This is a genomic window from Variovorax sp. W1I1 (assembly GCF_030815625.1).
Lineage (GTDB): Bacteria > Pseudomonadota > Gammaproteobacteria > Burkholderiales > Burkholderiaceae_C > Variovorax > Variovorax paradoxus_C.
In genome coordinates, this window is record NZ_JAUSWZ010000001.1 from 1,908,135 (window position 1) to 1,963,601 (window position 55,467).

Genomic DNA, 55,467 nt, shown 5'->3' on the forward strand with positions numbered 1-55,467 from the left:
CCACATCCTGGCCAACACCATCCCGAACTGCGTGAGCTACGACCCGACCTTCGCGCACGAAGTCGGCGTGATCCTGCACCATGGCTTGAAGCGCATGGTCGAGAAGCAGGACAACGTCTATTACTACCTGACGCTGCTCAACGAAAACTACGCGATGCCCGGCCTCCAGCCCGGCACCGAAGAGCAGATCATCAAGGGCATGTACCTGTCCAAGCAGGGGCCGGTGGTCAAGGCGGCCAAGGGCAGCAAGGAAGCGCCGACCGTGCAACTGCTCGGCAGCGGCACCATCCTGCGCGAGAGCTTCGCGGCGCAAGAGTTGCTCGAGAAGGACTGGGGCGTGTCGGCTTCCGTGTGGAGCTGCCCGAGCTTCAACGAGCTCACCCGCGACGGCCAGGACGCCGACCGCTGGAACCTGCTGCACCCCGACCAGACCCCGCGCGTGCCCTTCGTGGCCGAGCAACTCGCGCCCACGACCGGCCCGGTGGTCGCATCGACCGACTACATGAAGGCCTATGCGGAACAGATCCGCCCCTTCATTCCGAAGGGCCGCACCTACAAGGTGCTGGGCACCGACGGTTTCGGCCGCAGCGACTTCCGTAACAAGCTGCGCGAACACTTCGAGATCAATCGTCACTACATCGTGGTGGCCGCGCTCAAGGCGCTGAGCGAAGATGGCACCGTGCCGGTGGCCAAGGTGGTGGAAGCGATCAAGAAGTACGGCATCAATGTCGACAAGGTCAACCCGCTCTACGCTTGAACATCAACAACCAACGAACGAACGGCGCCTCGCGGCGGGAGACAACGATATGGCAGCAGTGGAAGTGAAGGTGCCGGACATCGGCGATTTCGATGAAGTCGCGGTGATCGAGGTGCTGGTGAAGGTGGGCGACACGGTCAAGGCCGAGCAGTCGCTCATCACGGTGGAATCGGACAAGGCGTCGATGGAGATTCCGTCGTCGACCGCCGGTGTGGTCAAGGAAATCAAGGTCGAGGTCGGCGGCAAGGTGAAGGAGGGCTCGGTGGTGCTCGTGCTGGAGGCCGAAGGTGCCGCCGCTGCACCGCCCCCCGCGCCTGCAGCAGCTCCGGCTCCTGCGGCTGCCGCTCCGGCACCCGCAGCCGCGGCGCCTGCACCCGCTGCCGCGCCCGCCGCAGCCTCCGGCCCGGTCGAGATCAAGGTGCCGGACATCGGCGACTTCAAGGACGTCGCGGTCATCGAACTGCTGGTGAAGCCCGGCGACACGATCACGGCCGACCAGTCGCTGATCACGGTGGAGTCGGACAAGGCCTCGATGGAGATTCCGTCGTCGGGTGCCGGCGTGCTGAAGGAGCTCAAGGTCAAGGTCGGCGACACGGTCAACATCGGTGACCTGATCGCGATCCTGGAAGGTTCGGCAGGTGCTGCCGCACCCGCGCCTGCGCAAGCTGCCGCAGCAGCACCGGCCGCAGCAACCGCCAGCGCCCCCGCGCCGGCCGCTGCTTCTCCGGCCCCGGCCGCAAGCCCGGTAGCCGCCGCTGCACCGCACGATCCCACCACGGCGCCCAGCGCCAACCTGCCGCACGCCTCGCCCTCGGTGCGCAAGTTCGCCCGCGAACTCGGCGTGCCGCTCGAAGAGGTCAAGGGCTCCGGTCCCAAGGGCCGCATCACGCAGGAAGACGTCCAGGGCTTCACCAAGGCCGTGATGAGCGGCCAGGCCAGCACCAAGGCCTCTGCGGCCAAGGCGCCGGCCGGCGGCGGCAGCGCGGATGGCGCGGCGTTGGGCCTCATTCCGTGGCCCAAGGTCGACTTCACCAAGTTCGGTGCGGTCGAGCGCAAGGATCTCTCGCGCATCAAGAAGCTCAGCGGCGCGAACCTGCACCGCAACTGGGTGATGATTCCGCACGTCACCAACAACGACGAAGCCGACATCACCGAGCTCGAAGCCTTCCGCGTCTCCACCAACAAGGAGAACGAGAAGTCTGGCGTGAAGGTCACGATGCTGGCCTTCGTGATCAAGGCGGTGGTGGCGGCGCTGAAGAAATTCCCCGACTTCAACGCGAGCCTCGATGGCGACCAGCTCGTCTACAAGCAGTACTTCAACATCGGCTTCGCCGCGGACACGCCCAACGGGCTCGTGGTTCCGGTGCTGAAAGATGCCGACAAGAAGGGCATCCTGCAGATCAGCGCCGAGATGGGCGAACTCGCCAAGAAGGCGCGCGACGGCAAGCTCGGCTCGGCCGACATGCAGGGCGGCTGCATGTCGATCAGCTCGCTCGGCGGCATCGGCGGCACGCACTTCACGCCCATCATCAACGCCCCCGAAGTGGCCATCCTCGGCCTCTCCAAGGGCCAGATGAAGCCGGTGTGGGACGGCAAGCAATTCGTGCCGCGTCTGACGCTGCCGCTGTCGCTGTCCTACGACCACCGCGTGATCGACGGGGCCCTGGCTGCGCGCTTCAACGCCTACCTGGGGCAAGTGCTCGCGGACTACCGTCGAATCCTGCTATGACCACGGTAGTGGCCGTCCGCAAGGGCGGCCAGGTCACGATGGCAGCCGATTCTCTGGTGACCTTCGGCGACACGCGGCTCTCGCACCGCGCCGAGAAGAACCAGAAGATCTTCACCGTCGAGGACGCGGCGGGCACCAGCCTGTTCGCCATGGCCGGCGCCGCGGCGCACTTCCTGGTGCTGCAGCACGCGCTGGCCGCGCAGGAGCGCGAGAAGCTCCTGTTCGGCAGCAAGCACGAGATCTTTCGCACCTTCACGATGCTGCATCCGGTGCTCAAGGACTCGTTCTTCATGCAGACCAAGGAAGACGACCACGAGCCCTACGAGTCGAGCCAGTTCACGATGCTGATGGCCAACCAGAGCGGCATCTACGGCATCTACAGCTACCGCGAGGTGTTCGAGTTCAAGGAGTTCTGGGCCATCGGCTCGGGACGCAGCTTTGCGCTCGGCGCCATGCACGCGGCCTATGACATCAAGTCGCGCAGCGCGCGCGACGTGGCGGAGGCGGGGATCGCCGCCGCCTGCGAATTCGATCGCAATTCGGCCCCACCGGTCGACGTTCTCACACTCAAACTGAAAGTGTCCAAATGAGCGAACAACAAATCAAGGTGCCCGACATCGGCGACTTCGACGAAGTCGCGGTGATCGAGGTGCTGGTCAATGTCGGAGACACGGTCAAGGCCGAACAGTCGCTGATCACGGTCGAATCGGACAAGGCCTCGATGGAGATTCCGTCGTCGGCGGCCGGCGTGGTGAAAGCCATTGCCGTGAAGGTGGGCGACAAGGTCAAGGAAGGCTCGGTCGTGTTGACGCTGGAGGTGGAGGGTGCCGCAGCGGCTGCACCGGCTGCCGCCGCGCCAGCGCCTGCTGCCGCGGCTCCTGCGCCCAAGGCTGCGACACCTGCTCCGGCTCCGGCCGCTGCGCCTGTCGCTTCCACCTACGGCGGCAAGGTCGATGTCGAGTGCGACGTGATCGTGCTCGGCGCCGGCCCCGGCGGCTATTCGGCAGCTTTCCGCGCGGCCGACCTGGGCCTGAAGGTCGTGCTGATCGAGCGCTATGCCACCCTCGGCGGCGTGTGCCTGAACGTCGGCTGCATCCCCTCGAAGGCGCTGCTGCACGTGGCTTCCGTCATGGACGAGGTCAAGCACTTCGCCGACCTGGGCGTGAGCTTCGCCGCGCCCACGGTCGACCGCGCCAAGCTGCTCGGCCACAAGAACAAGGTGGTGGGCAAGCTCACCGGCGGCCTCACGGCCATGGCCAAGATGCGCAAGGTAACGGTGCTGCGCGGCGTGGGCAACTTCATCGATCCGTACCACCTGGAAGTCGAAGAGACCTCGGGCACGAGCTGGGACACCACCGGCAAGAAGCAGACCGTCAAGTTCCGCAACGCGATCATCGCGGCCGGCTCGCAGTCGGTCAGCCTGCCGTTCATGCCCAAGGGCGATCCGCGGATCGTGGATTCCACCGGTGCGCTCGAAATGGGCACCGATCCCAAGCGCATGCTCGTGCTGGGCGGCGGCATCATCGGCCTCGAAATGGGCACGGTGTATTCGACGCTGGGCGCGCGCCTCGATGTGGTCGAAATGCTCGACGGTCTCATGCAGGGCGCCGACCGCGACCTGGTGAAGGTCTGGCAGAAGATGAACGCGCCGCGCTTCGACAACATCATGTTGAAGACCAAGACGGTCGGCGCCGAAGCCACGAAGGAAGGCATCAAGGTCACCTTCGAGGGCGAGAACGCGCCCAAGGAGCCGCAGGTGTACGACCTCGTGCTGCAGGCCGTGGGCCGCAGCCCCAACGGCAAGAAGATCGGCGCCGAGAAGGCCGGCGTCACGGTGAGCGATCGCGGATTCATTCCGGTCGACATCCAGATGCGCACCAACGTGCCGCACATCTTCGCCATCGGGGACATCGTGGGCCAGCCCATGCTGGCGCACAAGGCGGTGCACGAGGCGCATGTGGCGGCCGAGGTGATCGCCGGCGAGCAGAAGGGCGACAAGGAACTCTCCAGCGCCGCCTTCAACGCCCGCGTGATCCCCAGCGTGGCCTACACCGACCCCGAGGTGGCGTGGGTCGGCCTCACGGAAGACCAAGCCAAGGCCGAAGGCATCAAGGTCAAGAAGGGCCACTTCCCGTGGACCGCTTCGGGCCGCGCCATCGCCAACGGCCGGGACGAGGGCTTCACCAAGCTGCTGTTCGATGCCGAGACGCATCGCATCCTGGGTGGGGGCATCGTGGGCACGCATGCGGGCGACATGATCGGCGAGATCGCGCTGGCCATCGAGATGGGCGCGGACGAGATCGACATTGGCAAGACGATCCACCCGCATCCGACGCTGGGCGAAAGCATCGGCATGGCGGCGGAAGTGGCGCACGGCACCTGCACCGACCTGCCGCCGGCGAAGAAGGCGGCCTGATCAGCCAGAGGCGCCATCGAGCGCCCACAAAAAATCCCGCCGCGGCGGGATTTTTTTCGTCTTGGTCCTGAATCCTGGATTCAGGGGGAGGGCGATCAGTCGTCGCCGGTGCGGGCGTTGGCGGCTGCGGCCTTGATCTCTTCAGTCGGTACTGCGCCACCAAGCACGCGGCGGGCGCCGTCGAAGCGGCGCTGCCAGTAGCTGCCGTTCATGTCTTCGACACGAACCTGCGCGCCGGAGCGGGGGGAATGAATGAACTTGCCTTCGCCGACGTAGATGCCGACATGGCTGAAGGCGCGGCGCATGGTGTTGAAGAACACGAGGTCGCCGGGCTTGAGCTGGCTGCGGTCGATTTTCTCGGTGGCGGCGGCTTGCTCTTCGGCGCGGCGGGGGAGCATGTGGCCGACGGTCTGGTTGTACATCGCGCGGACGAAGCCGCTGCAATCGAAACCGGATTCCGCCGTGTTGCCGCCGCGGCGGTAAGGAACTCCGAGGAAACCGATGGCGGTCACCACCAGGTCGGAAGTTCTTTCGGTGACTGTTTGACGGACCTGCTTGAGCTGGCTGATCAGGCCCTTGTCTGCGAGCAAGCCGGCCAATTCGTCATCGGGTCGGTCCTGTTGAGGGGCTGCATGAACAGCGACGGCAAAGAGGAGGGACGCGGGTAGGACGAAAAAACGCATGGCGCGTAGGATATTGATGACGCGCGGTTATGTCAATTTAATCCGGATTAGCGAATATGGCTGCAAATCGTTGATTTGCTTGAAGTTTTTCGATCTCGCCTAAGAAAAAATGTAACGGTCGATCTTTATGGGCCATAAGCGGTTCGTTTCGAATGGGCCCTCGTGACCAAGGTGAAATGGCCAACAGTCTGGATTCGGGCGCTATTTATCGCCAAGATCGTGGCAACTCTTCGGAAAAGACATGAACTTGCAAATTCAGGCCGCCTTTCGCCTTGCGCGCCGTGCCGCGGTCATTGCTGGATTCGGATTTTGCGGCCTCGCTCTGGCGCAAGCACGGTCCGAAATCCTGGCGTCAGGCCTGGAGAACCCATGGGGCGTCGCCTTCCTGCCGGGTGGTCGCTATGTGGTCACGGAACGCCCGGGGCGCCTGCGCTTGATCGGCGCGGACGGCAAGCTGAACGCGCCGATTGCTGGTTTGCCCGTCATCGCGGCCGGCGGCCAAGGTGGTTTGCTCGATGTGCTGGCCGACTCCGGCTTCGACAAGAACCGCACGCTGTACTTCTGCTTCTCCGAACCCGAAGCCGGCGGGTCGGGCAACAGCACGGCGCTGGCGAGCGCGCAACTCTCGGGTGATGGCGCCCGGCTCGAAAACCTGAAGATCATCTTCAGCCAAAAACCCAAGGTGGCGAGCCGCGCGCATTTCGGCTGCCGCATCGTCGAAGCGCGCGACGGCACGCTGTTCCTCACGCTGGGCGATCGTTTCAGCCGCAAGGAAGACGCACAGAAGCTCGACAACCACCTGGGCAAGGTGGTGCGCTTCAACAAGGATGGCTCGGTGCCGAAGGACAACCCCTTCGTCGGCAAGGCAGGCGCGCTGCCCGAGATCTGGAGCTATGGCCACCGCAACGGGCAGGGCGCTACGCTCGCGCCCGACGGCCGCTTCTGGATGGCCGAGCACGGTCCGCAGGGCGGCGACGAAATCAACATCCCGCAGGCCGGCCGCAACTACGGCTGGCCGGTGATCACCTATGGCGAGAACTACGGCGGCGGGAAGATCGGCGACGGCATCACGGCCAAGGAGGGCATGGAGCAGCCGCTGCATTACTGGGTGCCATCGATCGCGGCATCGGGCATGGCGTTCCTGACGAGCGACCGTTACGGCGCCGGCTGGAAGGGCAACCTCTTCGTGGGCTCGCTGAAGTTCGGCTACCTCGACCGCATCGAGCTGAAGGACGGCAAGGTGGTCGCCGAGCACAAGCTGCTGGCAGATGGGAAAGCCCGCATCCGCGACGTGAAGCAGGGGCCCGATGGCCTGCTCTACGTGCTGACGGACGAGGCCGACGGCAAGCTGCTGCGCCTGCGTCCGAACTGAGGCGGCACTTCAGTCGGGGCAGCCCGGCAACGGCAGGGTCGGCAGCAGGCGGCGCCAGAGCCGCGTCCACTCGGGCCAGTCGTGGCCGCCCTCCGTCGTGAAGACGCGATCCGAAGGCAGCGCGGCCCCCAGCAGCCGGTGGCTGAAGGCGAAGCGGTCCTCGAGCGCATACCCAAGATAGAGCGGCGGCCGCGCGCCGAAGGTGGCGGTGGTGCCGACGTAGCCGCGCAGCCATTGCCAGAGCTGTGTTTCGTTCGGCGTGCGTGGGTCGCTGCCGGGCGGGGCGCCCAGCGGCCCGGTCCAGCGGGCGATGCCGCCGGCATTCGCGATGTCGGTGCCGAGGCCGCGTTCTCCGAGGTAGGGCGCGATGGTGACGAGGCCCGCGAGTTCGCCGGGGTGTGTCTGCGCGTAGAGCAATCCGCCGAAGCCGCCGACCGAGATGCCGACGATCCAGATCGACTTGTAGCCCTGGCTGCGCGCCGGCGCCATCACGTCCTGGCTCAGGCGCTCGAGGATGGTCTTGCTGTTGTAGTAGCCGAGATGGGCGTCGACCCGCATCACATCCACCGCGAGCCGGTTGTCGTTCAGTGCGCTGACGAAACCTTCGCGCACGAACTCGTCGGGGTGCGAGTACGCACCGGGCAGCATCACGACGAGCGTATCGGCGTTCGGTGTGCAGGTGCTTTTTTCGAGCGTGGTCTCCAGCGGAGCCTTGGCCGTGCGCAGGCCGCCGCAGCCGGTGGCCAGAACAGTCGCGCAAAGGGCAGCCAGAAGAATTCGCATTCGCCAGAGTCTAGGTGCGCAGCGACACCGGCAGGTCGACCATCACCGGCTGGCCGGGCGTGGTGCACCCGGTGTCGCAGCATTTGCCGGGCTGGCGGTTCTTCGTGATGGCGCGTGCCGGATCGTGCGGTGCCGCGGCGGGCGATCCATCCGCCGCGATGCCGCGCTCCAGGATGCGTTCGACCAATTCGACCTTCGAGCCGACCGGGTAGTTGCGCCAGATCTCCTGCTTCATCGCCGCCGGCGAGCCGCCGCCATGCAGGCTGATCACGCTGTACCAGCCGCCCTGGTAGCCGGCGGTGAGGTCTTCGATGAAGCGGGCCGTCTCGATGCGCTGCTCGTAGGGAATCGCCGGGTTGGCGCGCAGCACGTCCGACAGGCGCGCAGCGGTTTCGGGGTTGTGGTCTTCGTCGGGGCCGGGCAGGGTGACGATGAGGCCGCCGCTCACGTAGTGCGCGATGCGGTGCATGTCGTAGATCTTTGTCGCCAGCAGCAGTTTGCCGATGTTGCTGAACACCGGGTCGGGCATGAAGACTTCGCAGTGTTCGTCGGCCTTGCCGTAGACGCTGGCGGCCACGCCGCAGGCGAAGAAGCTCTCGGTGATGGTGATGAGTTCGACCATCTGCTCGCGCAGGTGGCTTTCCTTGCCGGGGTCGAAGCCGTTGGCCTCGCACATGAGCGCGCCGGCGCCGATCAGGAGGTCGCCGAAGCCCGCGCGCGCCCCGATGCAGCTGTGGCGATGGTGCGTCGCGTAGCTGTAGGTCAAGTGGCCCGAATGCTCCCATTCGCCGGCGTAGAACACGCGGTCCCACGGCACGAAAACCTTGTCGAGCATGCACACGCCGGTGCTCTGGCCGTACTTGCGGCTGAAGAGGGCGTCGCCGTGCTCAAGCTTTTCGCCGGGGCGCCCGGCCGGACGCGCGACGATGGTGAGGCCGGGCGCATCGAGCGGCACGGCGCAGCAGACGGCGAAGTCGGCGTCTTCGCGGCCCATGTTGCGGCAGGGCATGACGAGCAGTTCGTGCACATAAGGCGCGCCGGTCACGATGGCCTTGGTGCCAGAGATGACGATGCCGCGCGCATTGCGTTCGACCACGTGCAGGTAGCTGTCGGCGTTCGCCTGCTCATGCGGCCGGCGGCTGCGGTCGCCCTTGGCGTCGGTCATGGCGACGCCCAGGGTCAGGTCCTGGTCCTGGATGCGGTGCAGGTACTCATGGAAGCGCGCGGTGTGCTCGGTGCTGCCGCGCGCGTCGTCGATGCGCGCCGACACCTGGGCGATGGCGTTGAGCGCGTCGTGCGTCAGGTAGCGCTGGGCGCAGCCGGTTTCCTGGCAGACCAGCCGCACGGCCTCCAGCTTGTTGAGCAGATCGCCCGAGCTGGTGTTGATGTGTGAGAGCCGGTTCACCCGCTTGCCGCTGGTGTGCTGGACGGCGGTCATCAGGGGCTCGTACTGGGCCTTCAGCGCGTAGTCGTAGGTGAGGGCGATGGCATTGATGCCGGGTTGGAAGGCGGCTTCGTCAGCCACGCTGTCGACACGGCGGCCGTCGACAAACACATTGGGGCTGTAGCGGCGCAGCGATTCGCGGTAGTCGGCGCCAGACATGAGGCTGGCGGGAAGCGGGGCGTTCATCGTTTGTCTCCGTGCTTTTTTGATCGTCGTCGCAAATATTTGAACATTGTTCATTTTTTATATCAATGTTAAAAAATATGAACAAGAACGTAATCCGAGACTTATAGTGCCGCCCATGCACGCTAAGCTCCAACGCCGCCAGACCCTCACCGACGCCCGCCGTGCCCTGGTGCTCGACGCCGCCCGCACGGTGTTTTCGGAGGCGGGGATCGAGGGCGCGAGCATCCGGGAGATCGCGAAGAAGGCCGGCTACACGCCGGGCGCGATCTATTCGTACTTCGAGAGCAAGGAGGCGATCTACGCCGCGCTGCTCGACGAATCGCTGATGCGCCTGCAGGCCGCCGTGGCCGAGGCGAAGGTGTCTAAAAGCCGGCCCGACAAGACCCTGGCGGCCAAAGCCCAGGCCTGGTTCGACTTCTACGCGGCGAACCCGCGCGACCTCGACCTCGGCTTCTATCTGGTGCACGGCATGCGCCCCCGTGGGCTGACCAGCGAGCTGGACCACGAACTGAACGACCGCCTCTACGACGCGCTGCGCCCCTGCGAAGACGCGCTGCTGGCCATGGGCCTGGGCGACGCCCTCGCGCTGCAGGAAAACACGGCCCTTTTCGCGCACGGCGTCGGCCTGCTGCTGATGCAGCACACCGGCCGCATCCGGATGTTCCGGCAGTCGGCCGATGCCTTGTTCAAGACCTATCTGGCGCAACTGACGCAGCGTTCCGCCGCCCCGGCGATGAATGAAGATGCCGGCGAACCGGTCGAGGCGGGCCAACCCGATCTTTTCGGTGGTACGGTTCAGGCCAATTCAACCGATACCTGAAAGATCCCGTTCATGCTGCTCGACGCCTCGCTCTCCCAACTCGTTCTGGTCGACTACCAGGCGCGGCTGATGCCGGCGATCTTCGAGAGCGAAGCGGTCGCGCAGAACGCGGTGCGGTTGGGCAAGCTGGCGCGGCTGTTCGAGGTGCCGGTGTTCGGCACCGAGCACAACCCTTCCAAGCTGGGCGAGAACGTGCCCGATATCCGCGCGCTGTGCCAGCGCACCTTGCCGAAGATGCATTTCAGCGGCGTGGAAGAGGGCTTGGGCGAATGGCTGCGCGTGCCGGCCAAGGCGCCGCAGGGCAATGCCCGCAGCCTTCCAAAGCATCTGCAGAAGCCGACCGCCGCGGCCGAAGAACGTAACACCATCGTGATCGCCGGCTGCGAAGCCCACGTCTGCCTGCTGCAGACCGCGCTCGACCTGCTGGAAGACGAATTCGAGGTCTGGGTCGTCACCGACGCCTGCGGCTCGCGCACCGAGCGCAATCGCGACGCCGCCTTCGACCGGCTGGCCGGGGCCGGGGCCGAGCTCGTGACGACCGAGATGGTCGCCTTCGAGTGGCTGCGCACGGCGGAACATCCCGCATTTCCTGAAGTGCTCGCGCTGGTTCGATAGCCGCATCGCGGCCTGCAAGGCAGGGCGCGGCCGGATTGTTCCGGTCGTCAGCTTGCTGCAAGACCGGTCTCCATAATTATGAATTCAGTTTTGGCGAGGCAGCCGGAATGGAATGAATAACAGGAGACAAGTCCAGATGAGCCGCTACGAAGATTTCTATCGCCAGTCCGTCGACGCGCCCGAGGCCTTCTGGGCCGAGCAGGCCAAGCTGATTGACTGGCAGACCCCCGCAGAGCAGATCCTCGACGCCACTCAGCCGCCGTTCGCGCGCTGGTTCGTGGGCGGCACGACAAACCTGTGCCACAACGCGGTCGACCGGCATCTGGCCGCGCGCGGCGACCAGCCGGCGCTGATCTTCGTTTCCACCGAAACCGGCGTCGAGAAGAGCTACAGCTTCAGCGAGCTGCACGCCGAGGTGCAGCGCACCGCAGCCAGCCTGGTCGAGCTCGGCGTGGAGAAGGGCGATCGGCTGCTGATCTACATGCCGATGATTCCCGAGGCCGCCTTCGCAATGCTGGCCTGCGCGCGCATCGGCGCGATCCACTGCGTGGTGTTCGGCGGCTTCGCGAGCGGGTCGCTGGCCACCCGCATCGAGGATGCCGAGCCCAAGGTCGTCGTGAGTGCGGACGCGGGCTCGCGCGGCGGCAAGGTCATTGCGTACAAGCCGCTGCTCGACGAGGCGATCCGCCTGTCGAAATACAAGCCGGCTGCGGTGCTGCTCACCGACCGCGGCCTCGCACCCATGGACCTGACCGCCGGCCGCGACCACCTGGCCAGCGAACTGCGGCAGAAGCACCTCGATGCGCAAGTGCCCTGCACATGGCTCGCCTCGACCGACATCAGCTACACCATCTATACGAGCGGCACCACAGGAAGGCCCAAGGGCGTTCAGCGCGACGTGGGCGGCTATGCGGTGGCGCTGGCCGCGAGCATGAAGCACATCTTCGACGGCCGGCCCGGCGAAACGTACTTCTCCACCAGCGACATCGGCTGGGTCGTGGGCCACAGCTACATCGTCTACGGCCCGCTGATCGCCGGCATGGCGACGATCATGTATGAGGGCCTGCCGACCCAGGGCATCGACCAGCAGCCCGACGGCGGCATCTGGTGGCGCCTGGTCGAGAAGTACAAGGTGACGGTGATGTTCAGCGCGCCCACCGCGGTGCGCGTGCTCAAGAAGCAAGACCCGGCGCTGCTGAAGAAATACGACCTCTCGACCCTGCGCGCGCTGTTCCTCGCGGGCGAGCCGCTCGACGAGCCGACCGCGCGCTGGATCAGCGAGGGCCTGGGCGTGCCGATCATCGACAACTACTGGCAGACCGAATCGGGCTGGCCGATGATCACCATCGCCAATGGCGTGGAAGCCAAGTCGAGCAAGTTCGGCAGCCCAGGCGTTCCGATGTACGGCTACCGCATCAAGATTCTTCATGAATCGACCGGCGAGGAATTGACTGCGCCGAACGAGAAGGGCGTGGTCGTGGTCGAGTGCCCGACGCCGCCCGGCTTCATGCAGACCGTGTGGAAGGACGACAAGCGCTTCGTCGACACCTACTGGAAGAGCGTGCCGGGCAAGATGGTCTATTCGACTTTCGACTGGGGCATCCGGGATGCGGACGGCTATTTCTACATCCTGGGCCGCACCGACGACGTGATCAACGTGGCGGGCCACCGGCTCGGCACGCGCGAGATCGAGGAGAGCATCTCGGGCCACGCCAACGTGGCCGAGGTCGCGGTGGTCGGCGTGGCCGACGCGCTCAAGGGGCAAGTGGCGATGGCTTTCGTCGTGCCGAAGGACGGGCGCGCGGTGACCGATGCCGATACGGCGCTGAAGCTCGAAGGCGAGATCATGAAAGTGGTGGCCGATCAGCTCGGTGCCCTTGCAAGACCCGCCCGCGTGCGCTTCGTCTCGGGCCTTCCCAAGACCCGCAGCGGCAAATTGCTGCGCCGCGCCATCCAGGCGGTGTGCGAGCAGCGCGACCCGGGCGACCTGACCACCATCGACGACCCCGCGACGCTGCAGCAGATCAAACAGTTACTCGATCGGGGCTGATATCTCCTCGATGGGGGTTGCACACCCCCATCGCGACGTCATATGGTTGACGTGGCACAATGCCAAGGTACTCAGGCCCTTCCCCAGCCACAGTCGCATCCGCCAACCGGTTCAGCCGTGTCGCGGAAGGTTTCTTAAACCAGCTAGTGCTTCCTTCAGGGAAGCGAAGGTCAGCGGATCATGAGCGATTCCTCTACGCCCACGGCGTACACCGCCTATCAAGGCAACACCTACCTCTTCGGCGGCAATGCGCCCTATGTCGAAGAGATGTACGAAAACTACCTCTCCAACCCCGGCAGCGTTCCCGACAACTGGCGTTCGTACTTCGACGCCCTGCAGAACGTTCCTGCGGCCGACGGCACCAACACCCGCGACGTTCCACACCTGCCGGTCATCAACGCTTTCGCCGAACGCGCGAAGCAGGGTACGACCAAGGTCGTGCAGGCCAGCGGCGCCGACTCCGAACTCGGCCGCAAGCGCACCGCAGTTCAGCAGCTGATCGCCGCCTACCGCAACGTCGGCGCACGCTGGGCCGACCTCGATCCCCTGAAGCGCGCCGAGCGCCCGGCCATTCCGGAACTCGAGCCCTCGTTCTACGGCTTCGCCGATGCCGACCTCGAGACGGTGTTCAACACCAGCAACACCTTCTTCGGCAAGGAGACCATGTCGTTGCGCGACCTGCTCAATGCCTTGCGCGAAACGTACTGCGGCACGATGGGCGCCGAGTACATGTACACCACCGACCAGAACCACAAGCGCTGGTGGCAGCAGAAGCTCGAAAGCGCGCGCACCAACCCGAAGCTGAGCGCCGAGCAGAAGAAGCACGTGCTCAACCGCCTGACCGCGGCCGAGGGCCTGGAGCGCTTCCTGCACACCAAGTACGTCGGCCAGAAGCGTTTCTCGCTTGAAGGCGGCGAAAGCTTCATCGTCTCGATGGACGAACTGATCACCCAGGCCGGCGTCAAGGGCGTGCAGGAAATCGTGATCGGCATGGCCCACCGCGGCCGCCTGAACGTGCTGGTCAATTCGCTCGGCAAGATGCCGGCCGACCTGTTCGCAGAGTTCGACCACACCGCCCCCGAAGAGCTGCCCAGCGGCGACGTGAAGTACCACCAGGGCTTCAGTTCGGACGTGACCACCCCCGGCGGCCCGGTCCACCTGAGCCTTGCGTTCAACCCCTCGCACCTTGAAATCGTGAACCCCGTGGTCGAAGGCTCGGTGCGCGCCCGCATGGACCGCCGCGCCGACCCGCTGGGCAAGCAGGTGCTGCCCGTGATCGTGCACGGCGACGCCGCCTTCGCGGGCCAGGGCGTCGTGATGGAAACGCTGGCGCTGGCCGAAACCCGTGGCTACTCCACCGGCGGCACGGTGCACATCGTCATCAACAACCAGATCGGCTTCACCACCAGCGACCCGCGCGACAGCCGCTCGACGCTGTATTGCACCGACATCGTCAAGATGGTCGATGCGCCGGTGCTGCACGTGAACGGCGACGATCCCGAAGCCGTGGTGCTCGCCACCCAGCTCGCGCTGGAGTTCCGCATGGAATTCCAGAAGGACGTGGTTGTCGACATCATCTGCTTCCGCAAGTTGGGTCACAACGAGCAGGACACCCCCTCGCTCACCCAGCCGCTCATGTACAAGAAGATCGCCCAGCACCCCGGCACGCGCAAGCTGTACGCCGACAAGCTGGCCGCTCAGGGCCTGGGCGACACGCTCGGCGATGACATGGTCAAGGCGCAGCGCGCCGCGTTCGACGAAGGCAAGAACACCGTCGATCCGGTGCTCACCAACTTCAAGAGCAAGTACGCCGTCGACTGGAGCCCGTACCTCAACAAGAAGTGGACCGACGCCGGCGACACCGCCATTCCCTCGAGCGAGTGGAAGCGCCTGGCCGAGAAGATCACCACCGTGCCGCAAGGCTTCACCGTGCATCCGCTGGTGAAGAAGGTGCTGGACGACCGCGCCGCCATGGGCCGCGGCGACGTCAACGTCGACTGGGGCATGGGCGAGCACATGGCCTTCGCCTCGTTGGTGGCCAGCGGCTACCCGGTGCGCCTGTCGGGCGAAGACTCGGGCCGCGGCACGTTCACGCACCGCCACGCCGTGCTGCACGACCAGAACCGCGAGAAGTTCGACGAAGGCACCTACACGCCGCTGCAGAACGTGGCCGAGAACCAGGCCCCGTTCGTCGTGATCGACTCGATCCTGTCGGAAGAAGCCGTGCTCGCGTTCGAATACGGCTACGCCTCGAACGACCCGAACACGCTCGTCATCTGGGAAGCCCAGTTCGGCGACTTCGTGAACGGCGCCCAGGTGGTGATCGACCAGTTCATCGCCTCGGGCGAAGTGAAGTGGGGCCGCGTCAACGGCCTCACGATGATGCTGCCGCACGGCTACGAAGGCCAGGGCCCCGAGCACAGCTCGGCACGCCTGGAGCGCTTCATGCAGCTGAGCGCCGACACCAACATGCAGGTGGTTCAGCCCACCACCGCCAGTCAGATCTTCCACGTGCTGCGCCGCCAGATGGTGCGCAACCTGCGCAAGCCCCTGATCATCATGACGCCCAAGTCGCTCCTGCGGAACAAGGACGCGACCTCGCCGCTTTCCGAGTTCACCAAGGGCAGCTTCCAGACCGTCATTCCCGACAGCAAGGGTCTGAAGGCAGAGAAGGTCAAGCGCCTGATCGCCTGCTCGGGCAAGGTCTACTACGACCTGGCCAAGAAGCGCGAGGAGCAGGGCAACGACGACGTGGCGATCATCCGCGTCGAGCAGCTCTACCCGTTCCCGCACAAGGCCTTTGCCGCCGAGATCAAGAAGTACCCGAACCTCACGGACGTGGTGTGGTGCCAGGACGAACCGCAGAACCAGGGCGCCTGGTTCTTCGTGCAGCACTACATCCACGAAAACATGCAGGAAGGCCAGAAGCTCGGCTACTCCGGCCGTGCCGCTTCGGCATCGCCGGCGGTCGGGTATTCGCACCTGCACCAGGAACAGCAGAAGGCGCTCGTCGATGGCGCATTTGGCAAGCTCAAGGGCTTCGTGCTGACCAAGTAATACAAGCCTCTTTTCACACGAACACCCTCAAGAAAAATACGGAGCAATCTCCAAATGTCTATCGTAGAAGTCAAAGTCCCCCAGCTTTCCGAATCCGTGGCCGAAGCCACCATGCTCACCTGGAAGAAGAAGGCCGGCGAAGCCGTCGCCGTCGATGAAATCCTGATCGAGATCGAGACCGACAAGGTCGTGCTGGAAGTGCCCGCCCCCTCGGCCGGCGTGCTGGCCGAAATCGTGCAGCCCGATGGCGCCACCGTGGTGGCCGATCAGCTGATCGCCAAAATCGACACCGAAGGCAAGGCCAGCGCCGCTGCCCCGGCTGCAGCACCTGCTGCCGCTGCTCCGGCTGCTGCCGCGCCTGCTCCGGCAGCCGCTGCCGCCGCCACCGGCGGTTCGAAGTCGGACGTTGCCATGCCCGCCGCCGCCAAGCTGCTGGCCGACAACAACCTCAAGACCGGCGACGTTGCCGGCACCGGCAAGGACGGCCGCGTGACCAAGGGCGACGTGCTCGGTGCAGTGGCTTCGGGCGCCAAGCCTGCCGCTGCCGCCATCCCCGCACCGGCTGCCAAGCCCGCACTGCCGCAGGTCGCCTCGCCGGTAGGTTCGTCCGACCTCGGAGAGCGTCCGGAACAGCGCGTGCCGATGAGCCGCCTGCGCGCCCGCATCGCCGAGCGCCTGATCCAGTCGCAGTCGACCAACGCGATCCTGACGACCTTCAACGAAGTGAACATGGCGCCCGTCATGGAACTGCGCAAGCGCTTCCAGGACAGCTTCACCAAGGAACACGGCGTGAAGCTCGGCTTCATGTCCTTCTTCGTGAAGGCCGCGGTGCATGCGCTCAAGAAGTACCCGGTGATCAACGCCTCGGTCGACGGCAACGACATCCTGTACCACGGCTACTTCGACATCGGCATCGCCGTCGGTTCGCCGCGCGGCCTGGTGGTGCCGATCCTGCGCAACGCCGACCAGATGAGCTTTGCCGACATCGAGAAGAAGATCGCCGAGTACGGCAAGAAGGCGCAGGACGGCAAGCTGGGCATCGAAGAGATGACCGGTGGCACGTTCTCCATCTCGAACGGCGGCACCTTCGGCTCGATGCTCTCGACGCCGATCATCAACCCGCCCCAGTCGGCCATCCTCGGCGTGCACGCCACCAAGGACCGCGCTGTGGTGGAGAACGGCCAGATCGTCATCCGTCCGATGAACTACCTGGCCATGAGCTACGACCACCGCATCATCGACGGCCGTGAAGCCGTGCTGGGGCTGGTCGCGATGAAGGAAGCGCTGGAAGATCCGTCGCGCCTGCTGTTCGACATCTGATCGGCATCTGACTCACCCCCAGGCTGCGCGCACTTCGTGTCGCTTCGCCAACCCCCACCAAGGGGCAACACCCGCGGCCCGGCAAAGCCGGTTCCGCGGTGTTTCGCGAAGGATGCCAATCAGTGACGCGTCCGCCAACTGAAACGGAAACCCTATGAGCAAACAATTCGACGTCATCGTCATCGGCGGCGGCCCCGGTGGCTACATCGCCGCGATCCGTGCGGCGCAACTCGGCTTCAACGTGGCCTGCATCGACGAGTGGAAGAACGCCAAGGGCGGTCCCGCGCTCGGCGGCACCTGCACCAACGTCGGCTGCATTCCCTCGAAGGCGCTGCTGCAATCGTCGGAGCACTTCGAGCACGCGGGCCACGGCTTTGCGGACCACGGCATCAAGGTGTCGGGCCTCTCGCTCGACATCGACAAGATGCTGGCCCGCAAGGACCAGGTCGTGAAGCAGAACAACGACGGCATCACCTACCTGTTCAAGAAGAACAAGATCACGTCGTTCCACGGCCGTGGCTCGTTCGTGAAGGCTGCCGACGGCGGCTACGAGATCAAGGTGGCGGGCGCCGCCGAGGAAACCATCGTCGGCAAGCACATCATCGTGGCCACGGGCTCCAACGCCCGCGCGCTGCCGGGTGCGGCCTTCGACGAAGAGAACATCCTCTCGAACGACGGCGCACTGCGCATCGGCGCCGTGCCCAAGAAGCTCGCGTTGATCGGCTCGGGCGTGATCGGCCTGGAAATGGGCTCGGTGTGGCGCCGCCTCGGCTCGGAAGTGACGGTGCTCGAAGCGCTGCCCACGTTCCTCGGTGCAGTGGACGAACAGATCGCCAAGGAAGCCAAGAAGGCCTTCGACAAGCAAGGCCTGAAGATCGAACTGGGTGTGAAGGTCGGCGAGATCAAGTCGGGCAAGAAGGGCGTCTCGATCGCCTGGACCAACGCCAAGGGCGAAGCCCAGGTGCTGGACGTCGACAAGCTGATCGTGTCGATCGGCCGCGTGCCCAACACCATCGGCCTGGCCGCCGATGCCGTGGGCCTCGCGCTCGACGAGCGCGGTGCCATCAACGTGGACGGCGACTGCAAGACCAACCTGCCCAACGTGTGGGCGATCGGCGACGTGGTGCGCGGCCCGATGCTCGCGCACAAGGCCGAGGAAGAGGGCGTTGCCGTGGCCGAGCGCATTGCCGGCCAGCATGGTCACGTCAACTTCAACACGATTCCGTGGGTGATCTACACGCACCCCGAAATCGCGTGGGTCGGCCAGACCGAGCAGCAACTCAAGGCCGAAGGCCGCGCCTACAAGGCCGGCACCTTCCCGTTCCTCGCGAACGGCCGCGCGCGCGCGCTGGGCGACACGACCGGCATGGTCAAGTTCCTGGCCGATGCCACGACCGACGAGATCCTGGGCGTGCACATGGTGGGCCCGCAGGTGAGCGAACTGATCTCCGAAGCCGTGGTGGCGATGGAGTTCAAGGCGAGCGCCGAAGACATCGCGCGCATCTGCCACGCGCACCCGTCGCTGTCGGAAGCCACGAAGGAAGCCGCGCTCGCCGTCGACAAGCGCACGCTCAACTTCTGACCCCTTGAGCGTCAAAGAGGCTTACGAAAAGGAACTCGCCTTGCGCGGGTTCCACAGCGATCCCGCGCAACTGCGCGCGGTGGAGGCGCTGGATCGCTGTGCGAGCGAATGGGCCGAGTACAAGGCCCAGCGTTCCAACGCGCTGAAGAAGTTCATCAACCGGCCCGAGCTGCCGCGTGGCGTCTACATGTACGGTGGCGTTGGGCGGGGCAAGAGCTTCCTGATGGACCTGTTCTTCAACGCGGTGCCGCTGCGCCGCAAGACGCGGCTGCACTTTCACGAATTCATGCGCGAGGTGCACCGCGAACTGCGGGAGCTGCAGGGCACGGTCAATCCGCTCGACGAGCTGGGGCTGCGCATTTCGAAGCGCTACAAGCTGATCTGCTTTGACGAATTCCACGTGGCGGACATCACCGACGCGATGATTCTTCATCGGCTACTGGTGTCGCTGTTCGAGAACGGCGTGGGCTTTGTCACCACCTCCAATTTCAAGCCCGACGACCTGTACCCCGGCGGGCTGCACCGCGACCGCATCCTGCCCGCGATCGCGCTGCTCAACGAGAAGCTCGAAGTGTTGAGCGTGGACAACGGCACCGACTACCGGCGCCGCACGCTCGAGCAACTGCGCATGTACCTCACGCCGAACGATGCGTCGGCCGAGAAGGAAATGCGCAAGGCCTTCGACAAGCTGGCCGAGACGGCTGACGAGAACCCGGTGCTGCACATCGAGGCGCGCGAGATCCGCGCACGGCGCAAGGCCGGCGGCGTGGTCTGGTTCGATTTCAAGACGCTGTGCGGCGGGCCACGCTCGCAGAACGACTACCTCGAAATCGCGAGCCAGTTCCACACGGTGCTCTTGTCCGACGTGCCGCACATGCCCGTGCGCATGGCCTCGGAAGCACGCCGTTTCACCTGGCTGGTCGATGTCTTGTACGACCGGCGCGTGAAGCTCATCATGTCGGCTGAGGTTCCGCCGGAGGCGTTGTACACCGAGGGGCCGCTCGCGCACGAGTTCCCGCGCACGGTTTCCCGCCTCACTGAAATGCAGTCGAGCGAGTTCCTCTCCCTGGAACGCCGCATCGTCGATACCCGACTCACATGAAAAAAATTGCCCTTGCCTTGCTGATGACCTTGGCCAGCCTTCCGCTCTGGGCGCAGTCGAATGCTGCGGCGGGCAACGCCAATCTCGAGGCCGAGCGCACCCGGCTTTCTGCCGAACGCGACGCGATCGAGGCGCGCTTCCTGCAGGAGCGAACGGCTTGCTACAAGAAATTCGCGGTCGAGGATTGCCTGCGCGAGAGCCGCGGCCGCCGGCGCACGGAACTCGACAGCATCAAGCGCCAGGAAACGGCGATCAACGACATCCAGCGCCAGCGCGCCGGCGCGGCGGAGCAGCAGAAGCTCGACCAGAAGGCCGCCACGCAGCGTCCGGCGGATACGCAGGAAAAGCGCGACCAGTCGGCCAAGGATCAGAAGGACCGCGAACAGCGCGCCGCCGACCATGCCGCCAGCCGGGCCTCCACAGCGGCCGAAGCCGCCGAGCGGCAGAAGCAGTTCGACGACAAGCAGAAGGCGCACGCCGACGCACAGGCCAAGGCCGCTCAACGCCGTGCCGAGGCGCCCGCCGAAGCGGAGCGTTTTGCAGAAAAGCAGCGCAAGGCGGAAGAGCACAGGGCGAGCCGCGAGCGCCAGAATGCCAATCGCACGAAGCCACGCGGTGCACCGCTGCCACCGGCGGCGCCCGCGTCATCGCCGGCACGCTAAGGGCGCTACTGCCGCGATCAGGCCGTTGTTGCGGTGGTGGCCGTTGCCGTCGTCGGCAGCGAATCGAGCTTCAGCACTGCAATGGAAATGTTGTCGCCCGTGCCGCGGGCGCGGCGACGCGCTTCTCTCACCAGGATCTCTACCGCATCGCGCGGCGACTGTGCGTACAGCACGCTCGCGAGTTCCGCGGGGCTGAAGTAGTGCCAAAGGCCGTCGCTGCATGCCATCAGCAAGTCGCCCGGTTGCATCTTCGGGATGTAGTGCGGGTCGATGGGCGGCGGCGTCGTCGCCATTCCCAGGCACCCGAGCAGGATATTGCCCTGGGGATGCACATTGGCCTCGGCCTCGCTGATCTGGCCGCGATCCACCAGCGCCTGCACGTACGAATGGTCGCGCGTGCGTTTGACCAGTTGCCCGTCGCGGAAATGATAGATGCGCGAGTCGCCCGCATGGATCCAGGCGCAGTCGCCCTTGGGGTTCATGAGGAAGGCGGCCAGCGTGCTGTGCGGCTCCTGCTCGCTGGAGATCGCGGTGAGCTTGATGACCGTGTGCGCGTCGTCGAGCAACTGGCGCAGGATGGCCTCGGGGTCGTCGCGCTCGGGGTGGTAGCGGGTGAAGAGCTGGCGCGCCGTCATCAGCACCTGGTCGGAAGCCTTGCGGCCCCCGCTGCGGCCGCCCATGCCGTCGGCGATGACGCCCAGGACACAGCCCGGCGTGCGCGGATGGCTCATCATCAACACCTGGTCCTGTTGATAGGGGCGGTCTCCCTTGTGGAGTCCGGTGGCGGCGGCAAGTCGAAAGCCTTGGGTCATGAGCACATGTGCGCCGAAGGCGCGCTTCCTGTCTTCTCGTAAATTCGTATCAGGACGTATTATCGAATGAACATGCGCCGCGCAAACCTCGCGTTCGCACACCCACCGTTGGACTCCAATCTCCACTCCCTTTCCCGCCAACTGATCGAACTGCGCATCGAGCACGCCGATCTCGACGCCACCATCGATCGCCTCGCCGAAGCCTCGCCGCAAGACGAGCTCCTGCTGCGACGCTTGAAGAAGCGCCGTCTCGCGCTACGCGACCAGATCACGCGCGTGGAGAACATGCTCGATCCGAGAGAGCCCGCGTGAGCGAGACGCTCGAGGACAAGGTGCGCGATGCGTTCGCGCAGGGCGGGGTGCTCTCGCACGCCGCCGATCACTTCCGTGAGCGTTCGGGCCAGACCGACATGGCGATGGCGGTGGCCCGCACCATCGACCAGGGAGGCGTGCTGGTGGTCGAGGCCGGCACCGGCGTCGGCAAGACTTTCTCGTACCTCGTGCCGGCGCTGTTGAGCGGCGAGCGCGTGTTGCTGTCGACGGCCACCAAGACCTTGCAGGACCAGTTGTTCGGCCGCGACCTGCCGCGGCTGGTCGAGGCCTTCGGCCTGCCGGTGCGCACGGCGCTCCTGAAGGGGCGGGGCAGCTACCTGTGCCTGCACCGGCTCGACACGGCGCGCCACGACGCCTCCTTGCCCGAACGCGGCAGCCTGCGAACGCTCGCCAAGATCGAGCAATGGTCCAAGGCCACGCGCACCGGCGACCTGGCCGAGCTGCCGGGGCTCGACGAGCGCTCGCCGCTCATTCCACTCATCACGTCCACGCGCGAGAACTGCCTGGGCGCGCAGTGCCCGCAGTTCAAGCCCTGCCACGTGAACTTGGCGCGGCGCGAGGCGCTGGCGGCCGACATCGTGGTTATCAACCATCACCTGTTCTTTGCCGATCTCGCGGTGCGCGAGACCGGCATGGCCGAACTGCTGCCGAGCGTGAGCTTGGTGGTGTTCGACGAAGCGCATCAGCTCAACGAAACCGGCGTGCAATTTCTCGGTGCGCAGCTGGGCAGCGGCCAGGCGCTCGACTTCGCGCGCGACATGCTGGGCGCCGGTTTGCAGCATGCGCGCGGGCTGGTCGATTGGCAGCAGCTGGTGGCGGCGGTCGAGCGCGCCGCGCGCGAGTTGCGGCTCGTGGTCGGCAAGCAATGGCCCGGCGCCAAGCTGCGCTGGCTGGGTGAGTCGCCCGAGGGCGTCGATCCGGGTGCCTGGCAGAAGGCGCTCGAAGACCTGCAGCATTCGTTCGAACTTGCAGCCGAAGGGCTCGATACCGTCAGCGAAATTTCTCCTGACTTCGTGCGCCTGCACGAGCGGGCCCAGCAGCTCGCCAAGCGCTCGGCGCGCTTCGCATTGCCGTGTGCGGTCGATTCAGTGCGCTGGGTGGACGTGGGCTCGCAGCTGCGGCTCATCGAGTCGCCACTCGACATTGCCGAGGCGATGCGCAAGCGCGTGCTCAAGATCAGCGAGCCGGACGACGAAGACGACAGCGACACCGACGCGTACGGCGAGCGCCCCGCGGCGCATGAGCGGGAACACGACCGCCGCGCCTGGGTCTTCACGTCCGCCACGCTGGGCGACGAGCCCACGCTGCGCTGGTTCACCGAGCCTTGCGGCTTGGGCGATGCCGAGGTGCTGCGCGTGCAGAGCCCGTTCGACTATGCATCGCAAGCGGCGTTGTACGTCCCGCGCGTCTTTCCGAAACCCAACGACCCATCGCACAGCGCGAAGGTTGCGCAATTGGCCGCACGCGGCGCCGCGGAGCTCGGTGGACGCACGCTGGTGCTGACGACCACGCTGCGCGCATTGCGCACCATCGGCGACGCGATGAAGCAGTATTTCGAGCTGCTCGATGCGGCAGTGCGACCCGAAGTATTGGTCCAGGGCGAACTGCCCAAGCGTGTGCTCATGGAGCGATTCCGCGAAGGCGCGAACGAAGGGCGTGCCGGCTGCGTGCTGGTGGCGTCGGCGTCGTTCTGGGAGGGCTTCGATGCACCTGGCGATGCGCTGCAGCTGGTGGTGATCGACAAGCTGCCGTTCCCGCCGCCAAACGATCCGCTGGTCGAGGCGCGTTCGCAGCGTCTGGAAGCGCAGGGGCGCAGTTCGTTCAGTGACTATTCGCTGCCCGAGGCGGCGGTGGCGCTCAAGCAGGGTGCGGGGCGTTTGATTCGCCGCGAGACCGACAGCGGCGTGCTGGCGATCTGCGACACCCGGCTGGTGGCGATGGGCTACGGGCGCCGCTTGCTGGCGGCGCTGCCGCCGATGCGGCGGCTGGAAACCGAGGCGGATTTCGAGAGCGCCATCGGCGCCCTCAAGAACCCGTACTGATGTGCCTCCCTTTGCGGGAGCTACACGAAGCGAAGTGAAGAGCCGCCGGAGGCTCTCTTACTTCACCAGACCTTCCACCAAGGGTCGTTGTTGCCCTTGAAGCCGTTCGCCAGGTAGGTGCTCTGTGGGTAGTTGGTGGTCAGCACGCGCTGGGCATCGTCGCGCAAGTCCTTCATGCCGAGGGCGTCGTACGACTTCACCATGATGTACAGGGCTTCTTCGAGCGCCGGCACTTCGCGGTAGTCGGCCAGTGCGATCTGTGCCCGGTTGATGGCCGCGAGGTAGGCGCCGCGCGTGTAGTAGTAGCGAGCCACGTGAACCTCGTATTGCGCGAGCGAATTCACGATGTAGTTCATGCGCTGGCGCGCGTCGGGCGCATAGCGCGAATCGGGGAAGCGCGTCACGAGGTCGCGGAACGACTCGAACGATTCCTTGGCGGCCTTCTGGTCACGCTCGGACAGGTCCTGGCGCGTGAGGAAGGCGAACATGCCCAGGTCGTCGTTGAAGTTGATGACGCCCTTCAGGTAGAGCGCGTAATCGAGCGCCGGGCTGGCTGGGTGCAGCTTCATGAAGCGGTCGATGGTGGCGATGGCACTGGCCTTTTCGCCGCCCTTGTATTGGGCGTAGGCCTTTTCCAGCTGAGCCTGCTGCGCGAGCGGCGTGCCGGCGGCGCGGCCTTCGAGCTTCTCGTACAGCGGTACGGCCTTGTCGTAGGCGCCCGAACTGGACTCTTCCTTGGCTTCCGAATAAATGCGGTTGGGGCTCCAGGAAGCGGTCTTGTCTTCCTTGGTGGAGGAGCAGCCGGTAGCGAGCAAGGCCGCCGCGCTGAGCGCGATCCAGGCAGGGACCGATAATTTGGCGCGAAACATCACATACGGCTTTCGTGAAACAGTTGCCTTCAATTATATCGACCGACCCTTTGGCCGATCCCCCGGAAACCATGGAGCTCGAAGAGGGCGCCGATCCGGCCGAACCGAGCGAGCTGCGTCCCTTTGCGATCGGTCAAGCAGAGCATGGCCAGCGGCTCGACCGGGCCCTGGCGGCCCTGGTGCCCGAATTTTCCAGAAGTTACTTGCAGCAGTTGATCGAGGCCGGTGCCGTCGAGTTCCAGGGCCGTACGCTTACCAAGGCTTCGGCCACGGTGCGCGCGGGGCAGGCGGGGCGCATCGAACTGCGCCCCACGCCCCAGAGCCAGGCCTTCCGGCCCGAGCCGATGGATCTCATCACCGTGTTCGAGGACGAGCACCTGCGCATCGTCGACAAGCCCGCCGGCCTCGTCGTGCACCCGGCCCCGGGGCACTGGAGCGGCACGCTCCTGAACGGGCTGCTGGCGCTGGACCCGAAAGCCGTGCTGCTGCCCCGCGCGGGCATCGTGCACCGGCTCGACCGCGACACCAGCGGGCTGATGGTCGTCGCGCGCACCCGTGCCGCGATGGACGCGCTGGTGGCGCTGATCGCCGCGCGCGAGGTCAAGCGGCAATACCTCGCCATCGGGCACAAGCCGTGGGTGGGCGCCGCGGCCCGCCAGGTCGATGCGCCGATCGGGCGCGATCCGCGCAACCGGCTGCGCATGGCCGTGGTCGACCTGGAGCGCCATTCGGGCAAGACGGCCCGCACGCTGATCGAGCGGCTCGACAGCCATTCGGAAGGCTGCGTGGTGCGCTGCACGCTCGAAACGGGCCGCACCCATCAGATCCGGGTGCACATGGCGTCGATCGGCCATCCGCTGGTTGGCGATGCGCTTTACGGCGGCGCTCCGGCCGTGGGGCTCGCGCGTCAGGCGCTGCATGCGTTCCGGCTGGCCTTCGTGCATCCCGTCACGCAGGCGGCGCTCGAGTTCCACTCGCTGCCGCCGCCGGACCTCGTTCAGGCTTTGCAGTCCTGGGGGCTGGACTACAATCGCGCCTGACGGCCCAAGGGCCGCGCCGGCCCCCCGAAGCCGGCCCTGCGTTGCACTCGCCGCGTGCCGGCAACGCCTACTTCTTTCATCCTTCTGAACAAGCGCCCTTGAGGCGCCTTTTCCCGGATAACGCGAACCATGAATACGGCGGATGCCAAGCGCATTCTCGAAACCGCCTTGATCTGTTCGAGCCAGCCGTTGCCGGTGCGCGATCTGCGCGTGCTGTTCGACGACGAGCTGGGTGTGGACACCATCAAGGTGCTGTTGCTTGAACTGCAGGAAGACTGGGCGCAACGCGGCCTGGAGCTTGTGAGCGTCGGCAGCGGCTGGCGCTTCCAGAGCCGGCCCGAGATGCGAGACCACCTCGATCGCCTGCACCCCGAGAAGCCGCCGCGCTACACGCGCGCCGCGCTCGAGACCCTGGCCATCATTGCCTACCGCCAGCCGGCCACGCGCGGCGACATGGAAGACATCCGCGGCGTCACGATCAACTCGCTGATCCTGAAGCAACTCGAGGACCGCGGCTGGGTCGAAGTGATCGGCCACCGCGAAACCGTCGGCCGCCCCGCGCTGTACGCGACCACCCGCCAGTTTCTCGACGACCTCGGCCTGGCTTCGCTCGACCAGTTGCCGCTGATCGAAACCCCCGCGCAGCAGGCCGCGTTGGTCGATGCGCTCGAGCAGGCGTCCGGCAGCCAGCAGGGCCTGCCCATGGACGCCGTTGCCGAGTCGGATGCCGATGCGTCCGCCGATGGCGATGCAGATGTGATGCCACAAGAGACGCCGCTGTCGGCCGGCGATTCCGTCGAAGCCGCTCCCGAAGTGCTGGAAGCCGCCGCCGCGCAGGTGGCCGAAGACGTTGCGTCCGCTGACGTTGCCGAAGCGGAGGAAGCCCCGCTTTCCGCGGGCGAAGAGGCCGAATCTCCCGCCGAAGCCGAGCCCGTCCCCGTTACCACCGATTCCGACCCCGATGCCGCGTCCCAGGACGAGGTCGATTCCCACGCAGTTCCTCCGGAAAAACCCCATGAGCCCATCTGACATCGACGACGCGGGAAACCTGCCGATCGCGCCTGAATCCGAGAAGAAAGAGGCGCCGGCGCCTGAGCAAGCTGCGGATGCTGGCATCGACTCCGCAGCGTCTGCCGATGGCGAGGCTCCCAAGAAGCGGCGCCCGCGCAAGAAGAAGGTCGTCGAGGCTGTGGCCGATGAGGCTGGCGCACCACCCGTAGTCGAGCAGGCCGAGCCTATGGAGCCGGCGGTCGAGTCGCCGGTGGCTGCGTCTGAAGAAGCCGCTCCGGTAGCGGTCGCTCGCGAGGAGCGTGCGGCAGAAGAGGTTCCCCGTGGTGATCAAGGCGATCGGGGCGACCAGGGTGACGATGAGGACGAAGACGAAGAGCCCGACGAGGAGGAAGACGACCTCGACCGTGCCCGCCGTGCCGCCGAACGCGAGCAACGCAACGCGCCCCCGACCGAGCCGATCCGCTTCTCGGACGTCATCTCGGGCCAGTTCGACGCCGACGAGGAAAGCCCCGAGGTGCCGCCGCTCAAGCGCGTGCTGCTGCCCGAGGCCGATTCGCCCAAGCTGCACAAGGTGCTCGCACAAGCCGGCCTGGGTTCGCGGCTCGAGATGGAGGCGCTGATCCTGCAAGGGCGCATTTCTGTCAACAACGAACCCGCCCACATCGGCCAGCGCATCCAGTACGGCGACCAGGTCAAGATCAACGGCAAGCCGATCCGCTACCGCATCGCGCCGCCGCCGCCGCGCGTGATCGCGTACCACAAGCCGGTCGGCGAAGTGGTCACGCATGACGACCCGCAGAACCGGCCCACCGTGTTCCGCAAGCTCCCGCGGCTGCAGCAGGGCAAGTGGCAATCGGTCGGTCGGCTTGACCTGAACACCGAAGGCCTGCTGCTGTTCAGCAGTTCCGGCGACCTCGCCAATCAACTGATGCACCCGCGCTTCGGCCTGGAGCGTGAGTACGCGGTGCGCGTGCTGGGCGCCCTCAGCAGCGAAGAGAAGCAGAAGCTGCTGGACGGCGTGCGCCTCGAAGACGGCATGGCCCAGTTCGGCACCATCGAAGAGGGCGGTGGCGAAGGTTCCAACTGCTGGTATCGCGTCACCATTTCCGAAGGCCGCAACCGCGAAGTGCGCCGGCTGTTCGAGTCGGTGGGCCATGCGGTCAGCCGGCTGATCCGCATCCGCTATGGCGCGATGGTGCTGCCGCGCGGCCTGAAGCGTGGCGCCTGGATGGAACTCGACGAGCGCGATATCCGTGCGCTGTTCCAGGCCTCGGGCGGTGCGGTGGCCCGCCCCGCGGCGCCTCAGCAACGTGGCCCTGGCGGTCCCGAAGGCGGCGGCCGCAACGGACGCAACAAGAAGCGCCGTGGCAACCGCAATGGCGGCGGCCAAGGTCAGGGGCAAGGACAACAGCAGCCGCGCGAGATGCGCGATGACGGGCGCGAAGCGCCGATTCCGAATCCGCTGGGCGACGGTCGTCCGCCGCGCGGTGATCGCGGTGGCCGCGCCAATCGCGGCGGCGGTGGTGGCAACGGTGGCCCGCCGCAGCAGCGCCGCGGCAATGCCGGCGGCAACAACCGCCAGGGGCAGGGCGGTGGCGGCAATCGCCAGCAGGGCGACGATCGCCAGCCGAGCGGCGCCAACCAGCCCGATCCGATGAAGACCTCGCTGGGCTACATCGGCGCCGACAGCTTTTCGCGCCAACGCAAGGAGCAACGCGGAGGACCGGGGGGGCGCCGCACCGGCGGCGGTGGTGCCTCGGGCGGCGGTGGCTACGGCGGCCCGGCCGGCTCGCGCCGACGCGGACGCTGAAAGCCAGCCGTCGCGGCGCGGCTTTCGCGGGGTTTTCACCAATCCCGGAGGCTGCGCCGGTTAAAATCAGAGGCTTTGTCGACTGGTGGCGAAACAAACTCGTTGCAGTTGTGACAAAACACTTCAAAATCAAAGCTGCAGGAAGCATTTCAATGGCTATCGAACGTACCCTCTCCATCATCAAGCCCGACGCCGTTGCCAAGAACGTCATCGGCAAGATCGTTTCCCGCTTCGAGGCCGCCGGCCTCAAGATCGTTGCCGCCAAGCTGGTGCATCTGTCGCGCAACGAAGCCGAACAGTTCTACTCGGTCCACAAGGAGCGTCCCTTCTTCAAGGATCTGGTCGAGTTCATGATCTCGGGCCCCGTGTTCGTGCAAGTGCTCGAAGGCGAGAACGCCATTGCCAAGAACCGTGACCTGATGGGCGCCACCGACCCCAAGAAGGCAGCCGCCGGCACCATCCGCGCCGATTTCGCCGACAGCATCGACGCGAACGCCGTGCACGGTTCGGACGCTCCTGAAACCGCAGCGAACGAAGTCTCGTTCTTCTTCGCCGGCCTCAACGTCTACGCACGCTGAGGCTGTCTGCCGACTGATTCCATGACCACGGCCAACCTGCTCGACTTCGATCTGGAGGGATTGGCCGCGTTCTGCGAAAAACTCGGCGAGAAGCGTTTCCGCGCCACGCAGCTGTTCCGCTGGATTCACCAGCGTGGCGCCAGCGACTTCACCCAGATGACAGATCTGGCCAAGTCGCTGCGCGAGAAGCTCGCGACCACCGCGCGCGTGGAGGCCTTGCCGGTCCTCACGCAGCACGAATCCAAGGACGGCACGATCAAGTGGCTGTTCGACGTCGGCGACGGCAATGCCGTCGAAGCCGTTTTCATTCCGGAGGACGACCGCGGCACGCTGTGCGTGTCGTCCCAAGCCGGCTGTGCGGTCGGTTGCCGTTTTTGCTCGACCGGGCATCAGGGCTTCAGCCGCAACCTGAGCACGGGCGAAATCGTCGCCCAGCTCTGGTTTGCCGAACACTTCCTGCGCAAGCACCTGAAACGCGACGAACGCGTCATCTCCAACGTGGTGATGATGGGCATGGGTGAGCCGCTGCAGAACTACACCGCGCTTGTGCCCGCGCTGCGCACCATGCTCGACGACAACGCCTACGGGCTGTCGCGCCGCCGTGTCACCGTGTCGACTTCCGGCGTTGTGCCGATGATCGATCGCCTCGGCACCGACTGCGCCGTGGCCATGGCCGTTTCGCTGCATGCGCCCAACGATGCGCTGCGCGACGACCTCGTGCCGCTCAATCGCAAGTACCCGATCACCGAGTTGCTCGAAGCCTGCAAGCGCTACCTCGAACATGCGCCGCGCGACTTCATCACCTTCGAGTACTGCATGCTCGACGGCGTGAACGACCAGCCCGAACATGCGCGCCAGCTGGTCGAGCTCGTGCGCAAGCACGACGTCTCGTGCAAGTTCAACCTGATTCCGTTCAACCCCTTTCCAGCCTCGGGCCTGCTGCGTTCACCTCAGCCGCGTGTGCTGGCATTCGCCCGGACGCTGAGCGAGGCGGGCCTCGTGACCACCGTGCGCAAGACGCGCGGCGACGACATCGATGCCGCCTGCGGGCAGCTCGCTGGCGACGTCAAGGATCGCACCCGCGCCGCCGAACGCATGGCCCAGCGCCGAGCAACCGAACGTCCCGTTGTCTTGCACCCGATGCGCAAGAACCCCACCGTCTCCCAGGAGCATTGAACCGATGAGCAAGGCCTTTCCGATGATCACCGCGAGCACGCAGCGCATGCTGGCTGCAAGCCTTGCCGGTGTCGCCGTGGCGTTTCTGCTCGCCGGCTGCGTCAACACGCGGACCACCACCACCAGCCTGGCCGACACCGGCTCGGGCAAGGGCGCCGAGATCGTCACCGAATCCGACGAAACCAACCGCCAGCGCCGCGCGCGGCTGCGCATGGAACTGGCGTCGGGCTATTTCGAGCATGGCCAGACCACCGTGGCGCTCGACGAGATCAAGCAGGCGCTGGTGGCCGATCCCAACTACGCGGACGCCTACAACCTGCGCGGCCTCGTCTACATGCGCCTGGAGGATGCGGGGCTGGCCGAAGACAGCTTCCGCCGCGCGATCGCGATCGCTCCGCGCGACCCCAACATCCGTCACAACTACGGCTGGCTGCTGTGCCAGCAGAACCGCTTTGGCGATGCGGCGCAGCAGTTCACCGAAGCGCTCGCCGTGCCGAGCTACAACGACCGCGCCAAGACGCTCATGACGCAAGGCGTCTGCGAGCTCAAGGCCGGGCTGCGCCCGCAGGCCGAGCGCAGCCTCTTGCAGGCCTACGAGATCGACGCCGGCAATCCGGTGGTCGGTTTCAACCTGGCGTCAGTGCTGGCGCAGCGCGAGGAGTGGCAGCGCGCGCAGTTCTACATTCGCCGCGTCAACAACAGTCCCTCGGCCAGTGCCGAGACGCTGTGGCTCGGCATCAAGATCGAACGAAAGCTCAACAACCGCGAGGCGATCGCGCAGTTGGGAGGCCAACTGCAACGCCGCTTCCCTCAATCGCGGGAGGCATCAGCGTACGAGCGCGGGAATTTCAATGACTGAACGGGTTTCGGAGTTCGGAACCTCCGCGGCACTGCCGCTCGAGGAAAGCGACGTTACGCAAAAGACAGCCGGCGACCTGCTGCGCGAAGCGCGCGAGGCGCACGGACTGCACATCGAAATGGTGGCAGCCGCCCTCAAGGTGCCGCCGCAGAAGCTCGCGGCGCTGGAGGCAGACGACATCGATTCGCTGCCCGATCCCGTCTTCGCGCGCGCCTTGGCCAGCAGTGTCTGCCGGGCCTTGCGCATCGATCCGGCGCCAGTGCTCGCCAAGCTGCCGAACACTAGACAGGCGGGTCTGGCGGTGGCCGACCGGACCTTGAAGACCAACATCGTCTCCGGCACGCCACGCTGGAACGGCGGGCGCTCCAGCGTGCTGCCGTCGCGGGCGCTGCTGACGGTGGTCGTGCTTTTGCTGATCGGCGCGGGCGCACTGTTCTGGCTGCCGCAGTCGGTTTTCGACCAAATCGGCGCCTCGGTGTCGCGCCTCACATCGCGCGGCGAGCGTGAAGCATCTTCGACGGGTGAAGCGCCTCCGGGCGGAGCAGCCTCGGGGACGCCAGGCGTCGTGGCAGAAAACGTTCCCGTGCAAGCCGTGGCGCCCACCGGACCGGCGGGTGTCGCACCCGCTGCTGCCGCCAATGGGCCTGCGCCCGCGGCAGCCGCTCCTGCAACCGTCGCGCCCGGCGCGGCATCTCCTGTGGCCGCCGCGAGCAGCAGCCAGCAATTGGTTTTCGTGGCGCGCGAAGAGTGCTGGATCACCGTGACCGAAGCGGGCGGCAAGCAGCTGCTGCGCCGGAGCCTCCAAGCCGGTGAAACCGTCGGCCTGTCCGGCACGCTGCCGCTCTCGGTGGTGGTGGGCCGTGCGTCGGCTGTGGACGTGCAGGTCAGCGGAAAACCCTACGATCTGAAGCCCGTCACCCGCGGTGGTGGCGTAGCGCGCTTCGAGGTGAAATCGTGACCGACTGCACACCCCAACCCGTTGAATCTGCGGCGCCCAAGGCGCGCCGCTCGCACCAGGCCAGCGTGGTCTGGGGCCCGCGCATCGTTACCGTGGGTGGCGACGCTCCGGTGCGCGTGCAATCGATGACGAACACCGACACGGTCGATGCCATCGGCACCGCGATCCAGGTCAAGGAACTCGCCATCGCGGGCTCCGAGATGGTCCGCATCACGGTCAATACGCCCGAGGCTGCGGCCCAGGTGCCCTACATCCGCGAGCAGCTCGACCGCATGGGCATCGACGTGCCGCTGATCGGCGACTTTCACTACAACGGCCACCGCCTGCTCACCGACTATCCCGCCTGCGCCGAGGCGCTGAGCAAGTACCGCATCAACCCCGGCAACGTGGGCAAGGGCGACAAGAAGGACAGGCAGTTCGGCCAGATGATCGACGCCGCGATGCGATGGAACAAGCCGGTGCGCATCGGCGTGAACTGGGGCAGCCTCGACCAGGAACTGCTCGCCAGCCTGATGGACACGAACAGCCAGCGCGCCGAGCCCTGGGACGCCAAGCAGGTGATGTACGAGGCGCTGATCACCTCGGCCATCGAGTCCGCGAAGCTTGCCGAGTCAATGGGCATGGCCGGCAACCAGGTCATCCTGTCGTGCAAGGTGAGCGGCGTGCAGGACCTGATCTCGGTGTACCGCGAGCTTGCCAAGCGTTGCGAATACCCGCTGCACCTGGGCCTCACCGAAGCCGGCATGGGCACCAAGGGCACGGTGGCGTCGGCCACGGCGCTCTCGATCCTGCTGCAGGAGGGCATCGGCGACACGATTCGCGTGTCGCTCACGCCGCAGCCGGGCGAGTCGCGCACGCAGGAAGTGCTGATCGCCAATGAAATCCTCCAGGCCCTGGGCCTGCGCGTGTTCGTGCCGAGCGTCACCGCCTGTCCGGGCTGCGGGCGCACCACGAGCACCACCTTCCAGGAGTTGGCCAAGCAGATCGACGACTACCTGCGCCTGCAGATGCCGGTCTGGCGCAAGAAATATCCGGGTGTCGAGACGCTGAAGGTGGCCGTCATGGGCTGCATCGTCAACGGCCCCGGCGAGAGCAAGCACGCCGACATCGGCATCAGCCTGCCCGGCACCGGCGAGGCGCCCGCCGCGCCGGTCTTCATCGACGGCGAAAAGGCCCTCACGCTGCGCGGCGACAATATCGCCAACGAGTTCCACCAGCTCGTCGAAACCTACATTGAAAAGCGCTTCGGCGGCGAACACGCCGTCGCCGCCTGACACCTCCGCAGACTCATGGCTGAAAAATTGAATGCCGTCAAAGGCATGAACGACATATTGCCGCCCGAATCGGCGCGCTGGGAGTGGCTCGAGGCCACCGTGCGCGACCTGATGGGGCGGTTTGCATACCGCAACGTCCGCACGCCGATCCTCGAGCACACCGCGCTGTTTGTGCGCGGTATTGGCGAGGTCACGGACATCGTCGAAAAAGAGATGTACGCCTTCGAGGACCGCTCCGACAAGCACGGCCAGGCCGAGCACCTCGCGATGCGCCCGGAGAACACCGCTGGCCTCGTGCGCGCCGTGATCGAGCACAACATGCTCTACGACGGTCCCCGGCGCCTTTGGTACACGGGGCCGATGTTTCGCCGCGAGAAGCCGCAGCGCGGGCGCTATCGCCAGTTCCACCAGATTGGCGCCGAGGCGCTCGGCTTTGCCGGCCCCGATGTCGATGCGGAGTTGATCCTGCTGGCCAGCGCGCTTTGGAAGGCCATCGGCCTGACCGATGTGCGGCTCGAACTCAACAGTCTGGGCCAGCCCGCCGAGCGCGCGCTGCATCGTGCGCAGCTCATCGCCCACTTCGAGCAGCACGCCGACAAACTCGACGAAGACGGCAAGCGCCGCCTGCACAGCAACCCGCTGCGCATCCTCGATACCAAGAACCCGGCCATGAAGGACGTGGTCGAGTCGGCACCCAAGCTGAGCGAGTTCCTCGGTGCCGAATCTCTCGCGCACTTCGAAGGGTTGCAGGCCATTCTTCAGGCCAACGGCATCGCCTACACGATCAACCCGCGTCTCGTGCGCGGTCTCGACTACTACAACCTCACGGTGTTCGAGTTCGTCACCGATCGCCTCGGCGCGCAGGGCACTGTCTGCGGCGGCGGCCGTTACGACGGCCTGATCGAGCAGATCGGCGGCAAGCCTGCACCGGCAGTGGGCTGGGCCATGGGCGTGGAGCGCGTCCTCGACTTGCTGAAAGAGCAGGGCGCAGACATTCCCGCGCCAGCCCCCGATGCCTACGCCGTAGTGCCCGACGCGGGCGCCATGCCGCTGGTGCTGCGTACGCTGCAGCAGTTGCGCGAAGCCGGCGTGCGCGTGCAGATGCACGGCGCCACGGCCGAAGGCCTGGCGAGCTTCAAGTCGCAGATGAAAAAGGCCGACAACAGTGGCGCCACCTACGCCCTGATCTTCGGCGCCGATGAACTTGCACGCGGCGAAGTGACTCTCAAGTCTCTGCGCGACGGCAGCGGCGCGCAAATCGCCCGGCCGCTCGCCGAGGTGGCCACCTGGGCCGCCACCCTACAATCCCCGGCTCCCAACACCTGACAGCGCATGGCAACCCATCTCGATCTCGAAGAACAGGAACAGCTCGACCAGCTCAAGCATTTCTGGAACACCTACGGCACCCTGATCACCTGGGTCGTGCTGCTTGTCGCCGGCGCCTTCGTGGCCTGGAACGGCTGGCAATACTTCCAGCGCAACAAGGCAGCCCAGGCCGCGGCTCTTTACGACGAGGTCGAGCGCAGCACGCAGTCCGGCGACGTCGAGCGCATCCAGCGCGTGCTGGGCGACATGAAGGAGCGCTTTGCCGGCACCGCCTATGCGCAGCAGGCGGGCCTCCTGGCCGCCAAGACGCTGTACGAAAAGGGCAAGGTCGACGAATCGCGTGCAGCACTGGGTTGGGTGGCGCAGAGCGCCGTCGATCCGGGCTACCAGGCCATCGCGAAGCTGCGGCTCGCGGCCGAACTGCTCGACGGCAAGTCGTACGACGAAGCCTTGAAGCAACTCGACGGCAATGTGCCCAAGGAGTTCGAACCGCTGGTGGCCGACCGCAAGGGCGACATCTACATGGCGCAGGGCAAGCGCGACGAGGCGCAGCAGGAATACCGCAAGGCCTGGACGGGTCTCGGCGCAACCTCCGACTACCGCCGCCTGGTCGAGATCAAGCTGAACGCGGTCGGTGTCGACCCGAAGAGCCTGGCGCCAACCATCACTGTCACACCCGCAGCCCCCAAAAACTCCTGACCGCATCATGAATCTCAAGCGTCTCATGCCTGAATCGGGCGCCCTGCGCGCAGGTTCCGCTCTTGTTTTGGTAGCGCTGTTGGCCGCCTGTTCGGGCTCCGGCAAGCCGAAGCCGGCCGAGCTGCCCGCCAACCCCGCCACGCTCGGCGTGCGTCAGGCCTGGAGCGTGAAGATCCCGGAAGTGAGCTTCCCGCTCACCACCGACGTCAGCGGCGACATCGTGACGGTGGCCGGCAACGACGGCACCGTCGTGGCCATCGACGCCCGTGCCGGCCGTGAAACCTGGCGTGCGAGCGCCGGCGCCACATTGGCGGCAGGCGTCGGCAGCGACGGCACGATGGCCGCGGTCGTCACCACCAACAACGAACTCGTCGCCATCGAAGGCGGCAAGGTCCTGTGGAAGCAGAAGCTGGCGGCCCAGGCCTTCACCGCACCGCTGGTCGCAGGCCGCCGCGTGTTCGTGCAGACCGCCGACCGCAGCATCAGCGCTTGGGACGGCCAGAGCGGCCGCCGCCTCTGGCTGCAGCAGCGCCCCAGTGAAAACCTGGTGCTGCGCAAGTCGGGCGTGCTGATCGCCGTGGGCGATACCCTGATCGCGGGCATCGGCGGCCGGCTGGTCGGCATCAACCCGGCCAATGGCACCTCGCGCTGGGAGTCGCCCATTGCGGCGCCGCGCGGCACCAACGACGTGGAGCGCCTGGTCGACCTGACCGGCAGCGTGAGCCGCTTCGGTGACAGCATTTGCGCGCGGGCCTATTACGCCAGCGTCGGTTGCGTCGAGACACAGCGCGGCACGCTGGTCTGGAGCAAGCCGGCCTCGGGCGCGGACGGCGTCTCCGGCGACGAAGGCTTTGTCTACGGCACTGAATCCGATGGCAGCGTCACGGCCTGGCGCCGCGGCGACGGCGAACGCGCCTGGCAAATGACCCGCTTCAAGAACCGTGTGCTGACCTCGCCGCTCGCGGTGGGTCGCTCGCTGATCATCGGCGAGGACACCGGCTCGCTGCATTTCGTTTCGCGCGAAGACGGTGCGCTGCTCAATCGTGTCACGCCCGATGGCTCTGCCATCACCGTTGCGCCGGTCCTGGCCGGCAACACGGTCGTGGTCGTGACTGCCAAGGGCGGCGTGTTTGGCTATCGCCCTGACTAATCTTTTCTTTTCCCACTCTCAAGGCCCGACCATGAAAACCGCGCCATCGAAAGGCCGGCCATGAAGCCGGTCGTGGCCCTGGTCGGCCGTCCCAACGTCGGCAAGTCGACGCTCTTCAACCGCCTGACCCAGACGCGCGACGCCATCGTCGCCGACTACGCCGGCCTTACGCGCGACCGTCACTACGGCAACGGCCGCCTGGGCAAGCACGAGTTCATCGTGATCGACACCGGCGGCTTCGAGCCCGATGCCGGCAGCGGCATCTACAAGGAAATGGCCAAGCAGACGCGACAGGCCGTGGCCGAAGCCGACGTCGTGATCTTCGTGGTCGATGCCCGCGAAGGCCTCTCGGCGCAAGACCACGACATCGCCAACGAGCTGCGCCGGCTGGGCAAGCCCTGCGTGCTGGCGGCCAACAAGGCCGAAGGCATGCACGACGGTACCAAGCTGGTCGACTTCTACGAGCTGGGCTTTGGCGACGTGCACGGTGTGTCCGCTGCGCACGGACAGGGCATGCGCGACCTGGTCGAGCTGGCCCTCGAGCCGCTGAACCTGCCGGACCCGGACGATGAGACCGACGAAGACGACGTCAACAAGCCCATCAAGCTGGCGGTAGCTGGCCGGCCCAATGTCGGCAAGTCGACGCTCATCAACACTTGGCTCGGTGAAGAACGTCTGGTGGCGTTCGATATGCCGGGCACCACGCGCGACGCCATCTCGGTGCCGTTCGAGCGCAACGGCCAGCGCTTCGAGCTGATCGACACCGCAGGCCTGCGCCGCAAGGGCAAGGTGTTCGAGGCGATCGAGAAGTTCTCGGTGGTCAAGACGCTGCAGGCCATCGAGTCGGCCAATGTCGTGCTGTTGCTGCTCGACGCGACGCAAGGCGTGACTGATCAGGACGCGCACATTGCAGGCTACATCCTCGAGAGCGGCCGCGCGGTGGTGATCGCCATCAACAAATGGGATGCCGTCGACAGCTACCAGCGCGAGCAGATCCAGCGGCAAATCGAGACCCGGTTGCCGTTCCTGAAGTTCGCGTCATTGCATTTCATCTCGGCCATCAAGCGCCAGGGGCTCGGCCCGGTATGGCAGGCGATTGCGCAGGCGCACAAATCGGCTACCCGCAAGATGTCGACGCCGGTGCTTACCCGGTTGTTGCTGGAGGCGGTGCAATTTCAGGCGCCCCAGCGCGGCGGCATGTTCCGACCCAAGCTGCGCTATGCGCACCAGGGCGGCATGAATCCGCCGGTGATCATCATCCACGGCAATTCGCTGGAGCACGTGACCGACGCGTACAAGCGATTCCTGGAAGGGCGCTTCCGCAAGGAATTCGACCTGGTTGGCACGCCCTTGCGGATCCAGTTCAAGAGCTCGCAGAATCCCTTTGCGGACAAGGACAGCTGAATTACGTTTTGGGGCGCTTGGCCGCCGATGGCGGCCGATGAGTTGCAGCTGGAATGGAAGTTCCGTCTTTTGAGAGCCGTTATTTTCTCAAGGCTTTTGGCTCCTATTGCTGCAGCGCAGAAACCCTGTGTTAAGGTCATCTCTCCAACAACTACTCTTGAACACGGAGAATATCGTGAGCAATAAAGGGCAACTTCTGCAAGACCCGTTTCTGAACACCCTGCGTCGCGAGCATGTGCCGGTTTCCATTTATTTGGTGAACGGCATCAAGCTGCAGGGCCAGATCGAGTCTTTTGACCAATACGTCGTGTTGCTCCGCAACACAGTGACGCAAATGGTCTATAAGCACGCCATTTCCACCATCGTGCCGGGTCGTGCCGTCAACTTCTCGGCTGCCGAGAACGACGACGCCGCAGCCTGATCGCGCGGAGCGCGACGGAGCCCCCTCCGTCGCGCTTTTTCATTTTCTGATTCCGCTTGTCTGAACTGATCCATCGCCAGGAAGGCGCCGCCGTTCTCGTCGGCGTCGACTTTGGGCTGCCCCATTTCGACAGCGAACTCGAGGAACTCGGCCTGCTCGCGCAGACCGCGGGCCTCACGCCTGTCGCCCGACTCACCTGCAAACGCAAGGCGCCCGATGCGGCCCTGTTCGTTGGCAGCGGCAAGGCCGACGAGATCAAAGAACTCGCCGCCATGCATCAGGCGAGCGAGGTCATCTTCGACCAGTCCTTGAGCCCGGCGCAGCAGCGCAACCTCGAGCGCCAGCTCGACATCGCTGTCTACGACCGCACTTTCCTCATTCTTGAAATCTTCGCCCAGCGCGCGCGTTCGCATGAGGGCAAGCTGCAGGTAGAGCTCGCTCGCCTGCAGTACCTCAGCACGCGGCTGGTTCGCCGATGGTCCCACCTGGAGCGCCAGACCGGCGGTGCAGGTGTGCGCGGCGGCCCGGGCGAGAAGCAGATCGAGCTCGACCGCCGCATGATCAGCGAGTCGATCAAGCGCACGCGCGAGCGTCTGGCCAAGGTGCAGAAGCAGCGCGGCACGCAACGTCGGCAGCGGGAGCGCCGCGAGACCTTCAACATTTCGCTCGTTGGCTATACCAACGCGGGCAAGTCGTCCCTCTTCAATGCGCTCGTCAAGGCGCGCGCTTACGCAGCCGACCAGCTCTTCGCGACGCTCGATACCACCACCCGCAACCTCTATCTCGGCGATGCGAAGCGCCAAGTGTCGATCTCCGACACCGTCGGATTCATCCGCGACCTGCCGCACGGCCTCGTCGACGCGTTCAAGGCCACATTGCAGGAGGCGGTCGATGCCGATCTGTTGCTGCACCTGATCGACGCCTCCAACCCCCATTACCCCGAGCAGATGGCCGAGGTGCAAAGCGTCCTGCGCGAGATCGGCGCTGACACCGTTCCGCAACTGTTGGTATTCAACAAGCTCGACGCTCTTGAAAGTGCGCAACGTCCGCTGCATCTGCAGGACGAGATGGAAATCGATGGCGTTCAGGTTCCCCGCATCTTCCTCAGCGCCAAAAGCGGCGAGGGCGTGCCGTTGCTGCGCGCCGAGCTGGCTCGGCTGTCGGGCTCCGTAGCCGATACGATGACCCCTGCGGACGACACTGAATTGCACGATGCTGCCCTTTGATTGGGCACAATCCCGCCACTGACAAGAGAACGAAGCGAATGAATGCAAAGCCAGCGTGGAGAGGGTTTCTGGGCATGTTCAATCTGAACGATGGCCGATGGGGTCGCGGCGACGAGCCGTCGTCCTCCAACGGCGACCGCCCAGCCGGCAACCGGCCCCCCGATGCCGATCCTCCGGGCGCACCGACGCCCCCGCCTTCGGGCAACAACAATAACAACGGCAACCGCCCCCGCGGCCAAGGTCCCAACCAGGGGCCGCCCGACCTCGATGAACTCTGGCGCGACCTCAATCGCAAGCTCGGCGGTTTCTTCGGTGGCGGCAAAGGCGGCGGAAACCGTCCCAACGGCAACAACAGCGGCGGTGGCGGCAACGGCTACAGACCCGATATGAAAAACGCAGGATTCGGCCTCGGCCTGGTGGCGGCCGTGGCAATCCTGATCTGGCTCGGCACCGGCTTCTTCATCGTGAACGAAGGCCAGCAGGCCGTGGTCACGCAGTTCGGCCGCTACAAGTCGACGGTGAACGCCGGCTTCAACTGGCGCCTGCCGTACCCGATCCAGCGCCACGAGGTGGTGGTGACCACGCAGATCCGTTCCACCGACGTGGGCCGCGACGCCATCGTGCGTTCTACGGGCCTGCGCGAATCGGCCATGCTGACCGAAGACGAGAACATCGTCGAGATCAAATTCGCCGTGCAGTACCGCCTGAGCAATGCACAGGCCTGGCTCTACGAGAGCAAGTCGCCGGCTGAAACCATCGTGCAGGTGGCAGAGAGCTCCGTGCGCGAAGTGGTCGGCAAGATGAAGATGGATGCGGCACTGGCCGAAGAGCGCGATCAGATCGCCCCGCGCGTACGGCAATTGATGCAGACCATCCTCGACCGCTACAAGATCGGCGTCGAAGTGGTCGGCATCAACCTGCAGCAGGGTGGTGTGCGTCCTCCCGAGCAGGTGCAGGCCGCGTTCGACGACGTGCTCAAGGCTGGCCAGGAGCGCGAGCGCACCAAGAACGATGCCCAGGCCTACGCCAACCAGGTCGTGCCGCTTGCCTCCGGTACATCCTCGCGCCTCAAGGAAGAGTCCGAAGCCTACAAGGCGCGCATCGTGGCCCAGGCACAAGGTGACGCCGGCCGCTTCAGCGCGGTGCTGGCCGAGTACCAGAAGGCGCCGCAGGTCACTCGCGACCGCATGTACACCGATGCCATGCAGCAGATCTACGCCAGCACGACCAAGGTGCTGGTCGACACCAAGCAAGGCTCCAACCTGTTGTACTTGCCGCTGGACAAGCTCATGCAGATGAGCGGCAACAACGCCGCAACGCCCGTCGATGCTGCCAGCCCGAGCGTGGCCGGCACCGCGCCGGCCCAGTCGTCGGTGATCCCGGTGGCCCCGCCCACGGGCGAGAGCCGTGGACGCGACGGCCGTTCGCGTGAACGTGACGTGCGTTGATAAAGGCCTAGAAGAACATGAACAGAATCGGATTCATCGCCTCGTCGATCCTTGTCTTGCTCGTGCTGCTGAGCTCGACCCTCTTCGTGGTCGACCAGCGCCAGTTCGGCGTGGTCTACGCCCTCGGCCAGATCAAGAGCGTCATCACCGAGCCCGGCCTCAACTTCAAGTTGCCGCCGCCGTTCCAGAACGTGTCGTACATCGACAAGCGCCTCCTGACGCTGTCGAGCATCGACACCGAGCCCATGCTCACGGCTGAAAAGCAGCGCGTGGTGATCGACTGGTATGTGCGCTGGCGCATCAGCGACCCGCAGGCCTATATCCGCAATGTCGGCCTGGACGAGAACGCGGGTGCCATGCAGCTGAACCGCGTGGTGCGCAATGCGTTCCAGGAAAACATCAACAAGCGCACCGTGCGCGACTTGATCTCGGTGCGTCGCGAGGCCCTCATGGCCGACGTGCAGCGCGAAGTGCTGGCTGTGGTGAAGGGCAGCAAGCCCTGGGGCGTCGACGTGGTCGACGTGCGGATCACCCGCGTGGACTATGTGGAAGCGATCACCGAATCGGTCTACCGCCGCATGGAAGCCGAACGCAAGCGCGTTGCCAACGAGCTGCGCTCGACCGGTACAGCCGAAGGCGAAAAGATTCGTGCCGATGCCGATCGCCAGCGTGAAGTGATCGTGGCAAACGCCTATCGCGACGCCCAGAAGATCAAGGGCGAGGGCGATGCCCAGGCCGCAAGCGCCTACAGCGAGGCCTTCGGCCGCGACCCGCAATTTGCCCAGTTCTATCGCAGCCTCGAGGCCTACAAGCAGAGTTTCAACAAGAAGAGCGACGTGCTGGTGGTTGACCCGTCGTCTGACTTCTTCCGTGCCATGCAGGGCTCCGGCTCCGCGGGCAACGCACCCCGCCGCTGATCCGTTTCAGGGTTCAGTGAGCGCCGAGACCTTCTGGAGCGCGTTGGCGCTCGTCCTGGTGATCGAAGGCATCCTGCCCTTCGTGTCGCCGGGAGGTTGGCGGCGCGGCTTCGGGCAACTGATGCAACTGCGCGACGGGCAGCTTCGATTCTTCGGTCTTTGCAGCATCTTGTTGGGCTTGGTACTACTTTGGGTTTTGGCGTAGCGCGGTCCCGGTAGAATCCCGGTTTAACCACGCCCCCGATCCCCATGTCCGCTTGGGTCCTCCCGGATCACATTGCCGATGTGCTGCCTTCCGAGGCGCGCCACATCGAAGAACTTCGACGCCAGCTGCTCGATACCGCCCGTGGCTATGGCTACGAGCTGGTGATGCCGCCGCTGCTCGAGCACCTCGAGTCGCTGCTTTCCGGCACCGGCGAGGCGCTCGACCTTCAAACCTTCAAGCTCGTCGACCAGCTTTCCGGCCGCAGCATGGGCCTTCGCGCCGACACCACCCCCCAGGTGGCGCGCATCGATGCCCACCTGCTGAACCGCGACGGCGTTGCCCGGCTTTGCTACTGCGGCCCGGTGCTCCACACCCGGCCTGACCGCCCACATGCGACGCGCGAGCCGTTGCAGTTCGGTGCCGAGATCTACGGCCATGCTGGCCTCGAAGCCGACACCGAAACGCTCCTGCTCGCACTCGACTGCCTCGATGCCGCGGGCCTCCGTGACGGCGTGATCGTCGACTTGGCAGATGCCCGCATCGTGCGTGCGTTGTTCGCAGGCGTGCCGGTCGATGCCGCCGCGCTCGCCCGTGTGCACGCCGCGCTGGCCGCCAAAGACGCGAGCGAACTGCACCTGCTCACCAAGGATTTCCCTGCCGCTTCACGCGACGGGCTACGCGCGCTGGTCCAGTTGTACGGCGACGCGTCGGTGCTCGATGAGGCTGCCAAAGCCCTGAAGGGCACGCCGGCCGTCAGCGCTGCGCTGGCCGACCTGAAGCAGCTCGCCGCTGGCCTGAACGGCTCGGCCGGACGCCAGATCAGCTTCGACCTGGCCGACCTGCGCGGGTACGCCTACTACAGCGGCATGCGCTTCGGCATCTACGTGCCGGGCGCCGCCGATTCGCTGGTGCGCGGTGGCCGCTACGACGAAGTGGGGGCTGTGTTCGGCCGCAACCGCCCGGCCGTCGGCTTCAGCCTCGATGTGCGCGAACTGGTCGGCGTGCTGCCGGCGCGCCCGCTGCGCGCCGCCATCCGCGCGCCCTGGAGCGATGCGGCGGGGCTGCGCCAGGCCATCGCCCAACTGCGCAAGGCCGGTGAAACGGTTGTCTGTGTGCTGCCGGGACACGGCAGCGAAATCGATGAATTCCATTGCGACCGCGAGCTCGTCGAGCAAGCTGGCCAGTGGAATGTCCGAGCGATCTGAATTTTTAAGCAATGGAACGAGCATGAGCGTAACCACCGGAAGAAACGTGGTCGTCGTCGGCACCCAGTGGGGCGATGAAGGCAAGGGCAAGCTGGTCGATTGGCTGACGGAAAGCGCCCAGGGCGTGGTCCGTTTCCAGGGCGGCCACAACGCGGGCCACACGCTGGTCATCAACGGCGTGAAGACGGCGTTGCACCTGATCCCGAGCGGCATCATGCGGCCCGGCGTCAAGTGCTACATCGGCAACGGCGTGGTGCTGTCGGCGGCCAAGCTCTTCGAGGAAATCGAAGGCCTGGAGAAAGCCGGCGTCGAAGTGCGCTCGCGCCTGCGCATCAGCGAGGCCTGCCCGCTGATCCTGCCGTTCCACGCCGCGCTGGACATCGCGCGGGAGGCCTACCGCGAAAAGGGCGGCGTCGAGAAGATCGGCACCACCGGCCGCGGCATCGGCCCGGCGTACGAAGACAAGATCGCCCGCCGCGCGCTGCGCGTGCAGGACCTGAAGCACCCCGAGCGCTTCGCCGCCAAGCTGCGCGTGCTGCTCGACCTGCACAACCACGTGCTCACGCAGGTGCTGGGCGCACCGGCCGTCGATTTCGACACCGTGTTCGACGAAGCCATGCGCCACGCCGTGCTGCTCAAGCCGATGATGGCCGACGTCTCGCGCGAGCTGAACGACGCCCACAAGGCCGGCGCCAACCTGCTGTTCGAAGGCGCGCAGGGCACGCTGCTCGACGTGGACCACGGCACCTACCCGTACGTCACCTCCAGCAACTGCGTGGCCGGCAACGCCGCCGCCGGTTCGGGCGTCGGCCCGGGCATGCTGCATTACATCCTGGGCATCACGAAGGCCTACTGCACGCGCGTCGGCGGCGGTCCGTTCCCGACCGAACTCGACTGGGCCACGCCCGGCACGCCCGGCTATCACATGAGCACCGTGGGCGCCGAAAAGGGCGTGACCACCGGCCGCAGCCGTCGTTGCGGCTGGTTCGACGCCGCACTGCTCAAGCGCTCGGCGCAGGTCAATGGCCTGTCGGGCCTGTGCATCACCAAGCTGGACGTGCTGGACGGCCTCGAGAAGCTTGAGCTGTGCACCGGCTATGAACTCGACGGCGAAACCACCGACATCCTGCCAATGGGTGCCGACGAAATCGAGCGCTGCACGCCGATCTACGAAACCCTCGAAGGTTGGACCGAGAGCACCGTGGGCGTCACGCAGTACGACAAGCTGCCGGTCAATGCGCGGCTCTATCTGCAGCGCATCGAGCAGATCACCGGTGTGCCGATCCACATGGTGTCGACCAGCCCGGATCGCGACCACACGATCATGATGCGTCACCCCTACCTCGCAGACTGAACAGGAACGAACAGACCATGTTGACCGAAGACGGCAAGCATCTCTACGTCAGCTACGACGAGTACCACAACCTGATCGAGAAGCTCGCGATCAAGGTGCACCAGTCGGGCTGGGAGTTCGACACCATCCTGTGTCTCGCGCGCGGCGGCATGCGCCCGGGTGACGTGCTCTCGCGCATCTTCGACAAGCCGCTGGCGATCATGTCGACCAGTTCGTACCGCGCCGATGCCGGCACGGTGCAGGGCCATCTTGACATCGCCCGCTTCATCACCACGCCCAAGGGCGAGATCGCCGGCAAGGTGTTGCTGGTGGACGACCTGGCCGACTCGGGCCACACCCTGCATGCCGTGATGGACATGCTGCGCAACAACTACAAGCCCATCACCGAGCTGCGCAGCGCGGTGATCTGGACCAAGGCGTTGTCGACCTTCACGCCCGACTACTCGGTCGAGTACCTGGCGACCAATCCCTGGATCCACCAGCCCTTCGAGGGCTACGACTCGCTCGGCGCCGAGAAGCTGCTCGAGAAGTGGTCGGTCTGATCAAGCCCTGATCAGGCCCCGCACGATCCGTTGCCGGAAGTGAGCATCGCGGTGTAGCGCCGCTGCATCTCTTCCGGCGTCAGTTTTTCGATGCTGTGCCCCACGTTCCAGCGATGGCCGAAGGGGTCGCGAAAAACCCCGGAGCGCTCGCCGTAGAACTGGTCCTGCGGCGCCATGTCGAGCGTCGCGCCGGCCGCAACGGCTCGCGCCACCACCGCATCCGCATCGTCCACATGCAGGTGCAGCGTCACCGCGCTGCCACCCAGGGTCTTGGCGCTGCGGATGTTGTACTCGGCGAACTCGTCCGAAATCATCAGGATCGCGCCGTTGTGGAAGTCCAGTTCCGCGTGGCCGATGCGCCCGCTGGGCTCGGTGAGGCGGAAGATCTCCTTCACTTCGAACACCTCGCAATAGAAGTCGATGGCCGCGCCGGCATCGTCGACGCAGAGGTACGGAAACAGTTCGTGGATTGCCATGATGGTTGCCTTTCGAGAGGAGGAAAGCTGTTGTCGCGGCGCCGATTCTGGGCTGCCGCGCCGCTAGCGTCTTGAACGAATTTGACCTGTTGTCGTGCCCGCGGGCACATGCCGCGGCGACGTGGCCCCGGTCCGCCGCCACGCCTGCGGCGGCATGCCCGCCAGCGCGGAGAACTCGCGGCTCAGGTGCGCCTGGTCGCTGTAGCCGGCGGTGAGCGCGATCTCGGCCCAGCTTTGCGCGGGGTCGCCTGCCAGCGTTAGCGCGCGGTCGAAACGCATCACGCGTGCGTACTCCTTGGGGCTGAGGCCGATCGCGCCGCGGAAAAGCGCGATGAAGCGGCGGTGGCTGTAGCCGCTGCGCGTCACCAGCCCGGCGATCGAAGGGTTCTCATGGGCCAGCGGTCCGAGTGTTGCGGCGATGGCTGGATGCAGGCCGTGCAGGCCGGCACCGAGCGCGTCGATGACTCGCTCGGCGAGCAGGGCTTCGAAGACGTTCAGCTGCCTTTCGAGGTCGCCTGCGGCATGAACCTGCTCGAGCGCGGCATCGGTCTGCCGCGCGCCCCAGAGCGCATCGAGCGGCGTGTGCTGGCTGGCCAATGCGTCCTCGGGCGCACCGAGCAGGGCGCGCGCGGCGCCGGGCTGAAGTTGCGCGCCGACGGATCGCGTGACCACCGAAACGTCGCGCATGTAGGAGGCGGCGCGTGCGCCACCGACGATCGCGTAGCCGCAGGTCTGGCCGCGTGTGTCGTCGGCGCTATCGAACAGCTTGAGCGGCGGACCCGACAGGCGGAACACCAGGTGCATGCCGCCGGTTGGCAGCACATGCTCGCGCGCGCCCGGCCGTTCGGTCGGCATGCCTTCGGGTGCGGAGGCCCACAGCAGCTTGACGAATGGCTGCAGATGGGAAGGAGGGTGGCGCGTCAGCTGCATGCTGCGAACCCCGGTGGGAACAGGCTGTGGCCCATCGGGCGGATTGTGCGATGGCGCCGCCCGACTTACCAGTCGCGCGTGGCGATCACATCCTCGATGTCCACATCGACGAACCCGTAGGCCCTGACGATGGTCTCGAAGTCCGCGCCAATGGCTTCGCGCGCGCCTGTTTCCAGTTCGCTGTCGTTCTCTTCGAATTCCTCGACCAGGTCGTTGAACCGATTCGTGGCGGCGTGCGTCAGCTTCAGCAGGCCGGCGTCGTCGGATGGTTTCTTGGCCTCGATCGCCTCGCAGAGTTCGACCAGGATCTGCTTGCACTTGTCCACCAGGAAGTCGGGAAAGTACGCGTCGCGGTACATGTCCTGAAGGAACGGGTGGTTCTGCAACTGCGGGTTCGTGATCGGCATCGACGGGCTCCTGGTGAGGGGTGTGCGGCGTGGTTCGCAAAAGCGCGAGGTCGCGAGGCCGCGAGTCTAGGGCGCCCGGTTTCCCCGCGTGTGACGGGCGCGCTAGCATCGGCACATGAGCAAGCCTTCGACGACCCTGATCCACCATCCCTACACCCCGCCGGCCACCTTCGCCGCGCCGCAGCCCGGCGTGTTCAAGGCATCGACCGTCTTCTTTGCCGACGTGGCCGCCATGCGCGCACGCGACTGGAAGACCAAGGCGGGCTACACCTACGGCCTGCACGGCACGCCGACCACGTTCACGCTCGAGGAGCGCCTGGCCACGCTCGAAGGCGGCACCGAATGCCTGCTGGTGCCCAGCGGCCTGGCGGCCATCTCGCTGGTCTCGTTCGCGTTCCTGAAGACCGGCGACGAGGTGCTGATTCCCGACAACGCCTACGGCCCCAACAAGGCGCTGGCGACCGGCGAGCTCGCCAACTTTGGCATCACCCATCGCCTCTACGACGCGATGAATCCGACCGATCTGGAAGCCAAGATCTCGCATCGCACGCGGCTGGTGTGGCTGGAGGCTGCGGGTTCGGTCACGATGGAGTTTCCGAACCTGCCCGCGCTCGTGGACGTCTGCCGCTCGCGCAGCGTGGTGACGGCGCTGGACAACACTTGGGGCGCCGGCCTGGCTTTCGCGCCCTTCGATTTCAACGGCACGGGGCAGGGCGTCGACATCTCGGTGCACGCGCTCACCAAGTACCCGAGCGGCGGCGGCGACGTGCTGATGGGCAGCGTGGTCACCAACGACGAGCGGCTGCACCGCGCGCTCAAGCTCTCGCACATGCGCATCGGCTTCGGCGCCGGCGTGGGCGATGTCGAGACGTTGCTGCGCTCGCTGCCGAGCATCGGCCTGCGCTATGCGGCGCACGACCGTGTGGCGCGCGAACTGGCCGGCTGGCTCAACGGCTGCGAGGAGATCGCGCAGGTGCTGCACCCCGCGCTGGAGGATTCGCCCGGCCACGCCAACTGGCGGGCGCTGTGCGGCGCCACCGACCTGGCCGCGGGCCTGTTCTCAGTGGTGTTCGACGAGCGCTACAGCACCGAGCAGGTCGACCGTTTCTGCGACAGCCTGAAGCTCTTCCGCCTCGGCTATTCGTGGGGCGGCCCGATCAGCCTGGTGGTGCCCTACGACATCGGCCTGATGCGCGATGCGAGCGTGGCGCGCTGGCCCTACAAGGGCACGCTGGTGCGATTTTCGATCGGGCTGGAAGACGTCGACGACCTGCGAGCCGACCTGCAGCAGGCGCTGGGGCAGATGTAAGGCCTGCTGCGCGCAGTGGGCAAAAAAAATCGCAAGAGCCGGCACGTCGCGCCGCGTGCTGCGCGCGAGGTGGTGCCGCCCGCGTCGCAAGTCGTTGCGCCGCGGGTGCTGACCGTGCCCGCGCAGGTGCTGGAGTCGCTCGCACAGTCGGGTCCGCTGGAAGGCGTGCCGGACCTGTGCGGGACACGGCTCCTGATCGGTGGCCTCGTGGCGTTTTTCGTGTTGATGGCTGCGGTACTCGTCGCCGGTGCCGTGCTGCAGGAGGACTGGTCCAATGCGCGCGGCAACAAGGCGATCCTCGTGCTTCTCGGACTGGCGTTGTTCGGGCTGCTGGGCGGCGGCATCTGGTATCTGCTGCGCCAGTTTTCGCGGGTGGGCAAGGGGACGATGCTGCGGATCGACGCGCAAGGAATGCGCTGGGGCGATCCGGCGTCACCGCAGGCCGTGGCATGGCGCGAGGTGTGCCGTGCGCGCATGGGTTTCCATGACGTGAAGACCGAGTTCGCATCGAGCGAAGCCATCGTCAAGCGGCTGGTGTTCCAGCAGGCGGTGCGGGGCGGCGAGCCCAGGGAGATCCGGCTCCCGCTGGCGCTGACCCTCGACACCGGCCGCGTCCTTCGCTTTCGCAACCGGGCCGCGCTGCTGCGCGCGTTGTTGCTGCATCTGGCCACCCAGCCCCGGCCGCGCCTGCGCTTCGATGCGGAGGTGTTCATCGATGCCGGCATCGATCCGCAGACCTGGGAGCCGATGCTCGCCCCGAGGCGCTGGATGTGGCTGTCGTCCCTCGGCGGACTGGTGCCGGTGCTGGGCGTGATCTTCCTCTGGCCGCTGGGCGAACATATCGGATGGATGGTGTTCGCGATGGTCATGACCATGCTCGTCGGCGCGGGTGCGATGGGCTGGTTCATGCACCAGCGTTACCCCGGTTTGCAAGGTGTGTTCGAGTTCGAAACGGCCCCCGGCGCCACGCCTTGAGACTGCACCGTTATCGCTTACAGTAGGCGACGCACAGTCACCGTGACTGTCTCGCCTCAAGGAGAAGCAGTGGCAACACCAAATTACGGCTACGAGAAGCGCCAGAAAGAGCTGGCCAAGAAGAAGAAAAAGGAAGAAAAGCTCCGCGAGAAGCAATATCGCAAGCTCAGCCCGAGCAGCGACGGACTGGCTCCCGGAGACCCGGAAACCGACGTGGCATCGCTCGAACGCGATCCTCCCACAGTGCCCGAGTTGCCCACCAAGAACGGTTGATTCGCTCCTGGCGTTCCCATCGAAAAGCCGCCGCAGGCCTGCGCCTGCGGCGGCTTTTTTCTTTTCGCGCGCCGCCCGATTTACTTGGGCAGCAGCTTGCGCAGTTCGGGCCAGACGTTGTCGAGCAACTGCGGCTGCGCCACGGCCGTCGGGTGGATGCGGTCGGCCTGGAACAGCGACATCGCATTGGGCGCATCGGCCACGCCCTTGAGCAGGAAGGGAACGAGCGCCGACTTGCTCGCGCCCGCCACCTTCGAGAACACCGCCTCGAAGCGCCGCGTGTAGTCGCCGCCGTAGTTCGGCGGAACCTGGATGCCGACGATCAGCACCTTCGCGCCCGCGGCCTGCGCGGCCTTGGTGATCTGCAGCAGGTTGGCCTCGGTGTCCGAGAGCGGAAGGCCGCGCAGCGCATCGTTGGCGCCGAGCTCCACCACCACGTGGCTGGGCTTGTGTTGTGTGAGCAGGGCGGGGAAGCGGGCGCGTCCGCCGGAGCTGGTGTCGCCGCTGATGCTGGCGTTGACCACGGTGGCCGCGATCTTCTGCTGGGCAAGCCTTTTTTCCAGCAAGGGTACCCAGCCTTCGCCACGCTTCAAGCCGTACTCTGCGCTCAGCGAATCGCCCAGCACCAGGATGACCGGCTTGCCGGTTGCGGTCGACTGGGCGTGCGCCGCGGCCATCCATGTTCCCGCGCTGCCCGCACCGCCTAGTGCGGCGGTGGTCAAGATAAAGTCACGTCGATTCAAAACCAAAGCCTTTCCATGTCCCAACCCCCGTCTGATGCCATTGTCGCCGTCGAGCATGTCTTCAAGTCCGTCACCGATTCGGCCGGCACGCTGGACATTCTGCAGGACATCCATTTCACCCTCGGCGCGCGGGAAACCGCCGCCATCGTCGGCGCCTCGGGCTCCGGCAAGAGCACCTTGCTGTCGATCATCGCGGGGCTCGATACGCCGACGCGCGGCACGGTCAAGCTCGCGGGCGACGACATCTTCGCCATCGACGAGGACGAACGCGCCGCCTTGCGCGCGCAGCGCGTGGGCTTCGTGTTCCAGAGCTTCCAGTTGCTCGGCAACCTGAGCGCCCTCGAGAACGTGATGCTCCCGCTGGAGCTGGCCAACCGCAAGGATGCGCGCAAGGCCGCCACCGAGATGCTCGGCCGCGTGGGCCTCGGCCAGCGCCTGGGCCACTATCCCAAGGTGCTGTCGGGCGGCGAGCAGCAGCGCGTGGCGCTCGCGCGGGCCTTCGTGGTCCAGCCGGCCCTGCTGCTGGCCGACGAGCCCACCGGCAGCCTGGACTTCGCGACCGGCGAGCAGGTGATGAAGCTGATGTTCGACTTGAACCGCGAACTCGGCACGACGCTGGTGCTGGTCACCCACGACCGCGGCATCGCGTCCCGCTGCGAGCGCCGCATCACCATCGAGGCCGGGCGCGTGTCGCTCAACGAGAAGACGCCGGTCTCGACGGTCGAACAGGCCGCCTGAACGTCGAAGACGCGGCGAAGAGACAACAACAAACAACCCGAGGAGAGGTCCATGGACAAGCTTCCACCCGAAGCCATTGCGGCATTGCAGCGCGGCAGCCTGATCGAGGCGATCAAGATCGTGCGCGACAAGACCGGCATGGACCTCAAGTCGTCCAAGGAGGCCGTCGAGCGCTACGCCAATGGCGAGGGCACGCCGGCCGACTGGCAGGAGGGCGACTGGGGCCGCGGCGAACCCGAGGGCGCGGGCATGCAGGGCAACGGGCCCGCCGCGGTGCCGTCGGCTGCGCTCGCTGCCCTGGCAAAGGGCAACAAGATCGAGGCGGTTCGTCTCACGCGCGAAGCCACGGGCCTTGGGCTGGCCGAGGCCAAGCAACTGGTCGAGAACCACCAGAATCCGGCGGCCGGCGATTTCGGGCATTTGCCGTCGGGCATTCCGACGAATCCGATGGCCGAACCGGGGCGGGTGTCGCAAGGGGGCTCGAAGTTGCTGCCCATCGTCATCGTGGTGCTGGTCGTGGTGCTGGCCTGGCTGTATTTCGTGAAGGGCGCCTGAGGCGATGATCGTTCCCCAGTACTGGGCCGAAGGCCGCATCCAGGAGCGAGTGGACGGCAAGCAGATCACCGTGCGGCGCTACGGCTGGTCGGATGACAGCCCGCTGGCCGCGCAGGCGCACGCCGACCAGCGCACCCGCGAAGCCTTCGATCGCATCACGAGCGGCGAGACGCTCGAGCGCCGCGAACGCAAGGTGGCCTACAACGGCGCCGACGGCATGCCGATCCGCGAGGAAATCGTCGAGCGGCAGGGCGAGAGCGTCGTCACCCGCAACGGCTACGGCGCACGCTGCCTCAACACGCCCGACGTGATGTTCGTCGACATCGATTTCGACGAACCCTTGCGTACCAGCGTGTTCGGCTTTGCACTGGTGCCGGCGCTGATTGCGGGCATCGTCGGCGGCTGGACGGCCAAGACCTGGGTGGGCGGGCTGATCGCCGCCATCGTGGTCTTCATCGTCGCCTACCGCATCGGCCTGGCCAAGAAGCGTGGGGAGGCCAGCACGAACCCCGCGCCCGAAAAGCGCGCGGCCGAGCGCATCGGGCGCTTCCTGCACCAACATCCCGACTGGCACCTGCGGGTGTACCGAACGCCTGCGGGCTTTCGCCTGCTGGCGATGCACGATGTCTTCAGTCCGACCGACATGACGGTGGCCGACTGCTTCCAGGCGCTGGGCGTGGACAAGGTCTACGCGCGCATGTGCCGCAACCAGAACTGCTTTCGCGCCCGGCTGAGCGCCAAGCCCTGGCGCATCGGCATCGGCGAGCACATCCGGCCGCAGCCGGGCGTGTGGCCTGTGTCGCCCGAGAAGCTGCCGGTGCGCGACGCCTGGATCGCGCAATACGAAAAGGCCGCCGAAGGCCACGCCGCCTGCCAGTACCTGGAGAGCGTGGGCAACACCGGGCGCGTGCATCCGAACGCGCAGGCGGTGCAGGAACTTCATGACGAGCGCACGCGCGCGCTCAGCGGTCTGCCGATCGCCTGAGGGGCCCGAGGGGCGATCCCCGGGGGTAGGGATAATCGGGGCATGTCTTCCCCCAAAGTGATCTTCGGCTTCCATGCCGTGGGCGTGCGAATCAAGACCGCGCCGAAATCGGTGCTTGAGGTTCTGTTCGATGCCAGCCGGCGCGATGCGCGCATGAAACAGTTCATCGCGCGCGCGCAAGAAGCCGGTGTGCGGCTGGTCGAGGCCGACAGCCTGCGCATCGCCAAGCTCGCCGGCAGCCACGGCCACCAAGGTGTGGCGGCGCGGGTCGAACCCACCGCGCAAATCCATTCGCTCGACGAACTGCTTGAGGGTCTTGAAGAGGCCGGCACCGTGCCCCTCTTGCTGGTGCTCGACGGCGTGACCGATCCACACAACCTGGGCGCGTGCCTGCGCGTCGCAGACGGCGCCGGCGCCCATGCGGTGATCGCTCCCAAGGACCATGCGGCCGGCATCAACGCCACCGTGGCCAAGGTGGCGAGCGGCGCGGCCGAGACGGTGCCGTATTTCATGGTGACCAATCTCGCGCGCACGATGAATGAACTCAAGGAGCGCAGCATCTGGTGCGTGGGCACCAGCGACGACGCACCCGGCACGATCTACCAGAGCGACCTGAAGCGCCCCCTGGCGCTCGTGCTGGGCGCCGAAGGCGACGGCATGCGCCAGCTGACCCGCAAGACCTGCGACGAACTGGTGAGCATCCCGATGGCCGGCGCGGTCGAGAGCCTGAATGTCTCGGTGGCCAGCGGCGTGTGCCTCTACGAGGCGATGCGCCAGCGCAGCGCCTGATCGACTCCCGCTAGCCCTTCTTCGGAAGCGGCCCGCCCTTGCGGTGGAAGTAGACGAGTTCCGCCATGCGCCGCATCTGCGGCGTGCCCAACAGGTGATTGAACATCCAGTCGCTCTGGAAGTGGTCGAAGGCCCAGCGCAGCGAGCGCTTGAGCAGGAAGCGCGGGTAGCTGCGAACGAACCACGTCGCCGGGTCGCCCACCTCGCCGCGCACGAAGCGCGCTACCGCCTCGCCCGCACGCTCGCCGTGCTGCAGCGCCGTGTGGATGCCGCCAGCAGTGACCGGCGACACCATGCCCGCCGCGTCGCCCACCAGCAACGCCCGTTCGCGCGCTACGACCGGTAGCACCCCTCCGCAGGGAATCATTCCGGCGCGCACCGCGACCGGCGGTGCATCGCCCGGCGACACCACCGATTCGATCTTCTTGAGGAACGGCGCTAGCCGCAGCGCGTTCGCATCGTTGTGGCCCAGGCGGCGGGCCAGGCCGATCTGGCTCACGCCCACGCCGTCGAGCGCCCAGCCGATGTAGCCAGGGGCGAGTTGGCGGTCGATGAAGCAGTGAAGGAGGTCCGGCGCCATGCGGGCGCCTTGGTATTCATGCTCGACACCGTAGAGAAAGCGCGTGTTGCGCGAAAGGCCCAGCGCCTTGGCGACGCGCGAATGCGGGCCGTCGGCGCCCACGAGATAGGTCGCGGTGATGCAGGGGCCGTGCGTCACCGGGACTTCCCAGCGGTCGTTCATCCAGAGCGCCTGCTCGAAGAGCGTGCCGAGCCGCACGTCGACGCCGCAGGCCCGGGCGGAATCGACCATCCAGTCGAGCAGCGCGGGTGCATCGGTGGCCCAGAACCAGTAGCCGGGTGCGTGCAGGTCAACGTGCCGCATGTTCGGCGCATAGAGCCGCACGCCTTCGATGCGCCGGACCAGTTCTCGCGGCACTTCCGCCAGCCAGGGGACGCTGTCGACTGCGTCCTTCACGATGATCCCGGTGGTGTGGAGCTTGGCGCCGGCGCTGGTTTTCTTCTCCAGCACCATCACGCTGAGTCCGGCGAGCGCCGCGGCGCGGGCGCAGGCGAGGCCCGCGAAGCTCGCGCCGACGACGAGCAGGTCCACCTTGATGTTGGCGAGGCCGCCGCTCGTGGCGACCGGCGCCGGGCAAGGCGCCGTGGATGAGGTGGAGAGCGGGGAGAAGAAGCAGGAAGAGGAGTGCATGGGCAGCTGACTTGGCAATGCGCACCACGGTTTGTGGTGCGCGTGCGAAGTTAGCTACGCCATGTGCGGGGGGTATGCGGGCGATGTGCGCGCGGCGTGAAGGCTGTGTGAACCCCGCAGCCGCGGCGCGTCAGGATGGGTCTTTGCTGCGCGTGCGGCCCACCGCGCTGAAGATGCCGATGCCCAGAAGAATCAGCGCACCGATGCCGATGTAGAGCGTGGGAACGCCAGCCACTGAAGCACCCCAGGCAACGCCGCCCAGGAAGATCAGGAAACCGATCATGTAAAGCGCAAAAGACATCATGTCCTCCGGTATCTGAGATGCTTGCAGTATCCCGATGCGCTGAACACCTCGAACCAGCGCCGACCGCCTCTCTGTGTGGGAGGGTGCCTACCGCAAGGCTAGTCCGCGGACGCGACCAGCAGGTAGCGGCAGGCCGTCCGCCCGAGCGCTTTGAAGACGAGGGGCCGGTCCACGCCGAAGTCCAGGCAGTCCCCGGGCGCGAGTTCGAAGCGTTCGTCGCCGTAGTCCACCCGCAGCGCGCCTTCGAGCATCCACAGGCATTGGCGATAGGGCTTGCCGCTCCATCGCGGATAGCCGACCTGCGCCGAACGCGGCAGCTCGACCTCTACCAGTTCCACCCCGCTGCCCGTCGCGCCGCGCTCGGCCACCTGGCGGCGCAAATAGCCCGCCTCGGGGTCGCGCCAGACTTCTTGCATCGCCTTCGTGCGAAGCCGCTGGGGCGCTTCCTTTTCCTTTTCCTCGGTGAGCAGTTGCGCCAGCGACACGCCAAGGCCCGCCGCCAGTCGGCCCAGCAGCACGGCCGTCGGGCTGCTCTG

The 55,467-nt window shown here is 66.1% G+C and carries 54 protein-coding genes (2 of these 54 running past the window's edge); 42 read left to right on the top strand and 12 right to left on the bottom strand.

Annotated elements, in window-relative coordinates:
• The 4 genes in view from aceE to lpdA (QFZ83_RS09075) are tightly spaced (at most 49 nt apart) and all read left to right on the top strand, a layout consistent with a single transcriptional unit that may run on beyond the window.
• Positions 1-757, top strand: partial view of a pyruvate dehydrogenase (acetyl-transferring), homodimeric type gene (gene aceE / locus QFZ83_RS09060; protein WP_307505225.1) — the 3' portion only. It extends 1,973 nt beyond the left edge of the window; only the last 757 of its 2,730 coding nucleotides appear in the window; its start codon lies off the left edge, out of view; it ends in the stop codon at positions 755-757.
• Positions 758-806: 49 nt separating this feature from the next.
• A complete protein-coding gene (gene aceF, locus QFZ83_RS09065; protein WP_307505228.1) occupies positions 807-2,486 on the top strand; it encodes a dihydrolipoyllysine-residue acetyltransferase in 1,680 nt (559 codons plus the stop codon).
• A complete protein-coding gene (locus QFZ83_RS09070; RefSeq protein WP_013542138.1) occupies positions 2,483-3,076 on the top strand; it encodes an MFS transporter in 594 nt (197 codons plus the stop codon). Before aceF ends, QFZ83_RS09070 begins: the two co-directional genes overlap by 4 nt.
• Complete coding sequence (lpdA, locus tag QFZ83_RS09075) at positions 3,073-4,902, top strand: dihydrolipoyl dehydrogenase (RefSeq protein WP_307505231.1); 1,830 nt, start codon at positions 3,073-3,075, stop codon at positions 4,900-4,902. Before QFZ83_RS09070 ends, lpdA (QFZ83_RS09075) begins: the two co-directional genes overlap by 4 nt.
• A 95-nt stretch (positions 4,903-4,997) precedes the next feature.
• Here the strand turns inward: lpdA (QFZ83_RS09075) and QFZ83_RS09080 are convergent, their stop codons facing one another.
• Positions 4,998-5,585: a C40 family peptidase gene (locus tag QFZ83_RS09080; protein WP_013542136.1), complete on the bottom strand. Its 588-nt coding sequence runs from the start codon at positions 5,583-5,585 to the stop codon at positions 4,998-5,000.
• 241 nt (positions 5,586-5,826) lie between these two features.
• On the opposite strand from QFZ83_RS09080, the gene QFZ83_RS09085 reads away from it, so the two are divergent.
• Positions 5,827-6,957 carry a PQQ-dependent sugar dehydrogenase gene (locus QFZ83_RS09085; RefSeq protein ID WP_307505234.1) on the top strand — a complete coding sequence of 377 codons (1,131 nt, stop codon included), beginning with the start codon at positions 5,827-5,829 and terminating at the stop codon, positions 6,955-6,957.
• 9 nt (positions 6,958-6,966) lie between these two features.
• Here the strand turns inward: QFZ83_RS09085 and QFZ83_RS09090 are convergent, their stop codons facing one another.
• Positions 6,967-7,740, bottom strand: a complete 774-nt coding sequence (locus QFZ83_RS09090; protein ID WP_307505237.1) for an alpha/beta hydrolase — start codon at positions 7,738-7,740, stop codon at positions 6,967-6,969.
• A gap of 10 nt (positions 7,741-7,750) precedes the next feature.
• Positions 7,751-9,370, bottom strand: a complete 1,620-nt coding sequence (locus tag QFZ83_RS09095; protein ID WP_307505239.1) for a 4-hydroxyphenylacetate 3-hydroxylase family protein — start codon at positions 9,368-9,370, stop codon at positions 7,751-7,753.
• A gap of 169 nt (positions 9,371-9,539) precedes the next feature.
• Here QFZ83_RS09095 and QFZ83_RS09100 point away from each other — a divergent pair, with 169 nt between their 5' ends.
• The 8 genes from QFZ83_RS09100 (at position 9,540) to QFZ83_RS09135 (ending at position 20,578) form a co-directional block, all read left to right on the top strand.
• Positions 9,540-10,190 (top strand): TetR/AcrR family transcriptional regulator, encoded by a 651-nt coding sequence (locus QFZ83_RS09100; protein WP_307505242.1) that lies wholly within the window; start codon positions 9,540-9,542, stop codon positions 10,188-10,190.
• A gap of 12 nt (positions 10,191-10,202) precedes the next feature.
• Complete coding sequence (locus tag QFZ83_RS09105; protein WP_307505244.1) at positions 10,203-10,805, top strand: isochorismatase family protein; 603 nt, start codon at positions 10,203-10,205, stop codon at positions 10,803-10,805.
• 112 nt (positions 10,806-10,917) lie between these two features.
• Positions 10,918-12,855 carry a propionate--CoA ligase gene (locus QFZ83_RS09110; RefSeq protein ID WP_307505247.1) on the top strand — a complete coding sequence of 646 codons (1,938 nt, stop codon included), beginning with the start codon at positions 10,918-10,920 and terminating at the stop codon, positions 12,853-12,855.
• 180 nt (positions 12,856-13,035) lie between these two features.
• Positions 13,036-15,912 carry a 2-oxoglutarate dehydrogenase E1 component gene (locus QFZ83_RS09115; protein ID WP_013542129.1) on the top strand — a complete coding sequence of 959 codons (2,877 nt, stop codon included), beginning with the start codon at positions 13,036-13,038 and terminating at the stop codon, positions 15,910-15,912.
• A gap of 54 nt (positions 15,913-15,966) precedes the next feature.
• Complete coding sequence (gene odhB / locus QFZ83_RS09120) at positions 15,967-17,232, top strand: 2-oxoglutarate dehydrogenase complex dihydrolipoyllysine-residue succinyltransferase (protein ID WP_307505250.1); 1,266 nt, start codon at positions 15,967-15,969, stop codon at positions 17,230-17,232.
• Positions 17,233-17,386: 154 nt separating this feature from the next.
• On the top strand, positions 17,387-18,814 hold the full coding sequence (gene lpdA, locus QFZ83_RS09125) for a dihydrolipoyl dehydrogenase (RefSeq protein WP_307505253.1): 1,428 nt from the start codon (positions 17,387-17,389) through the stop codon (positions 18,812-18,814).
• A gap of 4 nt (positions 18,815-18,818) precedes the next feature.
• Complete coding sequence (gene zapE / locus QFZ83_RS09130) at positions 18,819-19,916, top strand: cell division protein ZapE (RefSeq protein ID WP_307505256.1); 1,098 nt, start codon at positions 18,819-18,821, stop codon at positions 19,914-19,916.
• Positions 19,913-20,578, top strand: coding sequence for a hypothetical protein (locus QFZ83_RS09135; protein ID WP_307505259.1), 666 nt, complete (start codon positions 19,913-19,915; stop codon positions 20,576-20,578). Before zapE ends, QFZ83_RS09135 begins: the two co-directional genes overlap by 4 nt.
• A 17-nt stretch (positions 20,579-20,595) precedes the next feature.
• Here QFZ83_RS09135 and QFZ83_RS09140 read toward each other — a convergent pair whose 3' ends face one another.
• Positions 20,596-21,390: a PP2C family serine/threonine-protein phosphatase gene (locus tag QFZ83_RS09140; protein WP_307505261.1), complete on the bottom strand. Its 795-nt coding sequence runs from the start codon at positions 21,388-21,390 to the stop codon at positions 20,596-20,598.
• Positions 21,391-21,498: 108 nt separating this feature from the next.
• Here QFZ83_RS09140 and QFZ83_RS09145 point away from each other — a divergent pair, with 108 nt between their 5' ends.
• Both QFZ83_RS09145 and QFZ83_RS09150 read left to right on the top strand, forming a co-directional pair.
• The gene (locus QFZ83_RS09145; RefSeq protein ID WP_041943815.1) at positions 21,499-21,702 is read left to right on the top strand and encodes a YdcH family protein; all 204 of its coding nucleotides are present in this window, start codon (positions 21,499-21,501) and stop codon (positions 21,700-21,702) included.
• Positions 21,699-23,765 (top strand): ATP-dependent DNA helicase, encoded by a 2,067-nt coding sequence (locus QFZ83_RS09150; RefSeq protein ID WP_307505263.1) that lies wholly within the window; start codon positions 21,699-21,701, stop codon positions 23,763-23,765. The genes QFZ83_RS09145 and QFZ83_RS09150 overlap by 4 nt, the downstream gene beginning before the upstream one ends.
• A 62-nt stretch (positions 23,766-23,827) precedes the next feature.
• Here the strand turns inward: QFZ83_RS09150 and QFZ83_RS09155 are convergent, their stop codons facing one another.
• Complete coding sequence (locus QFZ83_RS09155; RefSeq protein ID WP_013542121.1) at positions 23,828-24,634, bottom strand: outer membrane protein assembly factor BamD; 807 nt, start codon at positions 24,632-24,634, stop codon at positions 23,828-23,830.
• A 71-nt stretch (positions 24,635-24,705) separates the two neighbouring features.
• Here QFZ83_RS09155 and QFZ83_RS09160 point away from each other — a divergent pair, with 71 nt between their 5' ends.
• The 20 genes from QFZ83_RS09160 (at position 24,706) to QFZ83_RS09255 (ending at position 45,237) form a co-directional block, all read left to right on the top strand.
• On the top strand, positions 24,706-25,674 hold the full coding sequence (locus QFZ83_RS09160; protein ID WP_307512666.1) for an RluA family pseudouridine synthase: 969 nt from the start codon (positions 24,706-24,708) through the stop codon (positions 25,672-25,674).
• A 129-nt stretch (positions 25,675-25,803) separates the two neighbouring features.
• Positions 25,804-26,703 (top strand): SMC-Scp complex subunit ScpB, encoded by a 900-nt coding sequence (gene scpB / locus QFZ83_RS09165; protein ID WP_307505266.1) that lies wholly within the window; start codon positions 25,804-25,806, stop codon positions 26,701-26,703.
• Entirely contained in the window at positions 26,690-28,495 is a 1,806-nt protein-coding gene (locus tag QFZ83_RS09170) for a pseudouridine synthase (RefSeq protein ID WP_307505269.1), read from the top strand. The genes scpB and QFZ83_RS09170 overlap by 14 nt, the downstream gene beginning before the upstream one ends.
• Before the next feature lie 152 nt (positions 28,496-28,647).
• Positions 28,648-29,073, top strand: a complete 426-nt coding sequence (gene ndk, locus QFZ83_RS09175) for a nucleoside-diphosphate kinase (RefSeq protein WP_013542117.1) — start codon at positions 28,648-28,650, stop codon at positions 29,071-29,073.
• 21 nt (positions 29,074-29,094) lie between these two features.
• On the top strand, positions 29,095-30,249 hold the full coding sequence (rlmN, locus tag QFZ83_RS09180) for a 23S rRNA (adenine(2503)-C(2))-methyltransferase RlmN (RefSeq protein WP_307505273.1): 1,155 nt from the start codon (positions 29,095-29,097) through the stop codon (positions 30,247-30,249).
• A 4-nt stretch (positions 30,250-30,253) separates the two neighbouring features.
• Entirely contained in the window at positions 30,254-31,108 is an 855-nt protein-coding gene (pilW, locus tag QFZ83_RS09185) for a type IV pilus biogenesis/stability protein PilW (protein WP_307505277.1), read from the top strand.
• A complete protein-coding gene (locus QFZ83_RS09190) occupies positions 31,101-32,066 on the top strand; it encodes a helix-turn-helix domain-containing protein (protein WP_307505280.1) in 966 nt (321 codons plus the stop codon). The genes pilW and QFZ83_RS09190 overlap by 8 nt, the downstream gene beginning before the upstream one ends.
• Complete coding sequence (gene ispG, locus QFZ83_RS09195; protein ID WP_307505283.1) at positions 32,063-33,340, top strand: flavodoxin-dependent (E)-4-hydroxy-3-methylbut-2-enyl-diphosphate synthase; 1,278 nt, start codon at positions 32,063-32,065, stop codon at positions 33,338-33,340. Before QFZ83_RS09190 ends, ispG begins: the two co-directional genes overlap by 4 nt.
• A 15-nt stretch (positions 33,341-33,355) precedes the next feature.
• On the top strand, positions 33,356-34,666 hold the full coding sequence (gene hisS, locus QFZ83_RS09200) for a histidine--tRNA ligase (RefSeq protein ID WP_307505285.1): 1,311 nt from the start codon (positions 33,356-33,358) through the stop codon (positions 34,664-34,666).
• 6 nt (positions 34,667-34,672) lie between these two features.
• On the top strand, positions 34,673-35,365 hold the full coding sequence (locus tag QFZ83_RS09205; protein ID WP_306878383.1) for a tetratricopeptide repeat protein: 693 nt from the start codon (positions 34,673-34,675) through the stop codon (positions 35,363-35,365).
• 7 nt (positions 35,366-35,372) lie between these two features.
• Positions 35,373-36,515, top strand: a complete 1,143-nt coding sequence (gene bamB, locus QFZ83_RS09210; RefSeq protein ID WP_013542110.1) for an outer membrane protein assembly factor BamB — start codon at positions 35,373-35,375, stop codon at positions 36,513-36,515.
• A 60-nt stretch (positions 36,516-36,575) separates the two neighbouring features.
• A complete protein-coding gene (der, locus tag QFZ83_RS09215; protein WP_013542109.1) occupies positions 36,576-37,919 on the top strand; it encodes a ribosome biogenesis GTPase Der in 1,344 nt (447 codons plus the stop codon).
• A gap of 157 nt (positions 37,920-38,076) precedes the next feature.
• A complete protein-coding gene (gene hfq, locus QFZ83_RS09220; protein ID WP_018902784.1) occupies positions 38,077-38,340 on the top strand; it encodes an RNA chaperone Hfq in 264 nt (87 codons plus the stop codon).
• 56 nt (positions 38,341-38,396) lie between these two features.
• On the top strand, positions 38,397-39,566 hold the full coding sequence (gene hflX / locus QFZ83_RS09225; protein ID WP_307505290.1) for a GTPase HflX: 1,170 nt from the start codon (positions 38,397-38,399) through the stop codon (positions 39,564-39,566).
• A 74-nt stretch (positions 39,567-39,640) separates the two neighbouring features.
• The gene (hflK, locus tag QFZ83_RS09230) at positions 39,641-41,014 is read left to right on the top strand and encodes an FtsH protease activity modulator HflK (RefSeq protein WP_306878372.1); all 1,374 of its coding nucleotides are present in this window, start codon (positions 39,641-39,643) and stop codon (positions 41,012-41,014) included.
• A 17-nt stretch (positions 41,015-41,031) separates the two neighbouring features.
• Positions 41,032-41,931, top strand: coding sequence for a protease modulator HflC (hflC, locus tag QFZ83_RS09235; protein ID WP_013542106.1), 900 nt, complete (start codon positions 41,032-41,034; stop codon positions 41,929-41,931).
• Positions 41,932-41,947: 16 nt separating this feature from the next.
• A complete protein-coding gene (locus tag QFZ83_RS09240) occupies positions 41,948-42,136 on the top strand; it encodes a DUF2065 domain-containing protein (protein ID WP_013542105.1) in 189 nt (62 codons plus the stop codon).
• Between the two features lie 44 nt (positions 42,137-42,180).
• Positions 42,181-43,341: an ATP phosphoribosyltransferase regulatory subunit gene (locus tag QFZ83_RS09245; RefSeq protein ID WP_013542104.1), complete on the top strand. Its 1,161-nt coding sequence runs from the start codon at positions 42,181-42,183 to the stop codon at positions 43,339-43,341.
• Positions 43,342-43,363: 22 nt separating this feature from the next.
• Positions 43,364-44,695 (top strand): adenylosuccinate synthase, encoded by a 1,332-nt coding sequence (locus tag QFZ83_RS09250; RefSeq protein WP_013542103.1) that lies wholly within the window; start codon positions 43,364-43,366, stop codon positions 44,693-44,695.
• A 17-nt stretch (positions 44,696-44,712) separates the two neighbouring features.
• Positions 44,713-45,237, top strand: coding sequence for a phosphoribosyltransferase (locus QFZ83_RS09255; RefSeq protein WP_013542102.1), 525 nt, complete (start codon positions 44,713-44,715; stop codon positions 45,235-45,237).
• An 11-nt stretch (positions 45,238-45,248) separates the two neighbouring features.
• Here the strand turns inward: QFZ83_RS09255 and QFZ83_RS09260 are convergent, their stop codons facing one another.
• The 3 genes from QFZ83_RS09260 to QFZ83_RS09270 all read right to left on the bottom strand — a co-directional run bounded on the left by QFZ83_RS09260 (position 45,249) and on the right by QFZ83_RS09270 (position 47,050).
• Entirely contained in the window at positions 45,249-45,713 is a 465-nt protein-coding gene (locus tag QFZ83_RS09260) for a VOC family protein (RefSeq protein WP_307505295.1), read from the bottom strand.
• A gap of 63 nt (positions 45,714-45,776) precedes the next feature.
• A complete protein-coding gene (locus tag QFZ83_RS09265; protein WP_307505297.1) occupies positions 45,777-46,643 on the bottom strand; it encodes an AraC family transcriptional regulator in 867 nt (288 codons plus the stop codon).
• 65 nt (positions 46,644-46,708) lie between these two features.
• The gene (locus QFZ83_RS09270; RefSeq protein ID WP_013542099.1) at positions 46,709-47,050 is read right to left on the bottom strand and encodes a DUF5713 family protein; all 342 of its coding nucleotides are present in this window, start codon (positions 47,048-47,050) and stop codon (positions 46,709-46,711) included.
• 115 nt (positions 47,051-47,165) lie between these two features.
• Here QFZ83_RS09270 and QFZ83_RS09275 point away from each other — a divergent pair, with 115 nt between their 5' ends.
• From QFZ83_RS09275 to QFZ83_RS09285, 3 genes are all read left to right on the top strand, one after another.
• Positions 47,166-48,359 carry a PLP-dependent transferase gene (locus QFZ83_RS09275; RefSeq protein ID WP_307505302.1) on the top strand — a complete coding sequence of 398 codons (1,194 nt, stop codon included), beginning with the start codon at positions 47,166-47,168 and terminating at the stop codon, positions 48,357-48,359.
• A 15-nt stretch (positions 48,360-48,374) separates the two neighbouring features.
• On the top strand, positions 48,375-49,334 hold the full coding sequence (locus tag QFZ83_RS09280; RefSeq protein ID WP_307505306.1) for a hypothetical protein: 960 nt from the start codon (positions 48,375-48,377) through the stop codon (positions 49,332-49,334).
• Positions 49,335-49,403: 69 nt separating this feature from the next.
• Positions 49,404-49,607, top strand: a complete 204-nt coding sequence (locus QFZ83_RS09285; protein WP_013542096.1) for a hypothetical protein — start codon at positions 49,404-49,406, stop codon at positions 49,605-49,607.
• An 80-nt stretch (positions 49,608-49,687) separates the two neighbouring features.
• On the opposite strand, the gene QFZ83_RS09290 is transcribed toward QFZ83_RS09285, so the two are convergent.
• Positions 49,688-50,284, bottom strand: coding sequence for an arylesterase (locus QFZ83_RS09290; RefSeq protein WP_307512668.1), 597 nt, complete (start codon positions 50,282-50,284; stop codon positions 49,688-49,690).
• Between the two features lie 81 nt (positions 50,285-50,365).
• Here QFZ83_RS09290 and QFZ83_RS09295 point away from each other — a divergent pair, with 81 nt between their 5' ends.
• The 4 genes from QFZ83_RS09295 to rlmB are packed head-to-tail and all read left to right on the top strand — an operon-like array spanning position 50,366 to position 53,417.
• The gene (locus tag QFZ83_RS09295; RefSeq protein WP_306878360.1) at positions 50,366-51,088 is read left to right on the top strand and encodes an ABC transporter ATP-binding protein; all 723 of its coding nucleotides are present in this window, start codon (positions 50,366-50,368) and stop codon (positions 51,086-51,088) included.
• Positions 51,089-51,139: 51 nt separating this feature from the next.
• Positions 51,140-51,643, top strand: coding sequence for a ribosomal protein L7/L12 (locus QFZ83_RS09300; RefSeq protein ID WP_307505309.1), 504 nt, complete (start codon positions 51,140-51,142; stop codon positions 51,641-51,643).
• A 4-nt stretch (positions 51,644-51,647) separates the two neighbouring features.
• Positions 51,648-52,628, top strand: a complete 981-nt coding sequence (locus QFZ83_RS09305) for a hypothetical protein (protein WP_307505313.1) — start codon at positions 51,648-51,650, stop codon at positions 52,626-52,628.
• A gap of 42 nt (positions 52,629-52,670) precedes the next feature.
• Positions 52,671-53,417, top strand: a complete 747-nt coding sequence (gene rlmB / locus QFZ83_RS09310) for a 23S rRNA (guanosine(2251)-2'-O)-methyltransferase RlmB (RefSeq protein ID WP_307505315.1) — start codon at positions 52,671-52,673, stop codon at positions 53,415-53,417.
• Between the two features lie 10 nt (positions 53,418-53,427).
• On the opposite strand, the gene QFZ83_RS09315 is transcribed toward rlmB, so the two are convergent.
• The 3 genes from QFZ83_RS09315 to QFZ83_RS09325 form a co-directional block, all read right to left on the bottom strand.
• Positions 53,428-54,627 carry an NAD(P)/FAD-dependent oxidoreductase gene (locus QFZ83_RS09315; protein WP_307505317.1) on the bottom strand — a complete coding sequence of 400 codons (1,200 nt, stop codon included), beginning with the start codon at positions 54,625-54,627 and terminating at the stop codon, positions 53,428-53,430.
• A gap of 130 nt (positions 54,628-54,757) precedes the next feature.
• Positions 54,758-54,928 (bottom strand): hypothetical protein, encoded by a 171-nt coding sequence (locus QFZ83_RS09320; RefSeq protein WP_013542089.1) that lies wholly within the window; start codon positions 54,926-54,928, stop codon positions 54,758-54,760.
• Between the two features lie 101 nt (positions 54,929-55,029).
• Positions 55,030-55,467 carry the 3' portion of a helix-turn-helix domain-containing protein gene (locus tag QFZ83_RS09325; protein ID WP_013542088.1) on the bottom strand. It continues 162 nt past the right edge of the window, so the window shows 438 of its 600 coding nt (coding positions 163-600); its start codon lies beyond the right edge, outside the window; its stop codon occupies positions 55,030-55,032.

What these genes read in the sequence shown, in the direction of transcription:
- aceF (WP_307505228.1), top strand. Translation starts at nt 807, where the DNA reads ATGGCAGCAGTGGAAGTGAAGGTGCCGGACATCGGCGATTTCGATGAA.
- QFZ83_RS09070 (WP_013542138.1), top strand. Translation starts at nt 2,483, where the DNA reads ATGACCACGGTAGTGGCCGTCCGCAAGGGCGGCCAGGTCACGATGGCA.
- lpdA (WP_307505231.1), top strand. Translation starts at nt 3,073, where the DNA reads ATGAGCGAACAACAAATCAAGGTGCCCGACATCGGCGACTTCGACGAA.
- QFZ83_RS09080 (WP_013542136.1), bottom strand. Translation starts at nt 5,585, where the DNA reads ATGCGTTTTTTCGTCCTACCCGCGTCCCTCCTCTTTGCCGTCGCTGTT.
- QFZ83_RS09085 (WP_307505234.1), top strand. Translation starts at nt 5,827, where the DNA reads ATGAACTTGCAAATTCAGGCCGCCTTTCGCCTTGCGCGCCGTGCCGCG.
- QFZ83_RS09090 (WP_307505237.1), bottom strand. Translation starts at nt 7,740, where the DNA reads ATGCGAATTCTTCTGGCTGCCCTTTGCGCGACTGTTCTGGCCACCGGC.
- QFZ83_RS09095 (WP_307505239.1), bottom strand. Translation starts at nt 9,370, where the DNA reads ATGAACGCCCCGCTTCCCGCCAGCCTCATGTCTGGCGCCGACTACCGC.
- QFZ83_RS09105 (WP_307505244.1), top strand. Translation starts at nt 10,203, where the DNA reads ATGCTGCTCGACGCCTCGCTCTCCCAACTCGTTCTGGTCGACTACCAG.
- QFZ83_RS09110 (WP_307505247.1), top strand. Translation starts at nt 10,918, where the DNA reads ATGAATAACAGGAGACAAGTCCAGATGAGCCGCTACGAAGATTTCTAT.
- QFZ83_RS09115 (WP_013542129.1), top strand. Translation starts at nt 13,036, where the DNA reads ATGAGCGATTCCTCTACGCCCACGGCGTACACCGCCTATCAAGGCAAC.
- odhB (WP_307505250.1), top strand. Translation starts at nt 15,967, where the DNA reads ATGTCTATCGTAGAAGTCAAAGTCCCCCAGCTTTCCGAATCCGTGGCC.
- lpdA (WP_307505253.1), top strand. Translation starts at nt 17,387, where the DNA reads ATGAGCAAACAATTCGACGTCATCGTCATCGGCGGCGGCCCCGGTGGC.
- QFZ83_RS09135 (WP_307505259.1), top strand. Translation starts at nt 19,913, where the DNA reads ATGAAAAAAATTGCCCTTGCCTTGCTGATGACCTTGGCCAGCCTTCCG.
- QFZ83_RS09140 (WP_307505261.1), bottom strand. Translation starts at nt 21,390, where the DNA reads ATGACCCAAGGCTTTCGACTTGCCGCCGCCACCGGACTCCACAAGGGA.
- QFZ83_RS09155 (WP_013542121.1), bottom strand. Translation starts at nt 24,634, where the DNA reads ATGTTTCGCGCCAAATTATCGGTCCCTGCCTGGATCGCGCTCAGCGCG.
- QFZ83_RS09160 (WP_307512666.1), top strand. Translation starts at nt 24,706, where the DNA reads ATGGAGCTCGAAGAGGGCGCCGATCCGGCCGAACCGAGCGAGCTGCGT.
- scpB (WP_307505266.1), top strand. Translation starts at nt 25,804, where the DNA reads ATGAATACGGCGGATGCCAAGCGCATTCTCGAAACCGCCTTGATCTGT.
- QFZ83_RS09170 (WP_307505269.1), top strand. Translation starts at nt 26,690, where the DNA reads ATGAGCCCATCTGACATCGACGACGCGGGAAACCTGCCGATCGCGCCT.
- ndk (WP_013542117.1), top strand. Translation starts at nt 28,648, where the DNA reads ATGGCTATCGAACGTACCCTCTCCATCATCAAGCCCGACGCCGTTGCC.
- rlmN (WP_307505273.1), top strand. Translation starts at nt 29,095, where the DNA reads ATGACCACGGCCAACCTGCTCGACTTCGATCTGGAGGGATTGGCCGCG.
- pilW (WP_307505277.1), top strand. Translation starts at nt 30,254, where the DNA reads ATGAGCAAGGCCTTTCCGATGATCACCGCGAGCACGCAGCGCATGCTG.
- QFZ83_RS09190 (WP_307505280.1), top strand. Translation starts at nt 31,101, where the DNA reads ATGACTGAACGGGTTTCGGAGTTCGGAACCTCCGCGGCACTGCCGCTC.
- hisS (WP_307505285.1), top strand. Translation starts at nt 33,356, where the DNA reads ATGGCTGAAAAATTGAATGCCGTCAAAGGCATGAACGACATATTGCCG.
- QFZ83_RS09205 (WP_306878383.1), top strand. Translation starts at nt 34,673, where the DNA reads ATGGCAACCCATCTCGATCTCGAAGAACAGGAACAGCTCGACCAGCTC.
- bamB (WP_013542110.1), top strand. Translation starts at nt 35,373, where the DNA reads ATGAATCTCAAGCGTCTCATGCCTGAATCGGGCGCCCTGCGCGCAGGT.
- der (WP_013542109.1), top strand. Translation starts at nt 36,576, where the DNA reads ATGAAGCCGGTCGTGGCCCTGGTCGGCCGTCCCAACGTCGGCAAGTCG.
- hflK (WP_306878372.1), top strand. Translation starts at nt 39,641, where the DNA reads ATGTTCAATCTGAACGATGGCCGATGGGGTCGCGGCGACGAGCCGTCG.
- hflC (WP_013542106.1), top strand. Translation starts at nt 41,032, where the DNA reads ATGAACAGAATCGGATTCATCGCCTCGTCGATCCTTGTCTTGCTCGTG.
- QFZ83_RS09245 (WP_013542104.1), top strand. Translation starts at nt 42,181, where the DNA reads ATGTCCGCTTGGGTCCTCCCGGATCACATTGCCGATGTGCTGCCTTCC.
- QFZ83_RS09250 (WP_013542103.1), top strand. Translation starts at nt 43,364, where the DNA reads ATGAGCGTAACCACCGGAAGAAACGTGGTCGTCGTCGGCACCCAGTGG.
- QFZ83_RS09255 (WP_013542102.1), top strand. Translation starts at nt 44,713, where the DNA reads ATGTTGACCGAAGACGGCAAGCATCTCTACGTCAGCTACGACGAGTAC.
- QFZ83_RS09260 (WP_307505295.1), bottom strand. Translation starts at nt 45,713, where the DNA reads ATGGCAATCCACGAACTGTTTCCGTACCTCTGCGTCGACGATGCCGGC.
- QFZ83_RS09265 (WP_307505297.1), bottom strand. Translation starts at nt 46,643, where the DNA reads ATGCAGCTGACGCGCCACCCTCCTTCCCATCTGCAGCCATTCGTCAAG.
- QFZ83_RS09270 (WP_013542099.1), bottom strand. Translation starts at nt 47,050, where the DNA reads ATGCCGATCACGAACCCGCAGTTGCAGAACCACCCGTTCCTTCAGGAC.
- QFZ83_RS09275 (WP_307505302.1), top strand. Translation starts at nt 47,166, where the DNA reads ATGAGCAAGCCTTCGACGACCCTGATCCACCATCCCTACACCCCGCCG.
- QFZ83_RS09290 (WP_307512668.1), bottom strand. Translation starts at nt 50,284, where the DNA reads ATGGCCGCGGCGCACGCCCAGTCGACCGCAACCGGCAAGCCGGTCATC.
- QFZ83_RS09295 (WP_306878360.1), top strand. Translation starts at nt 50,366, where the DNA reads ATGTCCCAACCCCCGTCTGATGCCATTGTCGCCGTCGAGCATGTCTTC.
- QFZ83_RS09300 (WP_307505309.1), top strand. Translation starts at nt 51,140, where the DNA reads ATGGACAAGCTTCCACCCGAAGCCATTGCGGCATTGCAGCGCGGCAGC.
- QFZ83_RS09305 (WP_307505313.1), top strand. Translation starts at nt 51,648, where the DNA reads ATGATCGTTCCCCAGTACTGGGCCGAAGGCCGCATCCAGGAGCGAGTG.
- rlmB (WP_307505315.1), top strand. Translation starts at nt 52,671, where the DNA reads ATGTCTTCCCCCAAAGTGATCTTCGGCTTCCATGCCGTGGGCGTGCGA.
- QFZ83_RS09315 (WP_307505317.1), bottom strand. Translation starts at nt 54,627, where the DNA reads ATGCACTCCTCTTCCTGCTTCTTCTCCCCGCTCTCCACCTCATCCACG.
- QFZ83_RS09320 (WP_013542089.1), bottom strand. Translation starts at nt 54,928, where the DNA reads ATGTCTTTTGCGCTTTACATGATCGGTTTCCTGATCTTCCTGGGCGGC.